Origin of the sequence: Enterobacter sp. BWH52, from assembly GCF_001037565.1 — a bacterium.
GTDB classification, from domain to species: Bacteria; Pseudomonadota; Gammaproteobacteria; order Enterobacterales; family Enterobacteriaceae; genus Enterobacter; species Enterobacter hormaechei_C.
The window spans coordinates 1734209-1791133 of the sequence record NZ_KQ089854.1 but is presented as its reverse complement, the minus strand read 5'-3'; the positions used below and the strand labels follow the sequence as shown (position 1 = coordinate 1791133).

Annotated in this window: 55 protein-coding genes and 1 pseudogene (1 of these 56 running past the window's edge); 26 read left to right on the top strand and 30 right to left on the bottom strand. The window is 54.9% G+C overall.

Annotated features, from left to right (window positions below; translation table 11 throughout):
- The 3 genes from pfkB to SK47_RS08495 form a co-directional block, all read left to right on the top strand.
- Positions 1–616, top strand: the 3' portion of a protein-coding gene (gene pfkB, locus SK47_RS08505) for a 6-phosphofructokinase II (protein WP_022650900.1). The gene continues 317 nt to the left of window position 1, outside the view; 616 of the gene's 933 nt are visible here — the last part of the coding sequence; its start codon lies beyond the left edge, outside the window; it ends in the stop codon at positions 614–616.
- Positions 617–707: 91 nt separating this feature from the next.
- Entirely contained in the window at positions 708–998 is a 291-nt protein-coding gene (ghoS, locus tag SK47_RS08500; RefSeq protein ID WP_003857822.1) for a type V toxin-antitoxin system endoribonuclease antitoxin GhoS, read from the top strand.
- A gap of 105 nt (positions 999–1103) precedes the next feature.
- Positions 1104–1964, top strand: coding sequence for a fructosamine kinase family protein (locus tag SK47_RS08495; RefSeq protein WP_048243895.1), 861 nt, complete (start codon positions 1104–1106; stop codon positions 1962–1964).
- Between the two features lie 36 nt (positions 1965–2000).
- Here the strand turns inward: SK47_RS08495 and SK47_RS08490 are convergent, their stop codons facing one another.
- On the bottom strand, positions 2001–2537 hold the full coding sequence (locus SK47_RS08490) for a YniB family protein (RefSeq protein WP_003857823.1): 537 nt from the start codon (positions 2535–2537) through the stop codon (positions 2001–2003).
- 140 nt (positions 2538–2677) lie between these two features.
- Here SK47_RS08490 and hxpB point away from each other — a divergent pair, with 140 nt between their 5' ends.
- From hxpB to tcyP, 4 genes are all read left to right on the top strand, one after another.
- Entirely contained in the window at positions 2678–3349 is a 672-nt protein-coding gene (hxpB, locus tag SK47_RS08485) for a hexitol phosphatase HxpB (RefSeq protein ID WP_003857825.1), read from the top strand.
- Positions 3350–3477: 128 nt separating this feature from the next.
- Positions 3478–4239, top strand: coding sequence for a 2-dehydro-3-deoxy-D-gluconate 5-dehydrogenase KduD (gene kduD, locus SK47_RS08480; protein ID WP_032658160.1), 762 nt, complete (start codon positions 3478–3480; stop codon positions 4237–4239).
- A gap of 95 nt (positions 4240–4334) precedes the next feature.
- Positions 4335–4925 carry a metal-dependent hydrolase gene (locus tag SK47_RS08475; RefSeq protein WP_015570742.1) on the top strand — a complete coding sequence of 197 codons (591 nt, stop codon included), beginning with the start codon at positions 4335–4337 and terminating at the stop codon, positions 4923–4925.
- A 127-nt stretch (positions 4926–5052) separates the two neighbouring features.
- Positions 5053–6444 carry a cystine/sulfocysteine:cation symporter gene (tcyP, locus tag SK47_RS08470; protein ID WP_022647826.1) on the top strand — a complete coding sequence of 464 codons (1392 nt, stop codon included), beginning with the start codon at positions 5053–5055 and terminating at the stop codon, positions 6442–6444.
- A gap of 48 nt (positions 6445–6492) precedes the next feature.
- On the opposite strand, the gene cedA is transcribed toward tcyP, so the two are convergent.
- The gene (cedA, locus tag SK47_RS08465; protein ID WP_071785203.1) at positions 6493–6747 is read right to left on the bottom strand and encodes a cell division activator CedA; all 255 of its coding nucleotides are present in this window, start codon (positions 6745–6747) and stop codon (positions 6493–6495) included.
- A gap of 188 nt (positions 6748–6935) precedes the next feature.
- Here cedA and katE point away from each other — a divergent pair, with 188 nt between their 5' ends.
- The gene (katE, locus tag SK47_RS08460; protein WP_022650896.1) at positions 6936–9185 is read left to right on the top strand and encodes a catalase HPII; all 2250 of its coding nucleotides are present in this window, start codon (positions 6936–6938) and stop codon (positions 9183–9185) included.
- A 109-nt stretch (positions 9186–9294) separates the two neighbouring features.
- Here katE and chbG read toward each other — a convergent pair whose 3' ends face one another.
- The 7 genes from chbG to osmE form a co-directional block, all read right to left on the bottom strand.
- Positions 9295–10044 carry a chitin disaccharide deacetylase gene (gene chbG, locus SK47_RS08455; RefSeq protein ID WP_048243893.1) on the bottom strand — a complete coding sequence of 250 codons (750 nt, stop codon included), beginning with the start codon at positions 10042–10044 and terminating at the stop codon, positions 9295–9297.
- Positions 10045–10055: 11 nt separating this feature from the next.
- On the bottom strand, positions 10056–11411 hold the full coding sequence (locus tag SK47_RS08450; RefSeq protein ID WP_048243890.1) for a 6-phospho-beta-glucosidase: 1356 nt from the start codon (positions 11409–11411) through the stop codon (positions 10056–10058).
- Between the two features lie 109 nt (positions 11412–11520).
- Complete coding sequence (gene chbR / locus SK47_RS08445; RefSeq protein ID WP_017384663.1) at positions 11521–12339, bottom strand: transcriptional regulator ChbR; 819 nt, start codon at positions 12337–12339, stop codon at positions 11521–11523.
- A 30-nt stretch (positions 12340–12369) separates the two neighbouring features.
- A complete protein-coding gene (chbA, locus tag SK47_RS08440) occupies positions 12370–12717 on the bottom strand; it encodes a PTS N,N'-diacetylchitobiose transporter subunit IIA (RefSeq protein WP_003857835.1) in 348 nt (115 codons plus the stop codon).
- A 48-nt stretch (positions 12718–12765) separates the two neighbouring features.
- The gene (chbC, locus tag SK47_RS08435) at positions 12766–14124 is read right to left on the bottom strand and encodes a PTS N,N'-diacetylchitobiose transporter subunit IIC (RefSeq protein WP_023315923.1); all 1359 of its coding nucleotides are present in this window, start codon (positions 14122–14124) and stop codon (positions 12766–12768) included.
- Positions 14125–14204: 80 nt separating this feature from the next.
- Entirely contained in the window at positions 14205–14522 is a 318-nt protein-coding gene (gene chbB / locus SK47_RS08430; RefSeq protein WP_015570750.1) for a PTS N,N'-diacetylchitobiose transporter subunit IIB, read from the bottom strand.
- 281 nt (positions 14523–14803) lie between these two features.
- Positions 14804–15148 carry an osmotically-inducible lipoprotein OsmE gene (osmE, locus tag SK47_RS08425; protein WP_003857836.1) on the bottom strand — a complete coding sequence of 115 codons (345 nt, stop codon included), beginning with the start codon at positions 15146–15148 and terminating at the stop codon, positions 14804–14806.
- A gap of 231 nt (positions 15149–15379) precedes the next feature.
- Between osmE and nadE the strand changes: the two genes are divergently transcribed.
- Entirely contained in the window at positions 15380–16207 is an 828-nt protein-coding gene (nadE, locus tag SK47_RS08420; RefSeq protein ID WP_003857837.1) for an ammonia-dependent NAD(+) synthetase, read from the top strand.
- 115 nt (positions 16208–16322) lie between these two features.
- Complete coding sequence (gene cho, locus SK47_RS08415; RefSeq protein WP_072139661.1) at positions 16323–17201, top strand: excinuclease Cho; 879 nt, start codon at positions 16323–16325, stop codon at positions 17199–17201.
- Here cho and ves read toward each other — a convergent pair.
- The 7 genes from ves to SK47_RS08380 all read right to left on the bottom strand — a co-directional run bounded on the left by ves (position 17179) and on the right by SK47_RS08380 (position 24758).
- Positions 17179–17736: an environmental stress-induced protein Ves gene (ves, locus tag SK47_RS08410; RefSeq protein WP_022650891.1), complete on the bottom strand. Its 558-nt coding sequence runs from the start codon at positions 17734–17736 to the stop codon at positions 17179–17181. The genes cho and ves overlap by 23 nt on opposite strands.
- Positions 17737–17903: 167 nt before the next feature.
- On the bottom strand, positions 17904–18398 hold the full coding sequence (spy, locus tag SK47_RS08405) for an ATP-independent periplasmic protein-refolding chaperone Spy (RefSeq protein WP_015570753.1): 495 nt from the start codon (positions 18396–18398) through the stop codon (positions 17904–17906).
- Positions 18399–18735: 337 nt separating this feature from the next.
- The gene (gene astE / locus SK47_RS08400; RefSeq protein WP_047653632.1) at positions 18736–19701 is read right to left on the bottom strand and encodes a succinylglutamate desuccinylase; all 966 of its coding nucleotides are present in this window, start codon (positions 19699–19701) and stop codon (positions 18736–18738) included.
- 9 nt (positions 19702–19710) lie between these two features.
- Positions 19711–21036: an N-succinylarginine dihydrolase gene (astB, locus tag SK47_RS08395; RefSeq protein ID WP_045897545.1), complete on the bottom strand. Its 1326-nt coding sequence runs from the start codon at positions 21034–21036 to the stop codon at positions 19711–19713.
- Entirely contained in the window at positions 21023–22510 is a 1488-nt protein-coding gene (gene astD, locus SK47_RS08390; RefSeq protein ID WP_048243888.1) for a succinylglutamate-semialdehyde dehydrogenase, read from the bottom strand. The genes astB and astD overlap by 14 nt, the downstream gene beginning before the upstream one ends.
- Complete coding sequence (gene astA / locus SK47_RS08385) at positions 22507–23541, bottom strand: arginine N-succinyltransferase (protein WP_048243885.1); 1035 nt, start codon at positions 23539–23541, stop codon at positions 22507–22509. Before astA ends, astD begins: the two co-directional genes overlap by 4 nt.
- A complete protein-coding gene (locus SK47_RS08380; protein ID WP_022650886.1) occupies positions 23538–24758 on the bottom strand; it encodes a succinylornithine/acetylornithine transaminase in 1221 nt (406 codons plus the stop codon). The genes astA and SK47_RS08380 overlap by 4 nt, the downstream gene beginning before the upstream one ends.
- 433 nt (positions 24759–25191) lie before the next feature.
- On the opposite strand from SK47_RS08380, the gene xthA reads away from it, so the two are divergent.
- The 6 genes from xthA to SK47_RS08350 all read left to right on the top strand — a co-directional run bounded on the left by xthA (position 25192) and on the right by SK47_RS08350 (position 31367).
- On the top strand, positions 25192–25998 hold the full coding sequence (gene xthA / locus SK47_RS08375) for an exodeoxyribonuclease III (RefSeq protein ID WP_022650885.1): 807 nt from the start codon (positions 25192–25194) through the stop codon (positions 25996–25998).
- Between the two features lie 6 nt (positions 25999–26004).
- Positions 26005–26688, top strand: coding sequence for a TVP38/TMEM64 family protein (locus tag SK47_RS08370; RefSeq protein ID WP_032645828.1), 684 nt, complete (start codon positions 26005–26007; stop codon positions 26686–26688).
- A 6-nt stretch (positions 26689–26694) separates the two neighbouring features.
- Positions 26695–27864, top strand: coding sequence for an ABC transporter substrate-binding protein (locus SK47_RS08365; protein WP_072134609.1), 1170 nt, complete (start codon positions 26695–26697; stop codon positions 27862–27864).
- Positions 27837–29366 carry an ABC transporter permease family protein gene (locus SK47_RS08360; protein WP_048243882.1) on the top strand — a complete coding sequence of 510 codons (1530 nt, stop codon included), beginning with the start codon at positions 27837–27839 and terminating at the stop codon, positions 29364–29366. Before SK47_RS08365 ends, SK47_RS08360 begins: the two co-directional genes overlap by 28 nt.
- Entirely contained in the window at positions 29366–29986 is a 621-nt protein-coding gene (locus SK47_RS08355) for an ATP-binding cassette domain-containing protein (RefSeq protein WP_048243880.1), read from the top strand. The genes SK47_RS08360 and SK47_RS08355 overlap by 1 nt, the downstream gene beginning before the upstream one ends.
- Positions 29987–30059: 73 nt before the next feature.
- On the top strand, positions 30060–31367 hold the full coding sequence (locus tag SK47_RS08350; RefSeq protein ID WP_023315912.1) for a sulfurtransferase: 1308 nt from the start codon (positions 30060–30062) through the stop codon (positions 31365–31367).
- Here the strand turns inward: SK47_RS08350 and SK47_RS08345 are convergent.
- Complete coding sequence (locus SK47_RS08345) at positions 31364–31981, bottom strand: CDP-alcohol phosphatidyltransferase family protein (protein ID WP_022650879.1); 618 nt, start codon at positions 31979–31981, stop codon at positions 31364–31366. The genes SK47_RS08350 and SK47_RS08345 overlap by 4 nt on opposite strands.
- A complete protein-coding gene (locus SK47_RS08340; RefSeq protein ID WP_003857852.1) occupies positions 31971–32543 on the bottom strand; it encodes a carboxymuconolactone decarboxylase family protein in 573 nt (190 codons plus the stop codon). The genes SK47_RS08345 and SK47_RS08340 overlap by 11 nt, the downstream gene beginning before the upstream one ends.
- A gap of 75 nt (positions 32544–32618) precedes the next feature.
- On the opposite strand from SK47_RS08340, the gene SK47_RS08335 reads away from it, so the two are divergent.
- Entirely contained in the window at positions 32619–33035 is a 417-nt protein-coding gene (locus SK47_RS08335) for a pyrimidine (deoxy)nucleoside triphosphate diphosphatase (RefSeq protein WP_048243877.1), read from the top strand.
- Here the strand turns inward: SK47_RS08335 and SK47_RS08330 are convergent.
- Positions 32995–33267 carry a YnjH family protein gene (locus SK47_RS08330; protein WP_003857857.1) on the bottom strand — a complete coding sequence of 91 codons (273 nt, stop codon included), beginning with the start codon at positions 33265–33267 and terminating at the stop codon, positions 32995–32997. The two genes, SK47_RS08335 and SK47_RS08330, sit on opposite strands and share 41 nt — an antisense overlap.
- Before the next feature lie 225 nt (positions 33268–33492).
- On the opposite strand from SK47_RS08330, the gene gdhA reads away from it, so the two are divergent.
- Positions 33493–34836 (top strand): NADP-specific glutamate dehydrogenase, encoded by a 1344-nt coding sequence (gdhA, locus tag SK47_RS08325; protein ID WP_023324482.1) that lies wholly within the window; start codon positions 33493–33495, stop codon positions 34834–34836.
- Between the two features lie 71 nt (positions 34837–34907).
- Here the strand turns inward: gdhA and SK47_RS08320 are convergent, their stop codons facing one another.
- The 3 genes from SK47_RS08320 to SK47_RS08310 form a co-directional block, all read right to left on the bottom strand.
- Entirely contained in the window at positions 34908–36815 is a 1908-nt protein-coding gene (locus tag SK47_RS08320) for a DNA topoisomerase III (RefSeq protein ID WP_048243875.1), read from the bottom strand.
- 4 nt (positions 36816–36819) lie between these two features.
- Positions 36820–37863 (bottom strand): selenide, water dikinase SelD, encoded by a 1044-nt coding sequence (selD, locus tag SK47_RS08315; protein WP_015570773.1) that lies wholly within the window; start codon positions 37861–37863, stop codon positions 36820–36822.
- Between the two features lie 116 nt (positions 37864–37979).
- Positions 37980–38531 (bottom strand): NAD(P)H nitroreductase, encoded by a 552-nt coding sequence (locus tag SK47_RS08310; RefSeq protein ID WP_023324479.1) that lies wholly within the window; start codon positions 38529–38531, stop codon positions 37980–37982.
- Positions 38532–38698: 167 nt separating this feature from the next.
- Here SK47_RS08310 and sppA point away from each other — a divergent pair, with 167 nt between their 5' ends.
- From sppA to SK47_RS08290, 4 genes are all read left to right on the top strand, one after another.
- Positions 38699–40555: a signal peptide peptidase SppA gene (gene sppA, locus SK47_RS08305; protein ID WP_023324478.1), complete on the top strand. Its 1857-nt coding sequence runs from the start codon at positions 38699–38701 to the stop codon at positions 40553–40555.
- Between the two features lie 62 nt (positions 40556–40617).
- Positions 40618–41634 carry an asparaginase gene (ansA, locus tag SK47_RS08300; RefSeq protein WP_023303507.1) on the top strand — a complete coding sequence of 339 codons (1017 nt, stop codon included), beginning with the start codon at positions 40618–40620 and terminating at the stop codon, positions 41632–41634.
- 9 nt (positions 41635–41643) lie between these two features.
- Entirely contained in the window at positions 41644–42285 is a 642-nt protein-coding gene (pncA, locus tag SK47_RS08295; RefSeq protein ID WP_048243873.1) for a bifunctional nicotinamidase/pyrazinamidase, read from the top strand.
- A 219-nt stretch (positions 42286–42504) separates the two neighbouring features.
- Positions 42505–43761 carry a chitinase ChiD gene (locus tag SK47_RS08290; protein ID WP_045330566.1) on the top strand — a complete coding sequence of 419 codons (1257 nt, stop codon included), beginning with the start codon at positions 42505–42507 and terminating at the stop codon, positions 43759–43761.
- 60 nt (positions 43762–43821) lie between these two features.
- On the opposite strand, the gene SK47_RS08285 is transcribed toward SK47_RS08290, so the two are convergent.
- A complete protein-coding gene (locus SK47_RS08285) occupies positions 43822–44100 on the bottom strand; it encodes a YeaC family protein (protein WP_003857863.1) in 279 nt (92 codons plus the stop codon).
- A 41-nt stretch (positions 44101–44141) separates the two neighbouring features.
- The gene (gene msrB / locus SK47_RS08280; RefSeq protein WP_003857865.1) at positions 44142–44555 is read right to left on the bottom strand and encodes a peptide-methionine (R)-S-oxide reductase MsrB; all 414 of its coding nucleotides are present in this window, start codon (positions 44553–44555) and stop codon (positions 44142–44144) included.
- A 341-nt stretch (positions 44556–44896) separates the two neighbouring features.
- Between msrB and gapA the strand changes: the two genes are divergently transcribed.
- Both gapA and SK47_RS08270 read left to right on the top strand, forming a co-directional pair.
- Positions 44897–45892 carry a glyceraldehyde-3-phosphate dehydrogenase gene (gene gapA / locus SK47_RS08275; RefSeq protein ID WP_006809136.1) on the top strand — a complete coding sequence of 332 codons (996 nt, stop codon included), beginning with the start codon at positions 44897–44899 and terminating at the stop codon, positions 45890–45892.
- Positions 45893–45966: 74 nt separating this feature from the next.
- On the top strand, positions 45967–46851 hold the full coding sequence (locus SK47_RS08270) for a D-hexose-6-phosphate mutarotase (RefSeq protein ID WP_023324474.1): 885 nt from the start codon (positions 45967–45969) through the stop codon (positions 46849–46851).
- 66 nt (positions 46852–46917) lie between these two features.
- Here the strand turns inward: SK47_RS08270 and SK47_RS08265 are convergent, their stop codons facing one another.
- Positions 46918–47664 (bottom strand): MipA/OmpV family protein, encoded by a 747-nt coding sequence (locus SK47_RS08265; protein WP_022650867.1) that lies wholly within the window; start codon positions 47662–47664, stop codon positions 46918–46920.
- Between the two features lie 432 nt (positions 47665–48096).
- Between SK47_RS08265 and yeaG the strand changes: the two genes are divergently transcribed.
- Both yeaG and SK47_RS08255 read left to right on the top strand, forming a co-directional pair.
- Complete coding sequence (gene yeaG / locus SK47_RS08260) at positions 48097–50031, top strand: protein kinase YeaG (RefSeq protein ID WP_006809140.1); 1935 nt, start codon at positions 48097–48099, stop codon at positions 50029–50031.
- 89 nt (positions 50032–50120) lie between these two features.
- Entirely contained in the window at positions 50121–51404 is a 1284-nt protein-coding gene (locus tag SK47_RS08255) for a YeaH/YhbH family protein (RefSeq protein WP_023299884.1), read from the top strand.
- A 221-nt stretch (positions 51405–51625) separates the two neighbouring features.
- Here the strand turns inward: SK47_RS08255 and SK47_RS08250 are convergent.
- From SK47_RS08250 to SK47_RS08235, 5 genes and pseudogenes are all read right to left on the bottom strand, one after another.
- Positions 51626–51968, bottom strand: a pseudogene (locus SK47_RS08250) (hypothetical protein).
- Between the two features lie 418 nt (positions 51969–52386).
- Positions 52387–53319, bottom strand: coding sequence for an RNA-guided endonuclease InsQ/TnpB family protein (locus SK47_RS08245; protein ID WP_048243871.1), 933 nt, complete (start codon positions 53317–53319; stop codon positions 52387–52389).
- 145 nt (positions 53320–53464) lie between these two features.
- Positions 53465–54985 carry a flagellin N-terminal helical domain-containing protein gene (locus SK47_RS08240; RefSeq protein WP_048243869.1) on the bottom strand — a complete coding sequence of 507 codons (1521 nt, stop codon included), beginning with the start codon at positions 54983–54985 and terminating at the stop codon, positions 53465–53467.
- A gap of 769 nt (positions 54986–55754) precedes the next feature.
- Positions 55755–56177: a hypothetical protein gene (locus tag SK47_RS23875; protein WP_075262086.1), complete on the bottom strand. Its 423-nt coding sequence runs from the start codon at positions 56175–56177 to the stop codon at positions 55755–55757.
- Positions 56178–56292: 115 nt separating this feature from the next.
- Positions 56293–56841 carry a recombinase family protein gene (locus SK47_RS08235; RefSeq protein WP_045142480.1) on the bottom strand — a complete coding sequence of 183 codons (549 nt, stop codon included), beginning with the start codon at positions 56839–56841 and terminating at the stop codon, positions 56293–56295.
- Positions 56842–56925: the final 84 nt, after the last annotated feature.

Here is a 56925-nt window from a genome sequence, read left to right as displayed (position 1 = left end):
TGTGATGCCGGGGGCGAAATTGACCGATGATGAGTTTCGTCAACTGGAAGAGAAAGTGCTGACCATTGAAAGCGGCTCATTACTGGTGATCAGCGGTAGCCTGCCGCCGGGCGTCAAAACAGAGAAACTGACGGCGCTGGTTCAGGCTGCGCTCCAGCGCGGCATCCGCTGCGTTGTCGATAGCTCGGGCGAAGCCCTGAAGGCGGCGTTAGAACCCGGACAACTTGAACTCGTTAAACCTAACCAGAAAGAGCTCAGTGCCCTGGTTAATCGAGAACTCAGCCAGCCTGATGACGTTCGTACTGCCGCAGAAGAGCTGGTACGTACGGGCAAAGCGCATCGCGTTGTTGTTTCTCTCGGTCCTCAGGGGGCGCTGGCCGTCGATAAGACGGGCTTTGTGCAGGTTGTGCCACCGCCGATGAAAAGCCAGAGCACCGTGGGTGCCGGTGACAGTATGGTTGGCGCGATGGTGCTGAAGCTGGCGCAGGGGGCTTCGCTTCTGGAGATGGCTCGCTATGGCGTCGCGGCAGGGAGTGCAGCCACCATCAATCAGGGAACGCGTCTGTGTTCGCTTGCGGATACCCAGAAAATTGTCGATTACCTCGAGAGAAGCTGAACCTGCTTCCCCTTCCCATGGAAGGGGAAGTCGCTAAACAGGGCTTATCGACTATGCTAAGAAAACTTTCAGGATAACAACGAGGTGAATTATGAGCAGTGGTGATATCACCCGCTACGTCGTAACCGTGAATATTCATGAAGCGTCGCTGACCGAACTGAATGAACTCAACAACGCGTTCACGCGCGCCAATTTTCTGCTTACGCTGACGGACGATGAGGGCAATATTCACGATCTCGGCTCACTGGCATTTGGCCTGATAAGCCCGCTGAGTCAGGAAGAGGTGAAGGCGCTGGCCAGTAGCCTGGTGGAAAGCGTGACTGACAAAGCCACGGAAATTGATGTGGATAGCTGGGAAAACTGGCATAAAAAAGAACAATAAGTGCCCTGTATAAAATTAAACCGCTCAGTTGTGCGTTAGTTCCTGTTTTTTTATAGCCGTTTTGCGCTAACTTTATGATCTGGCAGACAACATGGGAGAGACATCATGTGGCAGGCTATCAGTCATCTTTTAAGTGAGCAGCTGGGTGAAGGTGAAATTGAACTGCGTAAAGAACTGCCAGGCGGAGAGATCCATGCCGCATGGCATTTACGTTACGCCGGGCGCGATCTTTTCGTTAAATGTGATGAGCGCGAATTGCTCCCCATTTTTACTGCCGAAGCCGATCAGCTTGAGCTGTTATCGCGCAGTAAAACAGTCACCGTTCCGCAGGTTTTAGCCGTCGGCAGCGATCGTGACTATAGCTTTCTGGTGATGAACTATCTTCCCGCGCGTCCTCTGGATGCGCATAACGCCTTTATTCTCGGGCAACAGATCGCCCGTTTGCACCAGTGGAGCGATCAACCTCAGTTTGGGCTCGATTTCGATAACCACCTCTCCACCACCCCACAGCCAAACGCATGGCAGCGCCGCTGGTCGACTTTTTTCGCCGAACAGCGCATCGGCTGGCAGCTGGAACTGGCCGCTGAAAAGGGATTAGCGTTCGGCAACATCGACGCGATTGTTGAACATATTCAGCAGCGTCTGGCTTCGCATCAGCCTCAGGCTTCCCTTCTGCACGGTGATTTATGGTCAAACAACTGCGCGCTTGGGCCTGATGGTCCCTATATATATGACCCGGCCTGCTACTGGGGCGACAGAGAGTGTGACCTCGCGATGCTGCCGTTGCACCCTGAACAGCCGCCGCAAATTTATGATGGCTATCAGTCTGTCTCGCCGTTACCTTCGGGTTTCCTTGATCGTCAGCCGGTTTATCAGCTGTACACCTTGCTAAACCGGGCTATTTTGTTTGGCGGGAGTCATCTGGTAAATGCCCAGCGGGCGCTGGACCGTATTCTGGCGGCATAGCGGGAAGGGGCGGCATCACGCCCCTTCCCTTAGGATTTACAGGAAGCCAAGCAGCGTAAAGAAGAAATACCCGGCCACAATGATGATGACCGGCAGGATGTAGAGCGGGAAAAACTGCACAAAAATGGTATGACGCGGAACGACAATGCGCGATTCGATCTGCTCGCGGCTCATCCCGTCAGGGCCTTTCGCCTTCTCAAGTATCAGCTGATCTTCCACCCCTTCGCGTAAAAAGCGGGTCTGGCGACTCATGCGCGCGCCGGAGGCCTGCAACGCCATCGCGATAAATATCAACGCATAGATTATCCAGAAACCGACATTCAGCTGGTGGTGAAAATCCGGCGTGGGCGAGTTGAACCAGAAGACGTTCAGGAACGGGGTGTTAAACCGCATCATCTCAATCATGACGTGGGCAAAATCAAGCATAACGGCATTGATGCCCGGCTGTTTTTCGCTGTGATCGTACATAAATTTGAGTACGGAGATCAGCGTTGAAATCAGGGCGGGAATAAAAATAACCCAACCAGCAACACGTTTTAAGACCGCGATGCGTCCAGCTTGTTGATACGTCATTAGTTCCTCTTCATAAAGACGCGTTATTTGTGCCTAAGTCTACCTGCTGTCGGTCAATTTCGCCCGCTCTTTGCATGCAATATGCTAAATTGCTTGTGCTTAGCACCGTTCGTCTTACCCCAAGATAAGGAGATGTTGTAATGTCGACACCGCGCCAGATACTTGCCGCTATTTTTGACATGGATGGATTGCTGATTGATTCCGAACCCCTGTGGGATCGGGCTGAACTGGACGTGATGGCCAGCCTCGGCGTCGATATCAGTCGTCGTAACGAGCTTCCCGATACCCTGGGGCTGCGCATCGATATGGTGGTTGACCTTTGGTATGCCCACCAGCCATGGGTTGGCCCGGATCGCGACGAAGTTACGGCGCGCATTATCAACCGCGCCATCTCCCTCGTAGAAGAGTATAAGCCTCTGTTACCGGGCGTACGCGACGCTATCGCCCTGTGCAAGGCGCAAGGGCTGAAAGTGGGGCTGGCCTCCGCCTCACCGCTGCATATGCTGGAAAAAGTGCTGACGATGTTCGGGCTGCGCGACAGCTTCGACGCGCTGGCCTCGGCCGAAAAGCTTCCGTACAGCAAGCCACATCCGCAGGTGTATATGGACTGCGCCGCGAAACTGGGGCTGGATCCGCTTACCTGTGTGGCGCTGGAAGATTCGGTTAACGGCATGGTGGCGTCCAAAGCCGCACGTATGCGCTCCATCGTTGTGCCGGCTGAAGAAGGCCGACACGATCCCCGTTTTGCCCTGGCGGATGTCAGGCTGACGTCTCTTGAAGAATTGACTGCCCGCCATCTGCGTGGGGAGTAACGCTCTTTCAGGCAGCTTCGGCTGCCTGCCCCGAAAAATCAAAACAACGTTTTACTTTATTTGCTTTTCTCATTCCAGACTCCTATTCTTACGTGCAGAATGACAATAACCTGACTTCTGAGGCGCGTATGATACTGGATGCTTTTACTCTGGCAGGAAAAGTGGCGATGGTGACCGGGTGCGATACCGGTCTGGGGCAAGGCATGGCCATTGCCCTCGCCGAAGCAGGATGCGATATCGTGGGGGTTAACCGCAAGGTTCCTGACGAAACGGCAGCGCGCGTTACGGCGCTGGGACGACGCTTTATCGCGATTCGCGCCGATCTTGGCAAGCAGGAGAGTATTCAGAGCGTGGTGGATACCGCAGTCGCTGAGATGGGCCGCATCGATATTCTGGTTAACAATGCCGGCACCATCCGCCGTGCCGATGCGCTGGAATTTAGTGAGAAGGACTGGGACGAGGTCATCGATCTCAATCTGAAATCAGTCTTTTTCCTCTCTCAGGCAGTGGCGAAACAGTTTATCGCGCAGGGTCAGGGCGGCAAGATCATTAACATTGCTTCCATGCTCTCCTTCCAGGGCGGCATCCGGGTGCCCTCCTATACGGCGTCCAAAAGCGGCGTGCTGGGCCTCACCCGCCTGCTGGCGAACGAATGGGCAACGCTGGGCATTAATGTGAATGCTATTGCGCCGGGTTATATGGTGACAAATAACACCCGGCAACTTCGGGATGATGAGCAGCGCAGCCAGGCGATCCTCGACCGGATTCCGGCGGGCCGCTGGGGTCTCCCGGAGGATTTACAGGGTCCGGTGGTGTTTCTGGCTTCAAGAGCATCTGATTACGTTAACGGTCATACTCTCGCCGTAGACGGTGGCTGGCTGGCGCGCTAACCGCGCGTTTGTGACAAAGGGTTACACCGTCACCTCTTTCACACACTGTATAAAAACCCTATACTGTATGAATCGACAGTTTACCGGGTTTTATCATGACGGCGGAAGGCCACCTGCTTTTTTCACTTGCCTGTGCAGTGTTTGCCAAAAACGCTGAACTGACCCCTGTGCTGGCACAGGGGGACTGGTGGCATATTGTCCCTTCCGCCGTACTTACCTGCCTGCTGCCGGACATAGATCATCCAAAGTCATTCCTTGGCCAGCGGCTAAAGTGGATTTCAAAGCCCATCGCCAGAGCCTTTGGTCATCGCGGGTTTACCCACAGCCTGCTGGCCGTATTTGGCCTGCTTACACTCTTCTATTTAAAGGTTCCGGAGAGCTGGATCGTCCCGGCGGATGCCATTCAGGGCATGGTGCTTGGCTACTTAAGCCATATCCTCGCCGATATGCTGACGCCAGCGGGCGTACCGCTGCTCTGGCCCTGCCGCTGGCGTTTCCGCCTGCCAATCCTCGTGCCGCAAAAAGGCAACCAGCTGGAGCGCGTTCTGTGCATGGCGCTGTTTGCGTATGCCGTCTGGATGCCGCAGACATTGCCCGAAAATGGTGCAGTGCGCTGGTCATCGCAGATGATCAACTCGCTGCAATTTCAGTTCAATCGTTTTATTAATCACCAGATTGAACATTAAACCGACAATATAATCACTTTTGTCATAAACCATTCCATATGGATATAAGCGTGGCATCACACTTCTGATAACCTTGCGCCAACAGGTTCGGTAAAAACCGACCGTATAATAAATCAGGAGAACGGGGATGAATTTTCCACTCATCGCGAACATTGTTGTGTTCGTCGTATTGCTATTGCTTCTCGCCCAGGCTCGCCACAAACAGTGGAGCCTGGCGAAAAAGGTACTGGTCGGTCTGGTCATGGGTGTGGTGTTTGGCCTGGCCTTACACGCTATTTACGGCTCCGACAGCCCGGTACTGAAAGACTCCATTCAGTGGTTCAACATTGTCGGTAACGGCTATGTACAGCTGCTGCAAATGATCGTTATGCCGCTGGTATTCGCCTCTATTCTGAGCGCCGTAGCCCGCCTGCACAATGCCTCTCAACTGGGTAAAATCAGCTTCCTGACCATTGGTACCCTGCTCTTCACCACGCTGATTGCAGCGCTGGTGGGTGTGCTGGTAACCAATCTGTTTGGCCTGACTGCTGAAGGTCTGGTGCAGGGTAGCGCTGAAACCGCGCGTCTGACGGCGATTGAGACCAACTACGTGGGTAAAGTGGCCGATCTGACCGTTCCGCAGATGGTGCTCTCCTTCATTCCGAAGAACCCGTTTGCTGACCTGACCGGCGCAAGCCCAACCTCCATTATCAGCGTGGTGATCTTCGCGGCATTCCTGGGCGTGGCTGCGCTGAAGCTGCTGAAGGACGATGCGCCGAAAGGCGAGCGCGTTCTGACGGCCATCGATACCCTGCAAAGCTGGGTGATGAAGCTGGTGCGTCTGGTCATGCAACTGACGCCGTACGGTGTCCTGGCGCTGATGACCAAAGTCGTTGCAGGTTCTAACCTGCAAGACATCATTAAGCTTGGCAGCTTTGTGATTGCCTCGTACCTCGGTCTGGGCATCATGTTTGTTGTGCACGGCATTCTGCTGGCGGTGAACGGCGTTGGCCCGCTGAAATACTTCCGTAAAGTCTGGCCGGTGCTGACCTTCGCTTTTACCAGCCGTTCCAGCGCGGCATCTATCCCGCTGAACGTCGAAGCACAGACCCGTCGTCTGGGCGTACCGGAGTCTATCGCCAGCTTCTCGGCCTCCTTTGGCGCCACCATCGGGCAGAACGGCTGTGCGGGTCTCTACCCGGCGATGCTGGCCGTGATGGTTGCCCCAACCGTGGGGATTAACCCGCTGGATCCGGTCTGGATTGCGACGCTGGTCGGTATCGTGACCATTAGCTCCGCCGGTGTTGCGGGCGTGGGCGGCGGCGCGACCTTCGCTGCGCTGATCGTTCTGCCTGCGCTTGGACTGCCGGTGACGCTGGTTGCCCTGCTGATCTCTGTTGAACCGCTGATCGACATGGGTCGTACCGCCCTGAACGTGAGTGGCTCAATGACCGCCGGTACCCTGACCAGCCAGTGGCTGAAGCAGACCGACAAAACAATTCTCGACAGTGAAGATGATGCCGAACTGGCCCATCGTTAATCACGGCCGAAATAAAAAAACCGCCTGAGGGCGGTTTTTTTATGGCTGTTATTCTTCAACCTCTTCATCCTGGCGGGTCTGCATAGCCCATCGCTGCGCCGATTCTGGCACCGTAAACGCAGGGGAGCGACGGAAGTGCTCGCCAATCAGCACGAAGGCAACGTATTTACCCCGTAACATCCAGACATCGCGAAAACCATCCACTTTCAGGGCATGGTCAGGCGGCGCGGGTTCAACGCGGGGCACATAGCTAATAACCTGGCGGTTTTGTTGACGAAGAGGTTTCATAAGCGACGGGTTCACTAAAGCAAATTCTTAAAGCAGGAAATTTCTATCATAGCCGATTCTCCCCCCACCCGTCGCGCCTGACATGTGGCAGATGGCTCCTTTCGCTAATCACTTCCTCTGAAAACGCTTAGTTCGCCTGCTAATTCATCACATTGTTCTATCCTTAATAGGGTTTTCAGGAACGAACAAAGGAGAATCGTGCAATGTCGAACAATGATAAACCCCATCAATCCCCTATTCATGGCACCGAAGAATCTCAACCGGGAATGGACTCACTCGCCCCTGCGGATGGCTCTCATAAACCGTCGCCGGGCCTCTCCGCGCCGGGCGAGCAACCTACTGCACCGGGAAGCATGAAGTCACCCGATGCGGACAACGAAAAGTTAAAATCTCTCGACCCGCACCGTAAAGGGGGTGAAGGCTATGCGCTGACCACCAATCAGGGCGTGCGCATCGCCGATGATCAGAACTCCTTGCGCGCCGGAACGCGCGGCCCGACGCTGCTGGAAGATTTCATCCTGCGGGAAAAAATCACCCATTTCGACCATGAGCGTATTCCTGAACGTATCGTTCACGCTCGGGGCTCTGCGGCGCACGGCTATTTCCAGCCGTACAAGAGCCTGAAGGAGATCACGAAGGCGGATTTCCTTTCCGATCCGAACAAAATTACACCGGTATTTGTGCGCTTCTCTACCGTACAGGGCGGCGCGGGTTCGGCCGACACGGTGCGTGATATCCGCGGCTTCGCCACCAAATTCTATACCGAAGAGGGCATTTTCGACCTCGTCGGGAATAACACCCCGGTTTTCTTCATTCAGGATGCGCATAAATTCCCTGACTTTGTCCATGCGGTAAAACCAGAGCCACACTGGGCCATACCGCAGGGACAAAGTGCGCATGACACCTTCTGGGACTACGTCTCCCTGCAACCGGAAACCCTTCACAACGTGATGTGGGCGATGTCTGACCGGGGGATCCCACGCAGCTATCGCACCATGGAAGGCTTTGGTATTCATACCTTCCGTCTGATTAACGCTGAAGGTAAAGCGACGTTTGTGCGTTTCCACTGGAAACCGGTCGCGGGGAAAGCGTCCCTGGTGTGGGATGAAGCACAGAAGCTGACCGGGCGCGATCCGGACTTCCACCGTCGCGAACTGTGGGAATCCATTGAAGCCGGTGATTTCCCGGAATACGAGCTGGGGTTACAGCTGATCCCGGAAGAGGACGAGTTCAAATTCGACTTCGACCTGCTCGACCCGACCAAGCTTATTCCCGAAGAGCTGGTGCCGGTTCAGCTGGTGGGCAAAATGGTGCTTAATCGCAACCCGGATAACTTCTTCGCGGAGAATGAGCAGGCTGCGTTCCACCCGGGCCATATTGTGCCGGGGCTGGATTTCACCAACGATCCGCTGCTCCAGGGCCGTCTGTTCTCTTATACCGATACGCAGATCAGCCGTCTCGGCGGACCGAACTTCCACGAAATTCCTATCAACCGTCCGACCTGCCCGTACCATAACTTCCAGCGTGACGGGATGCATCGCCAGGATATCGATACCAACCCGGCGAACTACGAGCCAAACTCCATTAACGATAACTGGCCGCGTGAAACCCCGCCGGGGCCAAAACGTGGCGGATTCGAGTCGTATCAGGAGCGCGTGGACGGAACAAAAATTCGCGAGCGCAGCCCGTCATTCGGCGAATATTACGCTCAGCCTCGCCTGTTCTGGAACAGCCAGACCCCGATTGAACAGCAGCACATTATCGGCGGTTTCAGCTTTGAGCTGAGCAAAGTGGTGCGTACCTACATTCGCGAGCGCGTGGTCGACCATCTGGCGCATATTGATATCCAGCTTGCTCAGGGCGTGGCGAATAATCTCGGCATCACGCTCACCGATGAGCAATGCCATGCCGCACCGCCAAAAGACGTGAACGGGCTGAAGAAGGATCCGTCCCTGAGCCTGTACGCGGTACCTGGCGGGTCAATTAAAGGCCGCGTAGTGGCTATTCTGCTGAACGATAAACCGCGCGCCAGCGACGTACTGGGGATCATGCGGGCGCTCAAAACCCAGGGCGTACATGCCAAACTGCTTTACTCTCGCATGGGTGAAGTGACGGCCGATGATGGCTCCGTCCTGCCGATTGCCGCGACCTTCGCCGGAGCACCGTCGCTGACGGTTGATGCGGTGATTATGCCGTGCGGCGACGTTGAGAGCCTGCTCGGTAACGGTGATGCCGCCTATTATCTGCTGGAAGCCTATAAGCACCTGAAGCCAATCGCTCTGGCAGGCGATGCGCGGAAGTTTAAAACTCTGCTGAAGGTACCGGATCAAGGGGAAGAAGGCATTGTCGAAGGTGATAACGTCGATGATGCGTTTATGACCCGATTGTTTGACCTGCTCGCCGCGCACCGCGTGTGGTCGCGCAGCAGTAAGATTGACCAGATACCGGCGTAAAAAACCTGAAGCCCTCACCCCGGCCCTCTCCCCTGGGAGAGGGAGAAAACAATAAAAACGGTAACCAAAAGGTTACCGTTTTGCTTTTACCTCGCCACCGGGCTTTGCCTCAAAGATCCCTGAACGTCCCCAGACGATACCCACGCTCGGCAATCGCATACTTTAACGACGCCGATGTCAGCACATCCAGTTCTGCCAGACGCGGCCAGCAGTAGGCGCTCTTACGTACTATCTCATCGACAAACGCCGGGTGCGCCATTACCTCAAGCGAGCGCTCCCCTTTTGCGGTGGAGTCATCCAGCACCTTCAGGAACAGCGCTTCATCGATCTCGTCGCCATAAAATGCGCTGCTGAACCCCTCCGTTGACGTCACCGCGACGTCCGGCAACCCGCGCACCTCACGATCCACGCGCATCGCCACGCCTTTACGTTGCGCAAACTCTGCCACAAGCGGGAAAATCGCCGGGATCATATGCACATGATGATGGCTGTCAATATGGGTAGGTTCGCGGCCAAACACATCCACAAAGCGGTTAAACTGGCACTCCAGCTCGCGGGCAATCTCATCGAGCGGCAGAGCGTCCTGCTCCGCCATTTCCCAAATCCATTTCCCCAGTTTTCCCTCGCGCGTCAGACCCGGCATCGGTGAAAGGGGCAACCCAAGCGTCAGCACAAAATGCATGCCCACGCCCAGCTCGGGCAGCTCACGGCTTAACTGCGCCGCATGTTCCACCGCCTCACCGTTGATGAGCGCTGTTGTAGAGGTCACGACGCCCCGGCGACAGGCTTCAATAATGCCGTAGTTCTGCCCTTTTGACAGGCCAAAATCATCGGCATTGACGATCAGCAGGTTTTCCATCGCGCCTCCTCTTAACGGTGTGTGAGTTTCAGTTTCTCAACCGTTGCAGCAAAGTTTGGCAGCCATTTTTCATGCGCCAGGATCATCTCACTCGCGAGTTTTTCAGCGTCACGGTCAGAATGCACCAGCGGGCTGAGATTCAGCGCCAGCAGCACTTCATTCAGTTCGCCGCTCAGGGCAGCATTGCTCGCCGCCACTTCAAAGCCTTTGATGGTGTGAATCAGCCCCATCACCTTATCGTCGAAGTGGGTAATGCGGGGATGCGGTTTTGCACCCTCGCGTCCAAGGATGCAGGTCATCTCAACGGCCCAGTCTGCCGGGATATTGTCGATGTGCCCGTGATGGGGAACGTTCACATAGTGCTCGGCCTGCTTGTCATTGTAAATGGCGTTAATCACTTCACACGCCGCATCCGAATAGTATGCCCCGCCGCGCTGCTCCAGCTCTTTCGGTTTGACGTTCAGGTTCGGATCTTTATACAAATCAAACAGCTGCTTCTCTACTTTCTGCACAACCTGAGCGCGTGCGCCACCTTTGTAGTATTCGCCCATTTCAATGGCCAGCATCTCTTTCTGCTTGAAGTAGTAAAGCAGATACGAGCACGGCAGCAGATTCAGGGAGCGGATCAGCCCTTCGCTGAACGGCAGATCGAAGATGTTTTTCACCGAGGCCGCAGTCAGGCGACCAGAGGCGACGCCGTCGAGCAGTTCCGCAAAGCGCGATTGCCCGTTCACAATCACATCTTTGATAAAGACCATGTGATTCAGGCCGAACAGGTCAATGGACAGATCATCGTGCTCGGTCAGTTCCAGTACATCGCGGATGAACATCTTCATGCCAATCGGAATATTGCAGACGCCGATAAAGCGTTTGAAACCGGTATGGCGATAGACTGCCTCGGTGACCATCCCGGCCGGGTTGGTAAAGTTAATCACCCAGGCGTTCGGGCAGATCTCCTCCACGTCTTTAATGATGTCAAAAATGACCGGAATAGTACGCAGGCCTTTAAACAGGCCACCTGCCCCGTTGGTTTCCTGGCCCAGATAACCGTGGCTCAGCGGAATGCGCTCGTCCAGCTCACGCGCCTTCAGCTGGCCGACGCGCAGCTGCGTGGTCACGAAGTCAGCATCTTTCAGTGCCAGGCGACGATCCAGCGTTTTATGCACGGTTAAGGGCACGCCCGCTTTTTCAACCATGCGTTTGCACAGTTCAAAAATAATATTCAGCTTCTCCTGACCTTCTTCAACATCCACCAGCCATAATTCGCTGACCGGTAATTCATGATACCGTTTCAGGAAACCTTCAAGTAATTCCGGGGTATAGCTGCTGCCGCCACCAATGGTTACGACTTTTAATTTCTGTTGCATAATATCTCCCTTAGCGTATCAGGTTAATCGCCTGCAAGGTATAGCGTGCTCTTCCCGCTATTTGGGCAAGCCATTACGTCACTGTTCCTGGCGGATAAACCGCCGAAAGTTAATTAATTACCGTTAAATTTTTGCGGTAACTGTTCGGTGTGAATGAAGTCAATTTTTTAAAGGTTTTAATAAACAGACTGGGACTGCTGTAACCCGATTCGTAAGCGATATCGGTGACAGAGTAATTAGTAATTTCCAGCTGTTTTTTGGCAAAGTTAATGCGGATTTCATTAATAATTTGCACAGGCGTTTTACGGTAATAACGCTGCGTGGCGCGCGTCAAATATTCCTGCGATTTACCCGACAGCGCCACCATATTCTCCAGGGCGTTATCGCTGAACTGTCCTTTGTCGTGCATCAGCTCCACGGTACTACGCAGCCACTGAGGAATATCATCCACCACCTGCTGTTCTTCACGGTGATGGCGGAGGCGATTCATGACGTAGAACGTCACGGTTTCAATAAATTCATCAAATTCATTGTCGCGGAAATTCAGCGAGGCGATAACCGTTTCAATCCAGGTCATAAACTCATTTTTAACGCGATACACCTGTGACGCCACAAAGCAGAACGGCACCAGCGGCAGATAATGCTTCTCGAAGAAACGCCTGCTCACGCCTACGTTCAGAATGCGCGTCGCACCAAACTCATAAAAGCTCTGGTGATAAGATCCCATCGGCAGGAAGACGAAATCGCCACGCTCAAGCAGGACGCGCTTACCGTTGATCTCCTGATAGTAGCGGCCGGTCAGAACAATCGTGAACTCGTAGTAGTCATGCTGGTGCAGACCGCTGGCGCTCTCCGTTTTGTTGTAAATCACCACGTGAAAATTCTTGCCATTAAACAGCTGCTGCTCATGTGCGGTTTTGATTTCCATCGTGCTGACCTCCTGCTACTTCATCCTGACTTATTGCATCTTCTCGTGAAGCTCGATGAGCTCCGCTACCAGCTCGCGTGCCAGCATGGAGGTCATCAGATGATCCTGCGCATGTACCAGCACCAGACTCACTTTCATCTTCCCTTCGCCCTGGTCGCTTTCGATAAGCTTCGTCTGCACCAGATGCGCTTCGTTTAACGCCGTACGGGACTGCTCCATCATGGTTTTCGCGGCAACGAAGTCGCCCTGCTTAGCCTGCTTAAGCGCCGCATACGCCAGGCTGCGTGCCTGCCCGGAGTTGATGATGAGGCCCATCACCACCTCTTCCAGATCGTTCTCTGCGGTTTCTTCGGCAACGATACTCTCTAAATCTAACATTTTTTAAGCTCCTTTCCGCTGGCGCGGGTTGCCCCGCGCCGTGCAATTTTAGAATTTCAGTGCGAGGGCGATATCCTCTTCGCTCTCTTCTTCATCGATAACCGTTGCGGCCTTGTTCGCAATCGCCACGAACGGCATGTAGAGCAGGGTTGCAATCCCGAGGTTGAATATCGCCAGCAAGAAGGCGGCCACGCTACCATTGGTGTTGAAGAACGCGCCCAGACCAGCCGGCATCGTCCACGGCGCAATGTTGGTCACCGGCGGGATAATGCCCAGGTAGTACGCCGTCAGCGTAATCGCGGCCAGCAGCGGCTGAACCAGGATGAAGGGAATGAACATCACCGGGTTCATGATAATTGGCAGACCAAACAGGATCGGCTCGTTAATCTGGAAGATGCCTGACGGCAGGGCCAGCTTCGCAACCTGACGATGGTCAGCGCGGCGAGAGACAATAAAGACCGCGATGATCAGACCCAACGTCGCCCCGGTACCGCCCAGGAAGATATAGGAGTCAAGCATCGGCTTCGCCCACACATGGAAGGTTTTACCGGCCGCCAGCGCCGCATCGACGGAGCCGTACTGCTGGTAAAGCGCGACGTTTTCCAGTGCCCATGGGGTCATAATACCGCTGTCCAGCGCCGCCAGTGCCAGTGAACCATGCACGCCGAAGAACCACAGCAGGGAGGTAAAGATGACATACGCCCAACCGACCACGCTACCCATCGACGCCAGCGGCGTTGAGATAGAGTCCATAATGATCTGGTGGAAGTTAGTTCCCCAGTGAGAGAGCGCCCAGGCAATAATCCCCATGATGGAGAGAATAATGAAGCCCGGAATCAACGCGGAAAATGAACGAGAAACAGAGGCCGGAACGCTATCCGGCAAGCGGATAACCCAGTTACGGCGAATAATGAAGGTGAACATTTCGGCCACCACCAGCCCGATAATAATACCGGAAATGATGTTTGCCCCACCCAGCCAGTTGGCGCCAACGGCATAAGCGTCGCCCACGCTGTACGGTGTGACGGTCATGAACGCGGCAATGGACAGTAAGCCTGCCGCCAGCGGATCCACTTTACGCTCTTCCGCCAGCGCCATTCCAATAAAGAAAGGCGCCATTAGCGACATAATACCCAACGTACCGTTGTATACATTGCCGCCAATGGCTTTTAAACTATTAAGGGTGTCAATAGTTGAAGCATCTAACCTAATTCCTAATGAATAAAAAAAGGAACCTTCTCCAAAGCTCAGAAAAACGTTGTTAATTAAAACGAACATTGCCCCGGCTAATGTCAACGGCATTAATTTAATAAAGCCGTTCTTGATGGCATTAACGTGAGGCTGCTTTCCTATTTTAACAGCAAAAGGAAGGAGTACCTTTTCAAGTGAAGCGATGACTTTACTCATAGGAAAATACCCTTAAAGGCCGCAACGATCGTTACGGCAGATTGTGTGTGAAATAACTCTTTGACGGGAAAAATAAAAAATTAATTAGCAGCTTTTTTAATCGCCGCAACGGCAGCTTTTAATACACCTAAACCATCAATCTTGCCGTATAAAACGGAATCGATCACTTCGACCGGCTTATTGGGTAGCAGACGTTGAATTTCTGGCAGCATATAAGCGATTTGCGGCCCGAGTAAAATAACGTCTGCTGTCTGGCCCTTCTCGCCCGCCAGCGTTTCCGGAAACGCCTCAATCACCACAGGGACTTCATATTTTTCGGCCTGCGCGCGCATTTTAGAAACCAGCAGCGAAGTGGACATGCCCGCAGAGCAAAACAGATAGATATGTTTCTTTTCCATGATAACTTCCCTCTTGTTTGGCTACCCGCCGTCTCGCTATCACTCGACTCGCTATCCTGGCTGACGGGCAGTGTGCTGAACATTGTTTATCGTTGAAGTGAGTATACGCAATGGTACAGGGAGGGGATAATTCTGGATAGACTGAAATTGTCTCTCATTGACCTGGCTTGTTGACTACCTTCACATTTCAGGCAAATAATTCGCGCCAAGAAATAAGATTTACGTATGCATAAAAAAACCGGCCTTCCGGCCGGTTTGTTAACGCTCTCAGGCAAGCAGGCTTACTGTGCCTTAGGTGCCTGTGGGTCGGTGTCGTATTCGGCACAGGTCTGGTAACCAGAATTGATCACGTGACCCGTATCATCCAGGGCGACAAAGTAGGTCTCTGCCTTACCATCACGTTGACCCAGAATATAGGTCTGGCAGGTACCACGCGCGTGGATCATAGTAACTTCTGAAGAAGGTTTACCGGCAATGGCTGCAACCTGGGAACGCGTCATGCCTTTTTTGACGTCTTTTACCACTGGCTGTGTGAACTGATCTTTGGTGCGATCGTAAGCTGTACACCCTGCCAGCATAGTCAGTACCGCCGCTGCGCTTAAAATTCCTGCTACGTTCTTGTTCATATTCCGTCCTCTTGTTTATCAGCGTGTTAACTAAGCATGGGATAAAAATTACTATTGTTCAACTTTGCGAGTTACGCCAGACGAATTTCGGAAAATTCTAATAAAACAACGGTAAGCTGCTAAATCGCTGTAAAACAGTACACTCAAAACTGTGATCCTTGTCGTTTCCCCGACAAAGGGTTAGTTTTAACAGATCACACTTTCTGTTTGGTTCTGCATAGGGAGGGCGTAATGGCTCTGCAACAAGAAATTATTCAGGCGCTGGGCGCGAAACCTGCGATTGATGCCAATGAAGAGATCCGTCGTAGCGTTGATTTTTTGAAAGCTTACCTGTCTGCACACCCTTTCCTGAAGACGCTGGTGCTGGGTATCAGCGGCGGTCAGGATTCCACTCTGGCCGGCAAGCTGAGCCAGATGGCCATCTCCGAGCTGCGTGACGAGACCGGTGACACCGCGCTGCAATTTATTGCCGTACGTCTGCCGTATGGCGTGCAGGCTGACGAGCAGGACTGTCAGGATGCGATCGCGTTTATTCAGCCGGACCGTGTTCTTACCGTAAACATCAAAGGTTCGGTACTGGCAAGCGAGCAGGCCTTGCGTGAAGCCGGTATTGAACTGAGCGATTTTGTTCGCGGCAACGAGAAAGCCCGTGAGCGCATGAAAGCGCAGTACAGTATCGCAGGGATGACCAAAGGGGTCGTCGTCGGCACCGACCACGCCGCGGAAGCCATCACCGGCTTCTTCACCAAATACGGCGATGGCGGCACGGATATCAACCCCCTCTTCCGCCTGAACAAGCGTCAGGGCAAGCAGCTGCTGGCGGCGCTGGGCTGCCCGGAGCACCTGTATAAGAAGGCGCCAACGGCGGACCTGGAGGACGATCGCCCTTCCCTGCCGGATGAAGCCGCGCTGGGCGTCACATATGACAACATTGATGATTATCTGGAAGGCAAAACGCTCGACGAAGGTACCGCCAAAATTATCGAAGGCTGGTATCTGAAAACCGAGCACAAGCGCCGTCCGCCGATTACGGTGTTTGATGATTTCTGGAAAAAGTAAAAGCAAAACGGTAACTCAGTTTTACAGGCCGGGTAAGGCGTAACCGCCACCCGGCTCTTTTTTAACCACCGAACACCTGCTACACTGTATGCCTGAACAGTATATGGAGCAGTATGTGAGCAGGCGTCAATCCGCCCCGCGTCTTGAGTTTGAAGCGGCGGCTATCTACGAATATCCCGAGCATCTTCGCCCCTGGCTTGAGGCTCTGCCTAAACAGCCTGGCGTCTATTTCTTCCACGGCGACAGCGATACCATGCCGCTCTATATCGGCAAAAGCGTGAATATCCGCAGCCGGGTGATGTCGCACCTGCGTACGCCGGATGAAGCATCGATGCTCAGGCAGTCCCGGCGGATCACCTGGATCGAGACGGCAGGCGAACTGGGCGCGCTTCTGCTCGAAGCCCGGCTCATCAAGGAACAGCAGCCGCTGTTTAACAAACGCCTGCGCCGCAACCGCCAGCTGTGTTCCTTGCAGGTTAACGCAGGAAAACCGCAGGTTGTTTATGCCCGGGAAGTGGATTTTTCGCATGAACCCAATCTTTACGGTCTGTTTGCCAACAAACGTGCCGCACTGCAAACCCTGCAATCCCTGGCTGATGAATTACAGCTTTGTTACGGCCTGTTAGGACTGGAAGCCACCACCCGCGGTCGCGCCTGTTTCCGCTCCGCGCTGAAACGCTGCGCCGGGGCGTGTTGTGGAAAAGAGAGCGTTGAAGAACATCATGCCCGGTTTATGGCGGGCCTGGCCTCTATCAGCGTTAACTGCTGGCCGTGGGAAGGCGCGGTGGCGCTGAAAGAAACCCGCGATGCGATGACGCATTATCACATCATCCGCAACTGGCTCTGGCTTGGCGCCGTTGAAAGCCTGGATGACGCTACCGCCCTGCTGCGCACCCCTGCCGGGTTCGATCAGGATGGTTACAAAATTCTCTGTAAGCCATTATTAACCGGAAAATATGAGATCATCGTCCTCAGTGACCCGGCAGCCAGGTAATTTCACTGAACAGCAGCGACCCCTTCGTTTCCAGTAAACGTAGGGTATGACTGCCCGCTTCCCAGCTGGCACCCTGATCGGCGGTCAGTAATTTGTCGCCCAGTTGCCAGGCGCCACTTAAGACAAAGACCACCCCACCGCGTGACGCGAAGGTAGTGAACGTTCGGGTAGCAACGCGCACCTTTGCCTGGCAGCAATCCCGTCGGGTCATGATGTTGAAGTCCATCGACATCTGCCCCTCTGTGAGCACGGCTTTCACCGCCAGATCGCCCGCAAATCGGTAAGGCTGGTGATGCTTCAGGGTATGACAAAACGCCCTGCCTGCATCCAGGGTCACCTCGCCGCCTTCCAGCAACGTAATCACCCGGTCAACGCCCGGGAACGCGGAGAATTCGCCGTTACTGGCGATGGAGGCAATACTGGCCCGCCAGAAAAAATCCCGCGTCGCGGGAGGAAAACAGCAAATCTCACGCGTCTCACCCGCACCATTACGCCAGAGACTGACCGGCATTTTACGGATATCAAAGAATTCCATGACCACTCCTGAAGGACGCACCGTGCGCCAGGGCATTTTCACAGACGTATTATCGGCAGCAGTCAGGCCAGACCTTAGGCATGGGATAAAAGAAAAACCGCCGGTCCTGTCCACAGCGTTTTCGCTTTTGTAGACAGGAGCCCGGCGGTCTTAAGAGAGTGAACCGATTATTCGGTTGGTGCAGGCATTTTACCTTCCGGCGCTGCACGTTCTGTCAGACGCTTCTCAAAATTGGCATTAAATTGCTTTTTCTGTTCCGGCGTCAGAATGTTGTAAATCTTGTTCTGGGTTTCCATGTGGGCCAGCATGCGTGCTTTATGCTGCTCGGCCATTTTGTCGATCTGCGCTTCCGCTTTTGCTTTATCGAAGCTGTCGCTGGCAATGATGTCATGCATTGCGCGGCGCTCTTCCAGCGGAGGACGTTTCATCTGGTCACGCTGGCTTTTCATGATGTCGCGGATCTGCTGCTTCTGCGCATCGGTGAGGTTCAGATCTTTAAACATCATCATCTCATGGTGCATACCCGGCTTGCCTTTATGATGCATCATCATTTTGCCTTCCGTCGGCGCGGCGGTAGTGGTCGCGGTATCGGCGGCGAACGCCATGCTGGTAGCGCCCAGAGCCAGGGTAGAGGCAACAAACAGTGCAGTTAATTTACGCATAATGTCTTTCCTTACTTTCAGTTATTCTTCGGCGCTATGCCGTGTTGACGAGATTAACTTTACGGCGTTTATCGTCAATTAGTCAGAGCAACGGTAAAACAATGAAAGTGTAAAAAACAACTTTTCGCCAATTGTGGAGAAATTAAGGAAAAAGCGTGGAGAGATGAAACAAAAATATTCAACAGGATGATTTTAAAGAGATTATGGAGAAGTATAGCGAAGTGCCGTTTAATAATAAAGCAATTCTCCAGGAATATTCCGCAAACAATACCAGAGCGCTTTTAACGCTAAGAAATTTATTCTTCATTTCCCCTCCGGTCTGCGCGAGGGGAGACGTTCAGGGCATTTTTTCCAGCATCAGACCTGCTCGCAAACCAAACGCGACCGACGGATTAGGAAATAAAACATATTCCGTGGATTTCTGTACCGCATAGCGCGTCTCACCATCTTCCGCCAGCAGGACGCCCTGGCGAAACGGCGTAAAGTTCAGCGTATGGGGTGCCATATGAAGCTGGAAAGCCTCGCTTTGACGCGTGATCTGCTGCACGACCCGATAGCGCACGACGGGTTCCCGGGTGGGTTCCGGCGCAACCCCGGCGAGCAACGCCCGGAGCGCCTGATGCGTAGGGGTAAAACGCGTCAGGTCGTTTTGCCCGAACGGCAGCGCTTTTCCGAGCTCCAGGGTGCAGGATAACGCGCCAACATTTTCGCAGGTGAAGTGGGTAAAAGTGCCGCCTGGCGTCTGGTGGAAAACCAGTGCCTCCAGCCCCGCATCGCCAAGCCAGGTCAGAAACGCCTCATCCCACGGCTGATGACGCTGCGGTAACACGCCAAAACGCACATGGTACGAGGCGCGAATGGCCGTATGCAGATCGAGGTGCCAGCGCGTTTCCCCCGCCCCGGCAAAAAACGCCGTGACCACCTTCTCCAGCCATTGCGCGCGAGTCGTCTCATCACTCTGTGGAAACTGCGCCCAGCGACCACCAAACATGCGGTTGATGTCGCTCACGAGGTACCGTTTATTTTGCGCCAGCGCAGGCGGATTTCCCAGTACCACCAGCAGACGGCAGTGCAGCGTGATCTCTGCGCGATACAGCGCGCGCAGCAATAGTTCGACAATCTCCACGGGCGCGGTTTCGTTTCCGTGAATGCCGGTAGAAAGCAGCAGCGACAGGTTATATTTCCCCGTCGGCGTCAGTTCAAGCACGCCCGGCCCCAGCCATCGCCAGTGGAACGAAGGGCCTGCCCCCTCTTGCCGCTCCGGTGTATCTTCGGCCAGCGTCAGCGCCAGTAAGTTTTCCATATCGTCTCCTTAGCGCTGGAACGGATAAACCGATCCCAGTTGCAGGATGGTTGATAATGCATCCAGCGCTTCGCGGCCTTCGCGCAGCAGCTGCGGATCAACCAGATCGGCCTGAACCAGACGGTCGCGATAATAGCGGTCCACCCAGTCATTGAGGGTATTGAACAGCGTGTCGTTCATCATCACCGCCGGATTCACGGCCTGCAATTCCTCCGGCGTTAACACCACGCGTAGTCGCAGGCACGCCGGTCCCCCGCCGTTGGCCATACTTTCCCGAAGATCAAACACGCGCAGTTCATCAATCGGGTTATCCGCCTGCACCAGCTCGCTGAGATAGCGCCAGACGCCCTGATGGTTTCGGGACTCCTGCGGCAGCACCAGCATCATGCTGCCGTCATCCCGGCTCAGCAGCTGGCTGTTGAACAGATACGTTTCGACCGCGTCCTGCACGCTTACCGCCTGCGTGGGCACCTGAATCGGCATAAATCCCGGCACGCGTTCGCGCAGCGTGGCCAGCAACTTTTCCTGATGGGCAAACGCCTGCTCGTGGCAGAACAGTACCTGACGGTTGGAAACGGCAATGACGTCGTTATGAAACACGCCCTGGTCGATCACCTGCGGATTTTGCTGGGCAAAAATCACCTGAGAAGGATTAACCTGGTTCAGCCGCGCAACCGCCTGGCTTGCGGCTAAGGTTTGTCTCGCCGGATAACGAACCGGCGCGGCGTGGCCGCCCTCTTCCCGTCCATAGATAAACAGCTGCAAACCCGGCTCGCCATAGTCGCCGCCCAGACGGTTGTGGTTTGCCGCCCCTTCATCGCCAAACATCGCGACCTGCGGCAGCGCCGAATGTACCTCGAAATGCGCATCATGATTAAAAATGGCGCGCAGCACGCGCCCGGTGGTCTCCGCTTCGCTGGCGCGGTGGAATTTGTTGTTCAGGTTAGCAACGGTCAGATGCACTTTGCCGTCCAGCGTATCCGCCGACGGCGCAACGGTGGCGGCATTCGCCACCCACATCGAGGAGGCTGAACTGGCTGCGGAAAGCAGGTGTGGCGTCTGCGTGCCTGCTTTTTCCACCACCTGTTCATCCGTACCGCTGAACCCCAGCTGGCGCAGCACGGCCACGTTTGGGCGCTCCTGCGGCGGGATCACCGCCTGCGGGAAACCGGCATCGGACAGCGCCTTCATTTTCAATAGCCCCTGCTTCGCCGCCAGCTTCGGGTTCGAGACCTGGAAACGGTGCTTCGTCGAGGCTTCATTACCGAACGACAGCCCGGCATAGTGGTGCGTCAGCCCCACGAGGCCGTCAAAGTTAACCTCACGCGCTTTCATGGGCGTCACCCTCAGTAAAATCCAGCCCCGGATTCAACGTCTCCGGCAGCGTCAGCGCCGGGGTTTCCAGGCTTGCCATCGGCCACGCGCAGTAATCGGCGGCATACCAGGCGCTGGCGCGATGGTTGCCCGACGCCCCTACGCCACCAAACGGCGCAGTGCTCGCCGCACCGGTCAGCGGTTTGTTCCAGTTCACGATCCCGGCGCGCGCTTCCAGCAGCAGCTGGTCGAATTTCTCGCGATGCGGCGATATCAGGCCACTCGACAGGCCGTAGCGGGTATTGTTGGCCATCTCGATCGCCGACTCAAAATCGTCATAGCGCCAGACGCACAGCAGCGGGCCAAAGACCTCTTCATCCGGCACGTTGCTCGTCGCACTCATCTCAATAATCCCCGGCGTCAGCAGCGACGTGCCCGGCTGAACCAGCTTCGGCTCCAGCAGGGTTTTCGCCCCGCGCGCCACGTGCTCCTGCCACGCTTTCAGTACGTTCAGCGCCGCCTGCCCGGAGATCAGCCCGCCGATAAACGGCTGCGGCTCGGCATCCCATTTCGCGGGAGCCAGACGCGCGCTCACCTCCACCAGACGCTTCAGGAACGCATCCCCCTGCGCGCCGCGCTTAACCAGCAGGCGGCGGGCGCATGTGCAGCGCTGTCCGGCGGTAATGAACGCCGACTGAATGGTCAAGTGGACCGCGGCATCGATATCCTCCGGATCTTCCACAATCAGTGGGTTGTTGCCGCCCATCTCCAGCGCCAGAATTTTTTCCGGTTGCCCCGCCAGCTGACAATGCAGCTGATAGCCCGTTCCGGCACTGCCGGTAAACAGCAGACCGTCAATGTCACTCAGCGCACTCAGCGCCTGACCGGTTTCACGCCCGCCCTGCACCAGATTCAGCACCCCCGGCGGCAGCCCCGCCTGCTCCCAGAGTTTTACCACTGCTTCTCCGGTTAAGGGGGTTAACTCACTCGGCTTGAAGATGACGGTATTCCCCGCCAGCAGCGCAGGCACAATGTGCCCGTTCGGCAGATGCCCGGGGAAGTTATACGGGCCAAACACCGCCAGTACCCCGTGCGGACGGTGGCGCAGCGTGGCCGCGCCGTCTGGCATCTCGGTATGCTGCTCGCCGGTGCGGGTATGGTACGCCTTCACCGATATCGCAATTTTGTTGATCATCGCCGTGACTTCGGTTGTTGCCTCCCAGCGCGGCTTACTGGTTTCGCAGGCAATGATGCGGGTTAGCTCGGCTTTATTGGCCTCCAGCAGCGCAGCAAATTTCTCAACCAACGCCTGGCGCTCGGAGAATGGCCGTTTCGCCCACGCCGGAAACGCGCGGCGTGCAGCCTGACAGGCCTGCTCAACCTGCCCGGCGCTTGCGTCGTTCCCAGACCAGAGCACCTCCTGGCCGACCGGGTTAGTTTTTGTCCGCGCGTCACCTTCGCCCGTAACCCAGTCACCGTTAATCCATAGAGTCATGCTGTTTTCTCCTCAGGGCAGAGCCGCACCAGGCGAACCGTGTTGCCAGCGTTACATTTCAGGGCATCCAGTTGCGCAGCCGTCAGTACCAGACGCTCGCATGATGGGTTGGTTCGCACCAGCATGGCGCGGAAGTTGGTGTAATTCTCGTTCGAGACCAGGCAGGCTGGCCACTCGCCCGGCGCGGGCTGGCCTTCTGAAACCTCAACCAGGCGGCTTTTACGGATGGCGCGAACGCGGTCAATGTCGCATTCCAGCGTCGGGCCGCCGTCGAAGATGTCGACGTAGTTACGGTAGCGAAATCCCTCTTTCTCCAGCACCGCGCGGGCCGGGGCGGTTTGCGGGTGAACTTCGCCGATCACCGCCTGCGCTTCTGGCGTTAGGAAATGGGTATAAATAGGATGCTTCGGCATCAACTCGGCGATAAACGCCTTCTGACCGGTGCCGCACAGGTAATCCGCCCGGCTAAATTCCATGGAGAAGAAGCGTTCGCCCAGACTCTCCCAGAACGGCGAGTAGCCCGTCTCATCAATCACGCCGCGCATCTCCGCGACCACTTTTTCGTTGAAGCGGTCGCGAAAGGCGGCCATAAACATAAAGCGCGATTTGGAGAGCAGATAACCGTTGCCCTCTTTGCGCCAGTCCGGATCGAGAAACAGGGTGCAGAGTTCGCTGGCGCCGGTATGGTCATTACAGAGGAAGAGCGTCGGCAGCGCGTTGTAAACGTTCAGCTCTTTCGAAGCGTGGACCATCGTGCCGACGCGGTAGTTGTACCACGGATCATTAAGCCCGACGGCCACCTCGATAGCGCAAATCCCCGCCACGGTCCCCGTGTCGGTATCTTCCAGCACGAACACATAGCCCTGTTCGCTTTTTGGCAACGTCCCCTGCCAGGTTTGCAGGGCGCGCTCAATGCGCGCCGACAGCGTTTTTTCATCGGCAGGCAGCGAGGTCAGCCCGCCCCCTGTCTTACCGGCAAGCTGCATAAGCCCGGCGAGATCGCCGTGCGCAACGGGACGGATGACCATCATGATGACACCCCGGACTTCACCTGTTCGCAGGCCAGCGCAAAACGATCTAAGCCAGTTCTGACCTCTTCCTCGCTGACGATCAGCGCAGGGGCAAAGCGCACCACGTTAGCACCGGCAATCAGCACCATTACGCCCTGCTTTGCCGCTTCCTGTGAAATCAGCTTCGCTTTGCCGGCAAACTCAGGGGCAAGCTCACAGCCTATTAACAGCCCCAGACCGCGGATCTCTTTGAACAGGCCAGTTTTGCTGTTAATGGCCGTGAGTCGCTCAACAAACCACTGGTGACGCTGCTTCACGCCGTTCAGCACCTCAGGGGTGTTGATGATATCCAGCACCTGTCCGGCGACAGCGGTTGCCAGCGGGTTGCCGCCGTATGTGGTGCCATGAGTGCCCACGGTCATCACGCTGGCGAATTTTTCGGTGGTCAGCATCGCCCCCACCGGGAAACCGCCGCCGAGCGCTTTGGCTGTTGAGAGCACATCCGGGGTCACGCCATAGTGCATGTAGGCATACAGCTCACCCGTGCGGCCCACGCCGGTCTGGACTTCGTCAAAAATCAGGACCGCGTTATGCCGATCGCACAGCTCGCGCAGCCCTTGCAGGAACGCTTTCTGGGCGGGCATGACGCCGCCTTCCCCCTGCATGGGCTCGACAATCACCGCACAGGTGGTGTCGTCAATCAGCTCGCTGGCAGAGTGTAAATCGTTATACGCCGCATGACGGATATCCGGCGGCAGCGGCGCAAAATCCTGAGAATATGAGGGCTGACCGCCCGCACTGACGGTAAACAGTGTGCGGCCATGGAAAGCATTTTTAAAGGCTACGATGCCGCTCTTATGCGCGCCGAATTTATCGTGCGCATATTTGCGCGCCAGCTTCAGCGCCGCTTCGTTCGCTTCCGCGCCGGAGTTACAGAAAAAGACTTTTTCTGCGAAGGTGGCGTCGATCAGCTTCTTCGCCAGACGCAATGCCGGTTCGTTGGTATAACCGTTGCCGGTATGCCAGAATTTCGCCGCCTGGTCATTCAGCGCCTGCCGCAACGCCGGGTTTGCATGCCCCAGCGCATTCACCGCAATCCCACCTGCAAAGTCGATATACTCTTTGCCCTGCTGATCCCACAGGCGAGAGCCTTCCCCACGTACCGGAATAAAAGCCGCCGGAGCGTATACCGGCATCATCCATTCATCGAAATTTTCACGCGTAACTGACAGAGACATAGCGACCTCATCCGGTAAATAAAAGGTTGTTTAAATGTTAAATAATTGAGTGTTTGCACTGTGAATGTAGATTGCAGCGTTCGTGCCAGCCAGCGATAAAAATGCATAAATGGGTTTGGGTAACAGAATATCAATGAGTTACAATATGGAGTTATTCACTTATAATGCATAAATAGTGAATATTTTTACGACAAGCGGCGCTTTGCCGCATGAAAACAAGAAAGAGTATGCAGAGGCCAAATATAATTCTGGAATTGTGATCGCTCGCGAAATTTATCGGTCGTTTACGCCCTGTTCGAGGGCAAAACGCGCCGAAATGGTGCAAATATTGCACCGTTGGCATTATCTGTCGCAGTAATTGGGCGAAGCGGATAACAGACGACGTAAATTCTGCTACCATCCTTGCACTATTCACCTTGCATTGGCAGCGACTATGAAATTTGTCTCTTTTAATATCAACGGCCTGCGTGCCCGCCCTCACCAGCTTGAAGCGATTGTTGAGCAACATCAGCCAGATGTGATCGGCTTGCAGGAGACAAAAGTTCACGACGATATGTTCCCGCTCGAAGAGGTAGCGAAGCTGGGCTATAACGTTTTTTACCACGGTCAGAAAGGCCACTACGGCGTTGCGCTGCTGACCAAAGATACGCCGGTGTCGGTGCGCCGTGGTTTCCCGGGTGACGGTGAAGAGGCGCAGCGCCGCATCATCATGGCGGAAATTCCTTCCGCACTCGGCAATGTGACCGTCATCAACGGCTATTTCCCGCAGGGTGAAAGCCGCGATCATGAAACCAAATTCCCGGCCAAAGCGAAGTTTTATCAGGATCTGCAAAACTACCTGACAACCGAACTCAAAAAAGAAAACCCGGTGCTTATCATGGGCGACATGAATATCAGCCCGACGGATCTGGATATCGGTATTGGCGAAGAGAACCGTAAGCGCTGGCTGCGCACCGGCAAATGCTCTTTCCTGCCGGAGGAGCGCGAGTGGATGGAGCGCCTGCTGGGTTGGGGGCTGGTGGATACTTTCCGCACGGCTAACCCGGAAACGCAGGACCGTTTCTCGTGGTTTGACTACCGCTCTAAAGGCTTCGATGACAACCGGGGCCTGCGTATTGATCTGCTGCTGGCGAGCGCCCCCCTGGCCGAACGCTGCATCGAAACCGGTATCGACTATGACATCCGCAGCATGGAAAAGCCGTCCGACCATGCGCCGGTATGGGCAACGTTCAAGCTGTAAACTTCAGTGAATATTAAAAAAATCAGTCTCCTGTGCGCCCTTCTGGGCGCATTTGTTTTAATTGTTGTTTTGCTTCCACCGGGCATGCTCTCCCTCGACACGCTAAAAATACACCAGCAAACGTTGCTCGCTCGTGTGGAGCAAGCGCCCCTTCAGAGCGCGCTGTTCTATTTTGCGGTTTACGTTCTGCTCTCCGCGCTATCGATCCCCGGAGCCGCGCTTCTGACGCTGCTCGGCGGGGCGCTTTTCAGCCTGTGGGAGGCGACGCTGTTGGTGTCATTTGCCTCGACGCTCGGCGCCACGCTTGCCATGCTCGTCAGCCGTTATCTGCTGCGCGACTGGGTGCAGCGGCGCTTTGCCGCACAGATGAATACGATCGATGCGGGGATGGATCGCGACGGCGCACGCTACCTTTTTGCCCTGCGCCTGATGCCGTTGTTCCCGTTCTTTCTGGTCAATTTGCTGATGGGGCTAACCCGTCTCAGGGTGCGTCACTACTGGTGGGTCAGCCAGCTTGCGATGCTACCTGCCACCGTCATTTATCTGAACGCCGGACGCGAGCTGGGGAAACTCACCTCGCTGCGCGATATTCTGTCGCCGGGACTGCTGTTCGCCTTTACACTGTTAGGGTTATTACCGCTGGTCACTCGCTGGCTGTTTTCCCGTTACATCCCTTCGATTAAAAAGTGAGGCATTATGCGCCGGGTGCGTTTTTGCGCGTTTCTGACGAGTCTGCTGCTGGCAACCTCTGCCTTCGCCGCTGAGAGCTGGCAATCCATTCAGCAACAGGCCACCGGGCAGACCGTCTGGTTTAACGCCTGGGGCGGTGACGAGGCCGTTAACCGCTACCTCGACTGGGTAAGCGGCGAGATGAAAACGCACTACGCCATCAACCTGAAGATCGTTCATCTGGCCGATGCCGCCGACGCGGTGAAGCGGATCCAGACGGAACATGCCGCAGGACGTAGCAGTAACGGGTCGGTGGATCTGCTCTGGGTAAACGGGGAAAACTTCCGCAACCTGAAAGCGGCAAACCTGCTGCTCACCGGCTGGGCGCAAACCCTGCCCAACTGGCGCTACGTCGATACCCGTAAACCGGTAACGGAAGATTTTGCCATCCCGACCGATGGGGCAGAATCCCCGTGGGGCGGCGCGCAATTAACCTTTATCGCCCGTAAAGCGAGTACGCCGACACCACCGGCAGATCCCCACGCGCTGCTGGTATACGCCCGACAGCACCCTGGCAAGGTGAGCTATCCGCGACCGCCGGATTTTACCGGCACGGCGTTTCTGGAACAGCTACTGCTGGCGCTGACCGCCCATCCGGAGGCGCTAAAAAACGCGCCAGACAGTACCTTTGCGCAGGTCACCGCGCCGCTGTGGGATTACCTTGATACGCTGCACCCCCTGCTGTGGCGCGAAGGAAACGATTTTCCTCCGTCGCCTGCGCGCATGGATACGCTGCTGGCCAGCGGCAGTCTGAACCTGTCGCTCACCTTTAACCCCGCCCATGCGATGCAAAAGGTGGCGAGCGGTGAACTGCCTGCCGACAGCTACAGTTTCGGCTTTCTCAAAGGCATGATCGGCAACGTCCATTTTGTCGCCATCCCGGCAAACGCCAGCGCGAGCGCAGGTGCGAAAGTGGTGGCGAATTTCCTGCTGTCACCACAGGCGCAGATCCGCAAAGCTAATCCTGCCGTCTGGGGTGACCCGAGCGTGCTGGATGGCGAAAAACTGCCTGCGAAAGCGGCAAAACAGCTTCGCGCCTTTACCCCCTCAGGCACGCCTGATGTGCTTCCCGAACCGCACGCCGCCTGGGTTAACGCCCTGGAGCAGGAATGGCTTCGCCGCTACGGAACCCGCTAAGCGGGCTGGTCTGGGCGGCAATGGCGGTCATCTATCTGCCCCTGCTTCCCGCCAGCGGCATGCTGCTGGCCCCGGCGTTTTCTCCCGGCAACTGGGCGACGCTGTTTGCCGACCCGCAGCTGCCGCAGGCGCTGGCCGCCACGCTGGTGTCAGCGCTTATCGCGACGCTGGGCTCACTGTTTATCGCCCTGACCCTGCTTGCGCTTCTCTGGCCGGGTGAAGGCTGGCAGCGCCTGAGCACCCGTTTGCCGTGGCTGTTAGCCGTGCCGCACGTCGCCTTCGCCACCAGCGCGCTGCTGCTGTTTGCGGAAGGGGGGCAGTTTTACCGGATCTGTACAGTCTGTTCGCCGCAGCTTGACCGCTACGGTATCGGGCTTGGCCTGACGCTCGCGGTCAAAGAGAGCGCGTTCGTTCTGTGGACAATCTACGCCGCGCTGCCTGAAAAGCGCCTCGTACAGCAGAAAATTGTCCTGCATACCTTCGGCTACGGACGAATGCAGGCGCTCAACTGGCTCATCCTCCCGGCAATCGCCCCCGCGCTGGGCGCCGTGATGCTGGCGGTGCTCGCCTGGTCGCTTTCCGTGGTGGATGTGGCGATCGTGCTCGGGCCGGGCAACCCGCCTACGCTGGCGGTGCTGGCCTGGCAGTGGCTCACCCAGGGCGATGCGCAGCAGCAAACCAAGGGAACGCTGCTGTGTCTGGTGTTGCTCCTGCTGCTGGCGGCGCTTGCCGCGGTGGGATACGGCTTCTGGACGGCATGGCGGCGCGCCCAGCCTGCCCCCTCCGGGGTACGTCGCGCTTCGCATAGCGCGCTGCCCGCACGGACGCTGGGCGGGTTACTGCCGCTGTGCGGCGTGCTCTGTGCGCTGGTTCTGCTGATGCTGGCACGCCGGGACGACATCGGCCCCGTCAGCGACAGCCTTTCACTGGGACTGCTGTCCAGCCTGACAGCGCTGGCCATCCTCATGATCTGGCTTGAGTGGGGACCCCAGCGCGGCGCGGTGTGGATCTGGCTGCCGCTTGCCCTCCCGGCGCTGCCCCTCGTGTCCGGGCAGTATGCCGTGGCGCTGTGGCTGGGCATCGACGGCCAGTACGCTGCGGTGCTCTGGAGCCATATGCTCTGGGTCCTCCCGTGGATGCTCCTGGTGCTGCAACCGGCCTGGCGCCGGCTCGATCCCCGGCTTATCCTCACTGCCAGAACGCTGGGCTGGCGGCGAGCGAAAATTTTCTGGCTAGTGAAATGCCCATTGATGGTTCGTCCGGCCCTGCTGGCCTTTGCCACCGGCTTTTCCGTGAGCATGGCCCAGTACATGCCTACCCTCTGGCTGGGGGCGGGACGTTTCACCACCCTGACGACGGAGGCGGTCGCCCTCAGCAGCGGCGGCAGCATTCCGATCCTCGCCAGCCGGGCGCTGGGTCTGTTGTTGTTGACCAGCAGCGTATTTGCCCTTGCCGCGCTGCTCTCCCGGCTCGTGGGCCGTCACAGACAAGGATTACGTTAATGCTAACCGTGAAAAATCTCACCATTGCGCCGCTCTTACATGAGGTCAACTTCCGCGTCCCGGCGGGGGAGATCGTCACGCTGATGGGGCCCTCCGGGAGTGGGAAATCGACCCTTTTCGCCTGGATGGTGGGGGCGTTATCCGCTGATTTTAAGGCGCACGGCGAGCTGTGGCTGAACGATCGTCGCTGCGATATGCTCCCCGTGGAAACGCGCGGGATCGGCATTCTGTTTCAGGATGCCCTGCTGTTTGACGCCTTCAGCGTGGGGCAAAACCTGATGCTGGCGCTGCCGGCGCACATCGTCGGGCGCGCCCGCCGCAACGCGGTCGAGCAGGCCCTGGAGACTGCCGGGCTGGCAAACCACTACACCAGCGATCCGGCGACCCTTTCCGGCGGCGAGCGCGCCAGGGTCAGCCTGTTGCGCGCCCTTCTCGCCCAGCCGCAGGCATTGCTGCTCGACGAGCCGTTCAGTCGACTGGATAAAACGCTGCGCGCCTCATTCCGGGCGTGGGTATTCGAGGTCACTCGCCAGCGCAGGATCCCGGTGGTGCTGGTCACGCATGATGAGGACGATATTCCGCCCGGCGGCGAGGTGATTGAGATGTCTCGCTGGCAATAATGTGCTAACGCAATGTTTTTGGCTTCAGGAGAGACGACAATGCCCCCCTCTTTTAATGACGTCAGGTTTTTCGATGAAACGTGTTTCTCAACTGACCGCGCTGGCCCTGATCTGCGGCCTCGCCTCACTCTCCTCCACGGCGGCTGATATGCCCCACTCCCTCACGCTGGCTCAGCTTCAGACGCAAAACGGCGCGGTAATTGATACGCGCATCAGTGCGTTCTATAACGGCTGGCCGCAGACCCTGAGCGGAACGTCCGGGCACGAGCCCGCCGCACTTAATCTCTCTGCCAGCTGGCTCGGGGCAATGAGCGATGAACAGCTCAGCGGCTGGGCAAAACAGCATCGGCTTACGCCAGACATGCCGGTTGCGCTCTATGGCAACGATAATGACAACCAGACGGTCAAAACGCGGCTGGAGAAAGCGGGCTTTACCCACGTCTCCACCCTGAGCGATGCCCTGCAACAATCCGACCGTCTGCAACGTCTGGCGCATTTCGAACAGCTGGTTTATCCGCAGTGGATCCACCAGTTGCAGCAGGGCAAACCCGTTACCGCCGCACCAGCCGGAGAGTGGAAGGTGATCGAGGCTGGCTGGGGTGCGCCGAAGCTTTATCTCCTGAGCCACATTCCCGACGCGGGCTATATCGACACCAATGAAGTGGAAAGCGAACCGCTGTGGAATAAGGTCTCTGACGAAAAGCTGAAAGCGATGCTGGCGAAGCACGGGATCCGTCACGATACCACCGTCATTCTGTACGGTCGCGACGTGTATGCCGCCGCGCGCGTGGCGCAGATCATGCTCTACGCGGGCGTGAAGGATGTACGGATTCTGGATGGCGGCTGGAAGGCGTGGTCCGACGCCAGCCTGCCCGTTGAGCGCGGAACGCCTGCAAACGTGAAGCCAGCCCCTGATTTTGGCGCGCCGATCCCGGGCCAGCCGCAGCTGATGGTGGATATGGAGCAGGCCCGGGGAATGCTGCACCGTCAGGACGCGTCGCTGGTGAGCATTCGTTCCTGGCCAGAGTTTATCGGTGAAACCAGCGGCTACAGCTATATCAAGCCAAAAGGTGAAATTGCCGGTGCGCGCTGGGGCCATGCGGGCAGCGACGCGACCCACATGGAAGATTTCCACAATCCGGATGGCACCATGCGCAGCGCCGATGATATTGCCGCCATGTGGAAAACGTGGAATATCCTGCCGGAGCAGCACGTTGCGTTTTACTGTGGTACCGGCTGGCGCGCGTCTGAAGCCTTTATGTACGCCCGCGCCATGGGCTGGCAGAACGTTGCCGTCTACGACGGCGGCTGGTACGAATGGAGCAGCCATCCGCAGAACCCGGTCTCCACCGGGGAGCGCGGACCGGAGAGCGCACGCTAGCGGGGAAGTGACTTCAGCGTGATATAACCGCTCCAGATGCGCGTTGTGGTGGTCAGCCAGCACAACGCGCCAAACACCCATGCAAAGAGCGCGAAATGCGCCGGAAACAGGCTGCACAGCACAAACAGCGCGATGGTCTCTGTTCCTTCCGTTAATCCTCCAATGTAATAAAGCGACTTGTGCGCATAGCCGGGGTTGTCGATATCATGCTTCCCCGCCAGCGCGGCAAAGGCCAGAAAACTGCTGCCCGTCCCCATAAACGCGAACAGCAGCCAGGCGGCGGCGATCGCATTATCAGCCGGAGCGGCCAGCGCAAAACCAAACGGCACCAGGGCGTAAAACAGGAAGTCGAGGGCGATATCAAGAAATCCTCCCGCGTCCGTCAGGCCACGGCGACGCGCCAGCGCGCCGTCCAGACCATCCAGCAGCCGGTTCAGCACAATGGCGATCAGCGCCGCCGGATACCAGCCCAGCGCCAGAAAAGGTAACGCCAGCACGCCAATCGCAAACCCGGCGAGCGTTAAGCCATCAGGCGTGATAAACGGTTTATCCAGCGCGGCGGCCAGCTGATTTAACCCGGGTTTCAGCCGGGGGTGCAGATGTTTATCCAGCATGTGGTTTACCTTTAAACGTGGCGCACAGCCCCTGAGTCGGGATATCCAGCGCGGCGTTAAAGCGGGCGGAAAGATTCTGAAAGGCAATCAGAGCCGTCATTTCGGTGATGGTCTCTTCCGTAAAGTGGCGCTTCAGCAGGCTTTTGATATTTTCATCCACCTCAGGCGGCGTGGCGGTGACCGCTTCCGCATAGGCCAGCGCCGCGCGCTCCTCTTCGCTGAACAGGGTGGAATTTTGCCAGTCGCTGACGGCCTGCACTTTATCCAGCGCCCCGCTCCGCTCGGCCAGACGCAGGCTGTTGGCATCAATACAAAATGCGCAGTGGCAGATCTGCGAGACCCGCGTCATTAGTAGCGATCGGAGAACCGGGGTCAAACGCGCCTTGCGCCGCTCCAGATAGCCGACAAACAGCGCCACCAGCCAGAAAAGACGCGGCATACGCCCCCACCAGCGAGTGGGGTTCAGCACCGCGCCGAAGTGTTTTTTCTGCATGGCGGCGATGGGGCTAAGGCTGACGGGAAGGGTTTCCATGGGCGCAACCCAGGCGGATATCTCTTTCACCTGATTCTCCTGATGACTGGACTCTTTGGAAGGGCACGATAATATGTCGTTTTTCGCTATTAATTATTGACGAACATGCTGAAAACACTCGATGTGGTTGCGGCCATCCTCGAAAATGAGGGCAAGATTTTGCTGGCGCAGCGTCCCGAACATGCCGATCAGCCAGGAATGTGGGAATTTGCGGGCGGGAAGGTTGAAGCCGGTGAGACCCAGCCGGAAGCGCTGATCCGCGAACTGCGCGAAGAGCTCGGCATTGAGGCCGTGCCCGCGCGGTATGTGGCAAGCCGCCAGCGGGAGGTGTCGCAGCGGCTGATTCACCTCCACGCCTGGCATGTGCCTGAATTTAGCGGTGAGCTGAAGGCGCATTATCACTCGGCGTTGGTATGGTGTACGCCAGAAGACGCGTTCACGTATGATTTAGCCCCGGCGGATATACCGCTGCTGGAAGCGTTTATTCTTTTACGCGACGCCAGACCAGCGGGTTTGTACTGAGGGTGCGTTCATCACGCTGGCACTGCAACAGCACGCCATCCGCCCTGACCACTGCGCCTTCGGAATAGTTTTGATCCTGATAGATACAGCACTGATTACACGGCTGCGCACGCTGGCCGCCAGCGCTAAAGACCTCTGGCGGCACGTTAACCTCGACATCCGGGCGAATGCGATCAGCCTGTGCCCCGGCGGACACCATCAAACATAACGCGGCCATTGCGTAACGGTTCATAGACTTTGTTTCCTTTGCATCGTTTATATCTATAACGGTCGATCCGGACGGGATCTTTAATGTATCTCGTCATCGCTTTTAGTTATGACGCGCGCCCTGTCATTAATTTCCCTTGCAGCATAAATTTCTGCTTGCCTCTCAAAGCGGTGCGGGTGGTATAGTCAAAAAAACGACACAAAACATCTCCGCCACACGCATAAATTATTATAAGAGGTTCTTATATCTATGGATCAGACACGCTCTCTGGAAAGCTTTCTTGCCCATGTTCAGCAGCGCGACCCGCACCAAAGCGAGTTTGCCCAGGCCGTTCGTGAAGTCATGACCACCCTGTGGCCCTTCCTTGAGGAAAATCCGCGCTACCGCCAGATGGCGCTGCTTGAACGTCTGGTAGAGCCAGAGCGCGTCATCCAGTTCCGCGTGGCGTGGGTGGACGATCGCAATCAGGTGCAGGTCAACCGCGCATGGCGCGTGCAGTTTAACTCCGCCATTGGGCCGTTTAAGGGCGGGATGCGCTTCCATCCTTCGGTGAACCTGTCGATTCTGAAGTTCCTCGGCTTCGAGCAGACCTTTAAAAATGCGCTCACTACCCTGCCGATGGGCGGCGGTAAAGGCGGGAGTGATTTCGATCCGAAAGGCAAGAGCGAAGGCGAAGTGATGCGCTTCTGCCAGGCGCTGGTCACTGAACTCTATCGCCACCTTGGGCCGGACACCGACGTTCCCGCCGGAGATATCGGCGTGGGGGGTCGTGAAGTGGGCTTTATGGCCGGGATGATGAAAAAGCTCTCCAACAACAGCGCCTGCGTCTTTACCGGCAAAGGTCTGTCGTTTGGCGGCAGCCTGATTCGCCCGGAAGCGACGGGTTACGGTCTGGTCTATTTCACTGAAGCGATGCTTAAGCGTCACGGGCTGAGCTTCGAGGGGATGCGCGTGGCGGTCTCCGGCTCCGGCAACGTGGCGCAGTACGCTATCGAGAAAGCGATGGCGTTTGGCGCGCGCGTGGTGACCGCCTCCGACTCCAGCGGCACCGTAGTGGATGAAGCTGGCTTTACGGCAGAAAAACTGGCGCGTCTGTGCGAAATCAAAGCCAGCCGTGACGGTCGGGTAGCGGATTATGCCCGTGAGTTTGGCCTGACCTATCTGGAAGGTAAACAGCCGTGGGGCGTGCCGGTGGATATCGCCCTGCCGTGCGCGACGCAAAACGAACTGGACGTGGATGCCGCCCGGACGCTGATTAGCAATGGCGTGAAAGCGGTGGCCGAAGGGGCGAACATGCCAACCACCATCGACGCCACGGACCTGTTCCTGGACGCGGGCGTGCTGTTTGCGCCGGGCAAGGCCGCTAACGCGGGCGGCGTGGCCACCTCCGGCCTCGAGATGGCGCAAAACGCCGCGCGTCTCGGCTGGAAGGCGGAGAAAGTGGATGCGCGCCTGCACCACATCATGCTGGATATTCACCATGCCTGCGTGGAGTACGGCGGGGAGGCATCGCAAACCAACTACGTGCGCGGGGCGAATATCGCCGGGTTCGTGAAGGTGGCGGATGCGATGATTGGGCAGGGTGTGATTTAAGGTTTATATCGTGCGGCCGGGTGCCCTCACCCCGGCCCTCTCCCATAGGGAGAGGGTGAAAACCGGGCGTATCAGGCCGCGCTTTTCTTCTTTTTAAACGGTTTCTTCGCACCCGCGCCTGGTGCAACCATCCCTCTGAAGCGCTTCACCGGCGTGCTGCGCGCCTGATCGATCAGCTGGTAAAGCGTCCCCACGAGCGGGTGCATAAAGTCCTGATAGCGGCACTGCTTCTCGCTGATCTGCGTCAGCACCGATTCCCAGTGCGCGGTCATGTCCGGCCTGGCGGCCAGCTCCGGCAGGGAATGAATCAGCGCGCGCCCCGGCTCGGTCGAATGGATATAGCGCCCCTTTTTCTCAAGAAAACCGCGCTTAAAGAGCAGCTCGATGATCCCCGCGCGGGTTGCTTCCGTACCCAGACCGTCGGTGGCGCGGAGGATCTTCTTCAGATCTTTATCCTGCACAAAACGGGCGATCCCGGTCATGGCCGAAAGCAGCGTCGCATCGGTGAAGTGGCGCGGCGGCTGGGTCTGTCGTTCAACCACCTCCCCCTTCTCGCACAGCAGTTCGTCGCCTTTGGCTACGACCGGCAGCGGCGTGCCATCGTTCTCTTCGTCACGCTCTTTGTTGCCGAGCAGCGTGCGCCAGCCCGCTTCCGCGAGGAAACGCGCTTTGGCGATAAATTTGCCTTTGGCAATTTCCAGCTCAATAACGCACTTGCGGAAAACCGCGTCCGGGCAGAACTGCATCAGATACTGACGCGCGATCAGGTTATAGACTTTTGCTTCGTTGTCGGTCAGGTTGACGTTGCTGGTGCGCGCCGTCGGGATTATCGCGTGGTGGGCATCGACTTTTTTATCGTCCCAGCAGCGGTTATGGGTATCCGGGTTTACCGCCGGTTGCGGCAACAGATCCGGCGCATGGACACCAATGGCGTTCATCACCGAGTGGCGTCCGGCGAAGTGTTCCTCCGGCAGATAGCGGCTGTCCGAACGCGGATAGGTGATCAGCTTGTGGGTTTCATAGAGCTTTTGGCAGATATCGAGCACGTTCTGCGCGCTCAGGCCAAACTTTTTCGCGGCCTCGATCTGCAACGCCGAAAGGGAGAACGGCAGTGGTGCGGGCTCTGATTCCCGTTTGTCGTTATAGCTGGTGACTATCGCGGGCTGGCCGGTAATGCGGTTAACCACGTGCTCCGCCAGCGGACGATGCAGCAGCCGTCCCTCTTCGTCCTGATATGACTCACAGGCATCGCTCGGCTGCCAGACGGCGGTAAAGCGTTCGTCTTTCGGCGTGACGATATGCGCTTTGACTTCGAAGAAGTCTTTGGCGACGAAATTTTCGATCTCTTCGTCGCGACGCACCACCAGCCCCAGCACCGGGGTTTGAACACGCCCAACAGAGAGTACGCCCTGATAGCCCGCATTGCGTCCCAGGATGGTGTAGGCGCGGGTCATGTTGATCCCGTACAGCCAGTCCGCGCGGGCACGTGCCAGCGCGGAGACACACAGGGGAATAAATTCGCTGTTGGCGCGCAGGCGCGAAATCGCGCGCTCCACCGCCTGCGGGTTGAGGTCGTTGATAAGGCAGCGCTGCACCTGCTGACGCTTTTCCGGCGCCAGCTCCAGGTAGTCCAGCACTTCATCGACCAGCAGTTGCCCTTCCCTGTCCGGGTCACCCGCGTGGACCACTTCCGTCGCCTCATGCAGGAAGCGCTTAATGACGTTGAGCTGTTTGGTGACGGAAGGACGCGGTTGCAGACGCCACTTTTCCGGCACAATCGGCAGATCGTTGAGATTCCAGCGGGCGTAGCGGCTGTCGTAGACATCCGGCTGCGCCTGTTCAAGCAGGTGCCCGATACACCAGGTGACCACCTGTCCGTTACCGCATTCGATAAAGCCATCACCTTTGCGATGCGGCTTGGGCAGCACGTCGGCGATGGCACGCGCCAGACTCGGTTTTTCGGCAATAAACAACCGCATCGAATTAACGGATCTCAATCATCGGGCGACCACCGCGGGCGGTCACCAGCTCACCAATGGCCGTCAGGGTGATGCCAAACTCGGCAGCCGTCGCCTGAACGTCAGCTTCAGCTTCCGGCGTCACCGCCAGCAGCAGACCGCCGGAGGTTTGCGGATCGCACAGCAGGTTACGCCATGCTTCCGGCATTTCGCCCATTAAATGGCCGTAGCTGGCGAAGTTGCGCTGCGTCCCGCCCGGCACCGCGCCCTGAGCAATGTACTCTTCCACGCCCGGCAGTTTCGGCACATCCTGATACCAGACCTGCGCCTGCACGCCTGCGCCCTGACAGACTTCAGAGAGGTGCCCCAGCAGACCAAATCCGGTCACGTCGGTCATGGCCTTCACGCCGTCGATATTAGCGAATGCCGCACCGGCGAGGTTCATCTGACACATCACTTCCGTTGCCAGACCGATATGCTCGGGCTTCAGCAGGGATTTCTTCTCGGCAGTGGTCAGTACGCCAATGCCCAGCGGCTTGGTGAGGAACAGTTTGCAGCCCGGTTGCGCCGTGCTGTTGCGCTTCACGCGTTCGGTGGGCACCACGCCGGTGACGGCCAGGCCGAAGATCGGCTCCGGCGCATCGATAGAGTGTCCACCGGCCAGGGCAATACCCGCCTGCTGGCAGGCAAAGCGTCCGCCTTCAATCACGTCGCGGGCAATTTCCGGCGGCAGGGTGTTAATCGGCCAGCCCAGAATGGCGATCGCCATGATCGGTTTACCGCCCATCGCAAAGATATCGCTGATGGCGTTGGTGGCCGCAATGCGTCCGAAGTCGAATGGGTTGTCGACAATCGGCATAAAAAAGTCAGTGGTGCTGATAATGCTGGTGCCGTTACCTAAGTCATAAACCGCTGCATCGTCACGCGTTTCGTTACCGACAAGCAGGTTCGGGTCGACAAACTTCGCCTGCTCACTGTGCAGGATGGTCTCCAGCACTTTCGGGGAAATTTTACAACCGCAACCGGCTCCGTGGCTGTATTGCGTTAAACGAATGGTTTGCTCGCTCATGGACGTCTCCTGTCATCTCAATCGCGCTATGGTAGCGCTCATTCCATAAAGAGGTAAGTATGACTGTCTGAATTCTGCGGCGGATGCTCAGAATCCAGACAGTTTAGCGCGGGTAATTAAAAACGGCTGACGAAAGGCGTGGTGTCCGGCACGCTGATGGTGCTGGAGGCTTTAAGCTGCGGGGTGCCGAGATAGAGGAAGCCGACAATTTTATCGTGCTCGCCACAGGCAAAGCCATCACGCACGACCGAACTTTCGGTCAGCGGTCCGGTGCGCCAGATGCCATTGAAGCCCTGCGCGACGGCGGCCATTTGCATTGCCATTACCGCGCAACCGGCAGACATCTCCTGCTCCCAGACCGGCACTTTATGATCGGCCTGGCATTTTGCGACTACCGCGATGATCATCGGCGCACGGAATGGCGCGTTGCGGGCTTTATCAATCCCCTTCTCATCCTGGCCTGCGGCAACAGCCCCCTGCTCCAGCAGCTGGCTGAAGCGGCCGCGCCCTTCGCCTTCAATAATAAAGAAGTGCCACGGCTGCAATGTGCCATGGTCCGGCGCACGCATTCCGGCACGCAGAATGTTTTCCAGCTGCTCGCCGACGGGTGCCGGTTCGGCCAGGCGGGAAGCGCTACGACGGTTAACAAGCAGTTCAAGTGCGTCCATTGGTTAACTCCTTTCATGAAATTTACTCACAAAATTAACACGACGGCAGATTTTGTTACAGCCTGGCAGGCGATTCCTGCTGACAAGTGGCGGTTGGGTCATTACGATAACCCAACATTACCGTCCAGTGGCGACGGAAACAGTCATTTTCTGGTTAGGGAGAATACATGCGAACCCTTTGGCGAATTATTGCCGGTTTCTTTAAATGGACGTGGCGACTGCTCAACTTCGTCCGCAACCTGGTGATGAACATCTTTTTCATCTTCCTGGTCCTGGTATGCGCTGGTATCTGGATGCATATCAGCAACGCAAACCAGTCGCAGCATTCGACGCGCGGCGCACTGTTACTCGATATCACCGGGGTGATTGTTGATAAGCCATCGACCAGCAACCGTCTGGGCGTGATTGGCCGCCAGCTGTTCGGCGCCACGTCCGACCGCCTGCAGGAAAACTCTCTCTTCGATATCGTCGATACCATCCGCCAGGCGAAAGATGACCGCAACATCACCGGCATCGTGCTGGATCTGAAAGATTTTGCCGGAGGCGATCAGCCGTCGATGCAGTACATCGGTAAAGCGCTGCGCGAATTCCGCGACAGCGGCAAGCCGGTGATTGCCGTAGGCGACAGCTATAGCCAGGGGCAATATTATCTGGCGAGCTTCGCCAATAAGATCTGGCTCTCTCCGCAGGGTACGGTCGATCTGCATGGCTTCGCCACTAACGGTCTGTACTACAAATCGCTGCTCGACAAGCTGAAGGTCACTACTCACGTCTTCCGCGTCGGGACCTATAAATCCGCCGTGGAGCCGTTTATCCGCGATGATATGTCCCCTGCCGCTCGTGAAGCGGACAGCCGCTGGATTGGCGAGCTGTGGCAGAACTACCTCGGCACCATTGCCGCTAACCGTCAGATTACCGCTGAGCAGGTCTTTCCGGGCGCGCGCGGCGTGCTGGACGGCCTGCGCAAGGTGGACGGCGATACAGCGAAATACGCGCTTGATAACAAACTGGTCGATCAGCTGGGTTCCAGCGCTGAAATTGAAAAAGCGCTGACCAAACAGTTCGGCTGGAGTAAAGAGGACAAAAACTACAGCGCCATCAGCATGTATGACTACGCCGCGAAAAAATCGGACGACAGCGGTGACAGCATCGCCGTGGTGTTTGCTAACGGGGCCATTATGGACGGGGAAGAAACGCCGGGGAACGTCGGCGGAGACACCACCGCGTCGCAGATCCGCGATGCGCGCCTGGATCCGAAAGTGAAGGCAATTGTCCTGCGGGTGAACAGCCCTGGCGGCAGCGTCAGCGCCTCTGAAGTGATCCGTGCTGAACTGGCCGCCGCGCGCGCCGCAGGCAAGCCGGTAGTGGTCTCGATGGGCGGCATGGCGGCTTCCGGGGGGTACTGGATCTCGACGCCAGCCAACTACATCGTGGCTAACCCAAGCACGCTGACCGGCTCGATTGGCATCTTCGGTGTGATCAACACCGTTGAGAACAGCCTGGATTATCTCGGCGTCCACACCGACGGCGTTTCCACCTCGCCGCTGGCAGACGTGTCCGTTACCAAATCCCTGCCGCCTGAGGTGTCTGAGATGATGCAGCTCAGCATTGAGAGTGGCTATAAACGTTTCATCACGCTGGTTGCGGACTCCCGTAAAAAGACGCCAGACCAGATTGACCAGATCGCGCAGGGCCACGTCTGGACCGGCCAGGATGCGAAGAGCAACGGTCTGGTAGACAGCCTGGGTGATTTCGACGACGCCGTGAAGAAAGCGGCGGAGCTGGCGAAGCTCAAGCAGTGGCACGTGGACTATTATCAGGACGAACCGACGTTCTTCGATATGGTCATGGACAGCATGTCCGGCTCCGTCCGTGCCATGCTGCCGGACGCGCTTCAGGCTTATCTGCCGGCGCCGGTGGCGACCGCGGCGAAAGCCATGAAAGCGGAGAGCGACAAGCTCGCAGCCTTTAATGATCCACAGAGCCGTTACGCGTTTTGCCTGACCTGCGCGAACGTGCGTTAAAAACCGTCCCCTCTTCCCGTGAAGAGGGGATTTTTTCTTTTGAAGAACAAGAACTCATTACCATGCAGAAGAAATCAATATATGTCGCCTATACCGGCGGTACCATCGGTATGCAGCGCTCAGAAAATGGCTATATCCCGGTTTCCGGCCACTTGCAGCGCCAGCTGGCGCTGATGCCTGAATTTCACCGTCCGGAAATGCCGGACTTTACCATCCACGAATATGAGCCGCTGATGGACTCCTCCGACATGACGCCGGAAGACTGGCAGCATATTGCGGATGATATTAAAGCCCATTACGACCAGTACGACGGCTTCGTGATCCTTCACGGTACCGACACCATGGCGTTCACCGCCTCGGCGCTCTCCTTCATGCTGGAGAACCTGAGCAAGCCCGTCATCGTGACCGGTTCGCAGATCCCGCTGGCGGAACTGCGTTCAGACGGGCAGATCAACCTGCTTAACTCCCTGTACGTGGCCGCTAATTACCCGATCAACGAGGTAACGCTGTTCTTCAACAACCGACTGTACCGCGGGAACCGTACCACTAAAGCGCACGCCGATGGCTTTGACGCTTTTGCCTCACCTAACCTGCAACCGCTGCTGGAAGCGGGGATCCATATCCGTCGTCTGGGCACGCCGCCCGCACCAAATACGGCAGGCGAGCTGATCGTTCATCCGATCACCCCGCAGCCGATTGGCGTGGTGACGATTTATCCGGGGATCTCCGCCGACGTGGTGCGCAACTTCCTGCGCCAGCCGGTGAAGGCGCTGATCCTGCGCTCCTATGGTGTGGGTAACGCCCCGCAGAACGGTGAGTTCCTGAAAGAGCTTCAGGAGGCGAGCGATCGCGGGATTGTGGTGGTCAACCTCACCCAGTGTATGTCCGGCAAGGTCAATATGGGCGGCTACGCCACCGGTAATGCTCTGGCTCACGCAGGCGTGATAAGTGGTTTCGATATGACCGTTGAGGCAACGCTGACTAAACTTCACTATTTACTGAGTCAGGATCTGGATATTGATTCCATTCGCCGCGCCATGATGCAAAACCTGCGCGGTGAACTGACGCCGGACGAATAAGGAGATCCCATGAAGCAACGCGCCCTGTTACTGGTCGATTTGCAAAATGATTTCTGTGCGGGTGGTGCGCTGGCCGTCGCGGAAGGCGACAGCACCGTAGACGTCGCGAATTCGCTGATTGCGTGGTGTAAAGCTCGTGGTGAAGCGGTGTTGGCGAGTCAGGACTGGCATCCGGCAAACCACGGCAGCTTTGCCAGCCAGCACAACGTTGAGCCTTACAGCCAGGGCGAACTGGACGGGCTGGCGCAAACCTTCTGGCCCGATCACTGCGTGCAGCAGACGGAAGGCGCTGAGCTGCATCCGCTGCTGAACCAGAAGGCCATCGACGCGGTGTTCCACAAAGGTGAAAACCCAATCATCGACAGCTACAGCGCGTTCTTTGATAACGGTCACCGCCAGAAGACGGCGCTGGACGCGTGGTCACGCCACCATGAGATCACCGAGCTGATTGTGCTGGGCCTGGCGACGGATTACTGCGTGAAGTTCACCGTGCTGGATGCGCTGCAGTTGGGCTATACCGTGAATGTCATCACCGACGGCTGTCGCGGAGTGAATATTCAGCCGCATGACAGCGCTCAGGCGTTTATGGATATGGCCGCAGAAGGCGCAACGCTGTATACGCTGGCTGACTGGATGGAGACGCAGGCGTAAGCTTTTTAGCCGGGTGACGGCTTAGCCTTACCCGGCCTACTTTCTCTGGTTTTGTAGACCGGATAAGCGTCAGCGCCACCCGGCATTTCTTCCCCAATCCCCATAAAGTGAACTCCCTCGCATCACAAGCGAAACGGCGATGCTATTCTCTTCAGGCTGTTTTTTCGCCACGCCTTTTCTGTGGCGTGGTTATTTTTATTCAGTCAAAGAGGAAATTATATGAAACGTTTGCCCTTGCTGGCAGCATTACCCTTGCTTTGCGCGTCACTGGCTTCCGCTGCGCCCCTGATGTCCGTGGGTTACTTCAATGGCGGTGGCGATGTTACCGCCGGACCGGGTGGCGATATTAATAAACTCGACGTCCGCCAGATCACCCACCTCAACTACTCGTTTGGTCTGGTCTATAACAACGAGAAAGACGAAACCAACGCCGCGCTGAAAGATCCGGCAAAACTGCATCAAATCTGGTTATCACCCAAGGTGGCATCCGATCTGGCGTTACTTCCTCAGCTTCGTAAACAAAACCCGAACCTGAAAGTCCTGCTTTCCGTTGGCGGCTGGGGCGCGCGAGGATTTTCTGGCGCAGCGGCAACCAAAGAGAGTCGCGCGGTGTTTATTCGCTCCGCGCAGGAGATCGTCAGTCAATACGGCCTGGACGGGATCGACCTGGACTGGGAATATCCGGTCAACGGCGCGTGGGGACTTGTCGAAAGCACCCCTGCCGACCGGGATAATTTCACCGCGCTGTTAAAAGAGATGCGTGACGCGTTTGGTAAGAAAAAGCTGGTCACGATTGCGGTGGGCGCGAATGCGGAAAGTCCGAAAAGCTGGGTGGATGTGAAAGCCATTGCCCCCTTGCTTGATTACATCAACCTGATGACCTACGACATGGCGTACGGTACTCAGTATTTTAACGCGAATCTGTATGACTCCAGCGACTGGCCAACGGTAACTGCCGCAGACAAATACAGCGTCGATTTTGTGGTGAATAACTATCTGGCCGCCGGGCTGAAGCCGCAGCAGATGAACCTCGGAATTGGTTTCTATGGGCGCGTGCCGAAACGTGCCGTAGAGCCAGGGATCGACTGGAGCAAACCAGACGCACAAAACAATCCGGTGACGCAGCCCTACTTCGGGCCGCAGGAACTGGGCCTGTTCAAATCGCTTGGCTATGATCTGACCAAAGATACCTATGTGAAATACAACGATATCGTCCGCAAGCTGCTGAACGATCCGCAGAAACGCTTTACCGAGCACTGGGACGAACAGGCGAAGGTGCCGTGGCTGTCGGTGAAATCCGCCGACGGGAAGGCGCTGTTTGCGATTTCCTATGAGAACCCGCGCTCCGTGGCGATCAAAGCGGATTACATCAAGGAGAAAGGTCTGGCCGGCGCCATGTTCTGGGAGTATGGGGCTGACGACGAAAACCAGCTCGCGAAACAGCTGGCGGAGTCGCTTGGGATCCCGCATCAGTAGTAAGACAATCAAGCCCTCTCCCTTTGGGAGAGGGTTGGGTGAGGGCATAAACCCGCACCGTTATTGCATTTTCATCGTCGCAATCGGCTTCGGCGTGATGCCGAAGTCTTCTTTTAACTCGCGCTTGCTTTTCATCACCATCTGACCGTTAGTGTCGATGGTCATGTGCTGGGCGTCGGTATTGTGACGCGCCTGCCACAGCATCACCAGCTGCAAGCTGTTCTCTTTTTGCTCAGGTGTGAGCGCCACACCGTCCGGCCATTTTCCCAGCTCAACGGCCGTCACCAGACGCTGATAAACCTCCGGGGTCATACCTGCAATCATGTCATCAATATTCATGATCTCTCCCTTTCAAAGGAATAATTTGCTGAATCGTTTTTTCAACCCTTGGTCTGGTCGCCGTTTTCATCATCGGTAAAGCTCATGGAAGCCGAATTTACGCAGAAACGCTCCCCCGTCGGCTGCGGGCCATCCGGGAAGACATGCCCGAGATGGGCGTCGCAATTCCCGCAACGAATTTCGGTGCGCACCATGCCGTGCGAGGTGTCCGTCAGGTAGCGGATCGCATCATCGCTGACAGGCTCGTAAAAACTCGGCCAGCCGCAGCCAGAATCGTACTTCGTCTGGGAGTTAAACAGCGGTGCATCACACACCAGGCAGTGGTAGACGCCTTCCCGTTTATTGTGCAGCAAACGCCCGGAAAACGGCGGTTCTGTGCCGTGATTTTGCGTCACGTAAAACTGCATCTCTGTAAGGTTTTTTTTCAAATCGTCGGGGTTACGTTGGTTCGACATATGCTTACATCTCGCTGTTGAAACAGACATCTTTTAACCCAGATTCTAACAAAACATTAACACCCGCGCGTGCACTTTTGTTCTAAACTTATGTGTCGCGAAAAGGCGGTCAGGCAATTGTGATCAATTTCACATTTTAATCCTGCGAGGCCTTTAAAATTCCGGGCGCAGCCCCCATGTGGTTGCTAGCTCAAAGGGAAAGTGAGGCGAGTCAGTCGCACAAACGTTAGTCACAGGATTGATTTGTCGCAATGATTGACACGATTCCGCTTGACGCTGCGTAAGGTTTTTGTAATTTTACAGGCAACCTTTTATTCACTAACAAATAGCTGGTGGAATATATGACTATCAAAGTAGGTATCAACGGTTTTGGCCGTATCGGCCGTATTGTTTTCCGTGCTGCTCAGAAACGTTCTGACATCGAAATCGTTGGTATCAACGATCTCCTGGACGCTGAATACATGGCGTACATGCTGAAGTACGACTCAACTCACGGTCGTTTCGACGGCACCGTTGAAGTGAAAGACGGCCACCTGGTTGTTAACGGCAAAACCATCCGCGTTACTGCTGAGAAAGACCCAGCTAACCTGAAATGGAACGAAATCGGTGTTGACGTTGTAGCTGAAGCTACCGGTATCTTCCTGACCGACGAAACTGCACGTAAACACATCACTGCGGGTGCGAAGAAAGTTGTTCTGACTGGTCCTTCCAAAGACAACACCCCAATGTTCGTTCGCGGTGCAAACTTTGAAACTTACGCTGGCCAGGACATCGTTTCCAACGCATCCTGCACCACCAACTGCCTGGCACCGCTGGCTAAAGTTATCAACGACAACTTCGGCATCATCGAAGGTCTGATGACTACCGTTCACGCAACCACCGCTACTCAGAAAACCGTTGATGGCCCGTCTCACAAAGACTGGCGCGGCGGCCGTGGCGCGGCTCAGAACATCATCCCATCTTCTACCGGTGCTGCTAAAGCAGTAGGTAAAGTACTGCCAGAACTGAATGGCAAACTGACTGGTATGGCGTTCCGCGTTCCAACTCCTAACGTATCCGTTGTTGACCTGACCGTTCGTCTGGAAAAAGCTGCTTCTTATGAAGAAATTAAGAAAGCAATCAAAGCTGCTTCCGAAGGCCCAATGAAAGGCGTTCTGGGTTACACCGAAGACGACGTTGTATCTACCGATTTCAACGGCGAAGTGTGCACTTCCGTGTTCGATGCTAAAGCAGGTATCGCACTGAACGACAACTTCGTGAAACTGGTTTCCTGGTACGACAACGAAACTGGCTACTCTAACAAAGTACTGGACCTGATCGCTCACATCTCCAAATAAGTTGAGATGAGTGCTTGATCCTAAAAGGCGACTTCGGTCGCCTTTTTTATTGTTTTTAGACAGAGGATTGCTTAATGATTAATAAAATTTTTGCACTTCCGGTAGTCGAACAACTTACCCCTGTGCTCTCCCGCCGTCAGATTGACGGTGCCGATATCATCGTCGTTGATCATCCGCGCGTTAAAGCCTCCGTCGCGCTCAATGGCGCCCACCTGCTCTCCTGGAAACCAGAAGGTGAAGAAGAAGGCCTGTGGCTGAGCGAGGCCACCTCGTTCAAAAGAGGGGCGGCGATCCGCGGCGGCGTACCGATTTGCTGGCCATGGTTTGGCCCGTCAGCGCAGCAGGGATTACCGTCTCACGGTTTCGCCCGTAACCAGCAGTGGACGCTGAAAGCCCACAACGAAGATGAAAACGGCGCGGTGTTGACCTTTGAGCTCCAGGCGAATGATGAAACGCGCGCCCTGTGGCCACATGAATTCACCCTGTATGCCCGCTTCAAGCTGGGTAAAACCTGCGAGATTGAACTGGAAGCGCACGGCGAATTCGAAACAACGTCCGCCCTGCACACCTATTTCAACGTAGGCGACATTCAGGCCGTTAAGGTGAGCGGACTTGGCGATACCTTTATCGACAAAGTGGATAACGCGAAAGAAGGCAAGCTGGACGACGGCGTGCAGACTTTCCCGGATCGTACCGACCGCGTATACCTGCACCCGGAAGCCTGTAGCGTCATCCACGACAGCGCGCTGAACCGCGGTATTGATGTGGTTCATCACCACCACAGCAACGTAGTGGGCTGGAACCCGGGCCCTGCCCTTTCCGTCAGCATGGCGGATATCCCGGATGACGGTTACAAAACCTTCGTCTGCGTGGAAACCGCGTGCGTGACCGCGCCGCAGAAAACCAGCGAAGAAAAACCGTCCCGCTTAGGCCAGACGATCAAGATTGTGAAGCGCTAATATTGTTCAGGCATCATAAAAAACAAACGGGGCGCAAGCGCCCCGTTTTAATGCATTACGTTCTGGTCAGAACTTGTAGGTCACACCTACAGAGAAGATGCCAGACCAGGACTTGTCGACCATCGGGCTGTCTTTCACTTCATCGCTCAGACGAATGTAACGGCCAGTACCGTACACATTCCAGTCACCGAGGAAGTTATACGATGCGGTGAGTTCCAGGTACGGGTCCCAGCCATCATCCGCGCTGTAGCTATTCAAACCACTGCGGCGAGACTCCGCTTTAGACACGCCATAGTAGTAGTCGTTGTAATTTTCGCTGCTGTACTGCACACCGATACCCGGCGTCAGCGTCACTGCGCCGTTGGTATAGCGGTAAAGCCACGCCAGATCCCAGATGAAGCCGTTGCTGTTGTCCAGGGTATCGCCCGCCAGCGCAGTGCGCAGGAAGCCATACTCGGTATTATGGACGTAAGAAAGCCCCGCCATCAGTGAGCTTCTGCGTTTGTCCAGTTGACGAAGCGCATTGCTGTCGCTGTCGCCTGGTTTAAAGTGCGTTGGGTCGTAATAGGCCATGATGGAGAGCTTATCGGCCGTATCGTTCCACAGATAGTAGCCGCCGCCCAACCCACGGAACCAGAAGTTATCGCCTTCATAGGTGACAACGGGGACAGGATAAACGTCGCGGTCATACTGCTTGTACGGGCTGTTAATCACGCCAGCACCCGCGCCAACAGTCCACTGGCTCTCAGCCTGTACGGTGCTCGCTGCGGTAGCGGCAAGGATGCCCAATGCCAGAAGTTTGAGTTTGGTCACAATCCATTCTTTCCTGTAGTCAAATAATCAGCGGGTGAAGTGTAACCGCCATTCCCGTACATCCCAAAATTTTTTGCGCACTAATCCGTTTGATTAACCCGTTATTTTTCATTTTTCAGATGACATCCCGCTTTCATTTATGTGACCGATAAATGAAAAACCCGCTTTTCGCTTATAACCGCAGTGGAAATTTTTGGATGAGTTATTGATATGTCATTGAAAGTAGATTTTATCCGTATGCAAGTTTTGCAATTGCCATCTACGCTTTAATTTAAGAAGAGGTTTTGCTGAACACCCTGCGGTTCATAGCCTTCGACCTGGCACACAGGTTGCTGCTCTGGCAGTGAGGTGCGAAAAATTCTCTTCCGGGAGCCTCCACTACTCATACGAACGGCTCTTATCCTGTGCTAAAAAACGAAAGGACGGCATGCCATGAATATATTCGATCACTATCGCCAGCGCTACGAAGCTGCCAAGGACGAAGAGTTCACACTGCAGGAGTTTCTTACCATTTGTCGGCAAGATCGCAGTGCCTATGCCAATGCGGCAGAACGGCTATTGATGGCTATTGGTGAGCCAAACATGGTTGATACTGCCCTGGAGCCACGGCTTTCCCGTCTCTTTTCGAATCGGGTGGTCGCCCGATACCCGGCGTTTGAAGAGTTCTATGGCATGGAAGATGCCATTGAGCAGATCGTCTCCTACCTGAAGCATGCCGCTCAGGGGCTGGAAGAGAAGAAGCAGATCCTTTACCTGCTGGGTCCTGTCGGTGGGGGTAAATCCTCCCTGGCTGAACGGCTGAAAGCGCTGATGCAGCGCGTGCCGATCTATGTGCTGAGCGCCAACGGCGAGCGCAGCCCGGTCAATGACCATCCGCTGTGCCTGTTTAATCCGCAAGAGGATGCGCAAATTCTGGAAAAAGAGTTTGGCATTCCGCATCGCTATCTCGGTACGATCATGTCGCCGTGGGCGGCAAAACGTCTGCACGAGTTTGGCGGGGACATCACCAAATTCCGCGTCGTGAAAGTGTGGCCGTCTATCCTCGAGCAGATCGCCATTGCCAAAACAGAACCCGGTGACGAGAACAACCAGGATATCTCGGCGCTGGTGGGTAAAGTCGATATCCGTAAGCTGGAGCATCACGCGCAAAACGACCCGGATGCCTACGGCTATTCCGGTGCGCTGTGCCGTGCCAACCAGGGGATTATGGAATTCGTCGAGATGTTTAAAGCACCGATCAAAGTGCTGCATCCGCTGCTGACCGCCACCCAGGAGGGGAACTACAACGGGACGGAAGGTATTTCCGCCCTGCCGTTTAACGGGATTATCCTTGCCCACTCTAACGAATCTGAATGGGTGACCTTCCGTAACAACAAAAACAATGAGGCGTTCCTTGACCGTGTGTACATCGTCAAAGTGCCTTATTGCCTGCGGATCTCCGAGGAGATCAAGATTTACGAAAAACTGCTCAACCACAGTGAGCTGGTCCATGCCCCTTGCGCACCGGGAACGCTGGAAACGCTGTCGCGCTTCTCGATCCTGTCGCGCCTGAAAGAGCCGGAAAACTCCAGCATCTACTCAAAAATGCGCGTGTATGACGGCGAAAGCCTGAAGGATACCGACCCGAAAGCGAAATCGTACCAGGAATACCGCGATTACGCCGGGGTCGACGAAGGGATGAACGGTCTGTCGACGCGTTTCGCGTTTAAGATCCTCTCCCGCGTCTTTAACTTCGACCACGCGGAGGTGGCCGCCAACCCGGTACATCTGTTCTACGTGCTGGAACAGCAAATTGAACGTGAACAGTTCCCACAGGAGCAGGCTGAACGCTACCTGGAGTTCCTGAAAGGCTACCTGATCCCGAAATACGCCGAGTTCATTGGCAAAGAGATCCAGACCGCCTATCTGGAATCCTATTCCGAATACGGCCAGAACATCTTCGACCGGTACGTCACTTACGCTGACTTCTGGATCCAGGATCAGGAGTATCGCGACCCGGATACCGGCCAGCTGTTTGACCGTGAATCCCTGAACGCGGAACTTGAAAAAATCGAGAAACCAGCCGGGATCAGCAACCCGAAAGACTTCCGAAACGAGATTGTGAACTTCGTGCTGCGCGCCAGAGCGCATAACAACGGCCGCAATCCGAACTGGACCAGCTACGAAAAACTGCGCACCGTTATAGAGAAGAAAATGTTCTCTAACACGGAAGAGCTGTTGCCGGTTATCTCGTTCAACGCCAAAACCTCAACCGACGAGCAGAAAAAGCACGACGATTTTGTCGACCGTATGATGGAAAAAGGCTATACGCGCAAACAGGTCCGCCTGCTTTGTGAATGGTATCTGCGCGTGCGTAAATCGTCTTAAAACAAGTGCCCGGTAACGCGCTTACCGGGCCAACAAAATGTCCGGCACTTACGGACGCTGCAAGTTGGCAAATGCAGTACGGGGGATATATGACCTGGTTTATTGACCGGCGTCTTAACGGCAAAAACAAGAGCACGGTGAATCGCCAGCGCTTCTTGCGCCGTTATAAAGCGCAAATTAAACAGTCGATCTCCGAGGCCATCAACAAACGCTCGGTGACCGACGTCGACAGCGGCGAATCCGTCTCCATCCCCAACGATGACATCAGCGAACCGATGTTTCATCAGGGGCGTGGCGGCCTTCGCCATCGTGTACACCCAGGTAATGACCACTTCGTCCAGAATGACAGAATCGAGCGTCCCCAAGGCGGAGGCGGCGGTTCTGGCAGCGGTCAGGGGCAAGCCAGCCAGGACGGAGAAGGCCAGGATGAGTTTGTCTTCCAGATTTCAAAAGACGAATATCTCGATCTGCTGTTTGAGGATCTGGCCCTGCCGAATCTGAGAAAGAATCAGCACCGTCAACTCAACGAATACAAAACCCATCGTGCGGGCTATACCGCAAATGGGGTGCCCGCCAACATCAGCGTGGTGCGTTCACTGCAAAACTCGCTGGCGCGACGCACGGCGATGACGGCAGGCAAACGGCGCGAACTGCGCGAGCTGGAAACCAGCCTGAAAGTAGTGGAAAACACGGAACCGGCGCAACTGCTGGAAGAGGAGCGCCTGCGAAAAGAGATTGCCGAACTGCGGGCGAAGATCGACCGGGTGCCGTTTATCGACACGTTCGACCTGCGCTACAAGAACTACGAAAAACGCCCTGAGCCTTCCAGCCAGGCGGTGATGTTCTGCCTGATGGACGTGTCAGGTTCAATGGATCAGGCCACCAAGGATATGGCTAAGCGTTTTTATATTCTGCTCTATCTGTTCCTGAGCAGAACGTATAAGAACGTGGAGGTGGTCTACATCCGCCATCACACTCAGGCGAAAGAGGTGGATGAACATGAGTTCTTCTACTCGCAGGAGACCGGTGGCACCATCGTGTCGAGCGCCCTGAAGCTGATGGATGAGGTAGTGAAGGAGCGCTACGATCCGGCGCAGTGGAACATCTACGCCGCGCAGGCATCGGATGGCGATAACTGGGCGGATGACTCGCCGCTGTGTCATGAAATTCTGGCGAAGAAGATCCTGCCGGTGGTGCGTTACTACAGCTACATTGAAATTACCCGTCGCGCCCACCAGACGCTATGGCGTGAGTATGAGCATCTGCAAGCGATGTTTGATAACTTTGCGATGCAGCACATTCGTGACCAGGATGACATCTATCCGGTCTTCCGGGAACTGTTCCAGAAGCAGAGTTCTACAACCTCCAATTAAATTTTATTAATCAGCCAGTTAACTATGTTTTTCTGGCTGATTTTATTGCAATTTAATCCTTAAATTTCACTATATTTTTCATTCGTTTAGCTTTTATTTTGGGGAATGCGATTTTGAAGAAGTGATTATACAAAACATCCTTTGAGCTTTAGGATGGCCATCATGGGATGGAGGTAAAATCCTATCGTGCCGACCAAAACTACATCAAACAAACCAGCCGCTTATGGCTGGTTTTTTGCCTTCAATGACGTAGGGTGAAAATCTACCAACATTGCAGGGCAATCATCATCTAATGCTCGGTTGATGAAAAACGTCACTCTGCCCAATACTTCTACCTCTTCCAGAGCGGTTCCCTCTATTGCCTCGCCATCATCCGTAATAAGTGACTTACCCATCAGTTTTGCAAACTGAGTGTGACCGTCGCACAGAAATAACAATACCTCTCCAGGCTTTTTTCGTGGCTGGCTCAATGACTGCAAACCCAACATCTGTTTCTAGAACCCTGCTTTCGGCCCCTATGTTGCACAGAACGGATGGAGAAAGTCGGCGTTCGACGTAACCCATAGTTGGTGAAGGAAAGCCTACCAGTGAACCCTCCCCATGCTGCGTAAGATCCAGTAACGATTGTCGCTACTGTCTATCGTCTTGTCAGCGAAACCTGGCTGGTTGCGCTCTATTCATGAATTTGCATCGAGCCTTAGTAAAGTGCCAGTTAATGCCTCGCAGCTTCCGTATGAAGCCATCTGTTTTCATGTAACGATAACTTTTTTGGGTTAGTTTTTGACTTCCACAACTGTAAACCCTCAAACGCATTTCAGTACACTAAGATACTTCTGCTTGTAAAGCATTGGACCAGACGTTGACATTCTCAATTATGAGATTCTTGCTTCAACGGAAGTTAAATTAACCTTCCTCCACAAGCAGAAACGACATGCCCTGCCGCTTAAACTTCATCATATACTACCTTATCACTGAAAACACCTTACAAGGGTTTACTCTCCCGGCGAATAACTTCACCACCCAGCCATTCTTGTTTGTATATCAATTGCCTGACAAATTCGTATCTCATACTCAGAGTGTTATCGTTCTTGTCAGATACAGAATCCATAAAGTTCACAACCTCAACAAGTGCGTGATTTTTACAAATTGCCGTGGTTGCTTTATGGATATTATCGAGTCTTATCCTTGCTGCCTTTGATTTTACTCTGTCAATTTTACCTTTGGTTTTAAGCCAATTTTTGCTGTGTTTCTTTCTTCTGGTCAGTATTTTATTAAGACGGATTAACTTTTTCTTTTCTTCCGCTTGGTAAGTGTTATCACCGCCGACCCCAGATGACAGATGAACGCTACCCACATTATTAAGTACAATTGTAGATTTGATATCAGAGGGGTGTATTGGATCAGGTACTGTTTGCTCTGTATTAAAACTGATGTACCACTTTCCCTGATTCAGGGAAATAGTTGCGTTTTTTAAATCACCAATGATTTCACGACTCTTGCGATACTTTACCCAGCCGACTTTAGGAAGAGATACCAGTTTTTTTTCTTGATCTACTCTAACCCTTTGGCATGGTATACGGAAAGAATCATGCCGACCTTTCTTTTTAAACTTTGGATATTGTGATTTGCCGGTGAAAAAGTTTCTGAATGCTCTGTCTAAATCTCTTAACGATTGCTGTAGACACTGAGAAGGAGCTTCTTTCAACCAAGAAAGGCTCTCTTCATTCTTCCATTCCACCAATTCAGAAGCCAGCTGATTGTAGCCTATGATTTTTTTACCCGAACGGTAATTTTCGTTAAGAAGAGCAAGGCCTTTGTTGTAAACAAAACGACAGGAACCAGCAAAGGCCAAAAAGTCAGATAACTGACCTTTGTTAGGTTCAAGCAAAAATTTGAATGCCTGTTTTTTAATCACAACTGGACCTGTGTAAACGGAGCGAAATTGATGAAATGCTACATCATTTTGCGAGCTTTGATTAAAGGATTTGACTACTTTTAACGACCTTATTCAGCCAATAAAAAAGCCCCACATATATGGGGCTTTGACACTTAATATGAAATTAGCCTTGCAGCAGAGACAGAACCTGCTGAGGAACCTGGTTAGCTTTGGACAGCACGGAGTTACCAGCCTGCTGAATGATCTGCGCTTTGGACATATTCGACACTTCAGTCGCATAGTCGGCATCCTGAATACGGGACTGCGCTTCAGACAGGTTAGTGGTGGTGTTATTAAGGTTAGTTACTGCTGAGTTTAACTGATTCTGGACAGCACCTAAAGATGAACGGAACTTATCTACCATAGCGATTGCATCATCAAGCGCAGCCAATGGTTTGGCATTATCTGCAACGGCTTTGACTGTATTGGTTGGATCAGAAAGGTCCTTACCGCTCAGCTCAGACGCCTTATAAGTTTTACCGTCAGAGGTAACCAGTTCAGTTTTACCATCGGATCCACCAAGAGTGATAGCAGCACCAGTTACAGTTGCACCTGAAGCATCGGTGTAGTTAATAGTTTTAGCATCTGCAACAGCTGCTGGATTGGTACCATCATAGTCTGTCGCATAGATTTCTCCTTTTGCGTTTTGCAAACCGTAACCAGCGCTAGTTACGTTACCTTCTGCATCTGTGGAGGAAAGTTTTACTAATTTAAGATCCGTGGTATCAACACCTGCGGTAGCAAGAGTCGCTTTTGCAGCAGTAACATCAGCAGCAGGGCCAGGGGTTGTAACAGTAGTCGCTGTCTGAACTTTTGCAGTACCGTTATTGGCCCCGAGATCTTTTGAGCCAACAGGTGTAGGTGTTACAGCACCCAGCGAAGCGGTACCATCTGGATTGACATTAATCTTATAGCTAGTGTTTTCGCCCGGAGTGTTAGAGTTAGTTACACTTGCATAGTAAGATCCATCAGTCTCATCAAGGAAAATATTGCCAAGAGTTGCACCAGTATCTAATGAAGTAAGATCTACGGTACCGATAGCAGTAGCACTGTCAGCATAAGTTGTAGTAGAGGTTGCAGCGCCGGTGACAGCCGTTGTGGAAATTGTCGCTTTTGATGAAACATCAAAACCAGTCAACCCTAATGTTGCCGAGTCGATTTTCTTCAAATCAATGGTGATAGTTTGGCCATCATTCGCACCAACTTGGATATTCATTTTGCCATCTTTAGCCAGCACATTAACACCGTTAAACTGTGTCTGGTTAGATACGCGATCAATTTCTGACAGACGGGATTTGATTTCGTCCTGAATTGAAGACAGATCAGAAGCAGAGTTCGTGCCGGTAGATGCCTGTACAGTCAATTCTCGTACACGCTGCAAATTGTTGTTAATTTCTGACAGCGCGCCTTCTGTAGTCTGTGCTACAGAAATACCATCGTTAGCATTACGAGCAGCCTGAGTCAGACCTTTGATGTTAGAGGTGAAGCGGTTAGCAATAGCCTGGCCAGCTGCATCATCTTTTGCGCTGTTAATGCGTAGACCAGATGACAAGCGCTCGATAGAAGAAGACAGAGCTGACTGGTTCTTATTGATGTTGTTCTGAGTGATCAGCGAGAGGCTGTTGGTATTGATGACTTGTGCCATGATAGTAATTCCTATTTGATTGAACTTAAATTAAGTTTACGGCTTCCACCATTTGGCTCCTGCGCCGCTATGTTCACTATCGGCAAAGTACTCGGGACCTTTAGAAGAAAAAGTGAAAAACCGTCCCCATCTGCTTTCAGGCACCAAACGAAAGATAGTTGTTTACTTTTAATACAATGTGATAAGTTCGTTTTAACGCCCCCACATCCACCATGATAAAGCCAAATAAATCAATAGGTTGAGCATCGTAAATAATCTATCTCGTTTGACAAACTGGCTCCCTCTTCTATACCTCTAATCTCTTCATTTCTCAGCACTCAACAAGCCAGCATAAACCCATGCTCCGATGGTAAGACCTATCCAAGGCATAAATGCTTAGCTATCTCATCGGATGCCACCTTAGTTTATCTGTCTTTTTTAGTAGGTGTGTGTAAGATGTTTTTACATTACAGTTATTGTCTGTCTAATACATGATCCGGAGATTGGTTCAGTGAATGTTTCCGCCCGTTTTGTTATAATCTTAAATCTTACATGCGCTGCTTTATTATTTACTCTCCTCCATGCTCGGTTTGATTTATTCTAATCAGGGTCTCATTTTACTTACTTGAAACTCCTCCTAAAATTAATGTAAGTTCATACCTTACATCTAATATAGTAGTAAATCGACAATCAGCAGGGAGAATAGAGTCTTGCTAAAGGACGTGATCATAGACCATCGCCCTAACCTTCCATAAACATTTAGGTATGTAGCGTATGAACTCCCGTCCAACTACTTTCCACCGATTACTCTCAGAGCACTTTTCATGGTGATATTTTTCCCTATTATGTATTTGGATGCTTGTTTTAAGGCATTATTCATTGCTATTACAGTCACAGGCCTAGCTAAGGCTTTGACTCGATTTGATCTACTCTGGAAAACATAAATATCAGAAGGATTGCAATCCTTTCTGTGCGCAAATAATTTAGAAAGCATTAAATTTAATCTAATTGTTCGTGGCTCAAACCTAGGTGTTCCAGCCAAGTGCAGCATGTCACCTTCTATATCGGAATATCTAATAGTAATAACCCTGCGGCACTCAGCACGCAGATAAAATAATGTTAACCATAGATCTGCCCATGTTGATGAGATCTTAGATAGTCCAAAATGAATAGCCCTGAACTCTTCAGGAGTAATAGAATCTGTTTTTGCCATGAATGCCGCCAATGCTCAACCCAACCGCTTACCAATATCTCAACAACTTTATTACATTCCTTCAATACTTTATTACGAAAATTTGATTTAATGTTTAAAATTTTTTCCTCTGCCACTACCGCGCCGGAAATTTCTTATACAAGGTGCACACCGCAACGTCGTAAATAATCGCCACCTGCTTTCTGTCCACTCCGTTTGCGATCAGCCTGCCAGCCTGCGCCCATTGCTCAGGGGTTAACTTCGGCCGTCTGCCGCCTATGCGTCCTTTCTCCCGGGCTGCCGCCAGTCCTGCCCGGGTGCGTTCCACGATTAACTCCCTCTCCATCTCGGCCAGGGCTGACATGATGTGGAATATGAAACGCCCCATTGGGCTGGAGGTGTCTATGCTGTCCGTAAGACTTTTGAAGTGGATGCCGCGCTGCCGGAGTTCGTCTACCAGCAGTACTAGGTTCCGCATGCTTCGCCCGAGGCGATCCAGCTTCCACACTACCAGCGTATCGCCCTCATTCAGCGTTCGCAGAAGCTTTTTAAGCGCTGGCCGGTTCGCTACCGTCCCGCTCATTTTTTCCTCAAAAACCTGTTCACATCCTGCTCGTTCGAGAGCTTGTCGCTGAAGATCTGTGTTTTGGTCATTTGTTGACACCCTAACGTAGCCAATTTGCATATTTTTCACCCAATATTTTCTGCAAAAAAATCAGGTGAAGTTATCGGCATGGCTGCCGCAGGGCAATCTATAAAACGTCGGTTT

Bases quoted from the DNA above. Each gene is read 5' to 3' on its own strand.
- chbG (WP_048243893.1), bottom strand. From the start codon at position 10,044: ATGGAAAACCTGCTGATCGTCAATGCCGATGATTTTGGCCTGTCAAAA.
- msrB (WP_003857865.1), bottom strand. From the start codon at position 44,555: ATGTCGAACCAACGTAACCCCGACGATTTGAAAAAAAACCTTACAGAG.
- SK47_RS08235 (WP_045142480.1), bottom strand. From the start codon at position 56,841: ATGCAAATTGGCTACGTTAGGGTGTCAACAAATGACCAAAACACAGAT.
- SK47_RS08360 (WP_048243882.1), top strand. From the start codon at position 27,837: ATGGCTTCGCCGCTACGGAACCCGCTAAGCGGGCTGGTCTGGGCGGCA.
- hxpB (WP_003857825.1), top strand. From the start codon at position 2,678: ATGTCGACACCGCGCCAGATACTTGCCGCTATTTTTGACATGGATGGA.
- pncA (WP_048243873.1), top strand. From the start codon at position 41,644: ATGAAGCAACGCGCCCTGTTACTGGTCGATTTGCAAAATGATTTCTGT.
- SK47_RS08475 (WP_015570742.1), top strand. From the start codon at position 4,335: ATGACGGCGGAAGGCCACCTGCTTTTTTCACTTGCCTGTGCAGTGTTT.
- katE (WP_022650896.1), top strand. From the start codon at position 6,936: ATGTCGAACAATGATAAACCCCATCAATCCCCTATTCATGGCACCGAA.
- SK47_RS08490 (WP_003857823.1), bottom strand. From the start codon at position 2,537: ATGACGTATCAACAAGCTGGACGCATCGCGGTCTTAAAACGTGTTGCT.
- sppA (WP_023324478.1), top strand. From the start codon at position 38,699: ATGCGAACCCTTTGGCGAATTATTGCCGGTTTCTTTAAATGGACGTGG.
- nadE (WP_003857837.1), top strand. From the start codon at position 15,380: ATGGCTCTGCAACAAGAAATTATTCAGGCGCTGGGCGCGAAACCTGCG.
- selD (WP_015570773.1), bottom strand. From the start codon at position 37,863: ATGAGCGAGCAAACCATTCGTTTAACGCAATACAGCCACGGAGCCGGT.
- xthA (WP_022650885.1), top strand. From the start codon at position 25,192: ATGAAATTTGTCTCTTTTAATATCAACGGCCTGCGTGCCCGCCCTCAC.
- chbR (WP_017384663.1), bottom strand. From the start codon at position 12,339: ATGGAAATCAAAACCGCACATGAGCAGCAGCTGTTTAATGGCAAGAAT.
- SK47_RS08450 (WP_048243890.1), bottom strand. From the start codon at position 11,411: ATGCAACAGAAATTAAAAGTCGTAACCATTGGTGGCGGCAGCAGCTAT.
- SK47_RS08330 (WP_003857857.1), bottom strand. From the start codon at position 33,267: ATGAACCGTTACGCAATGGCCGCGTTATGTTTGATGGTGTCCGCCGGG.
- SK47_RS08365 (WP_072134609.1), top strand. From the start codon at position 26,695: ATGCGCCGGGTGCGTTTTTGCGCGTTTCTGACGAGTCTGCTGCTGGCA.
- SK47_RS08350 (WP_023315912.1), top strand. From the start codon at position 30,060: ATGAAACGTGTTTCTCAACTGACCGCGCTGGCCCTGATCTGCGGCCTC.
- chbB (WP_015570750.1), bottom strand. From the start codon at position 14,522: ATGGAAAAGAAACATATCTATCTGTTTTGCTCTGCGGGCATGTCCACT.
- chbA (WP_003857835.1), bottom strand. From the start codon at position 12,717: ATGTTAGATTTAGAGAGTATCGTTGCCGAAGAAACCGCAGAGAACGAT.
- SK47_RS08290 (WP_045330566.1), top strand. From the start codon at position 42,505: ATGAAACGTTTGCCCTTGCTGGCAGCATTACCCTTGCTTTGCGCGTCA.
- SK47_RS08240 (WP_048243869.1), bottom strand. From the start codon at position 54,985: ATGGCACAAGTCATCAATACCAACAGCCTCTCGCTGATCACTCAGAAC.
- SK47_RS08495 (WP_048243895.1), top strand. From the start codon at position 1,104: ATGTGGCAGGCTATCAGTCATCTTTTAAGTGAGCAGCTGGGTGAAGGT.
- SK47_RS08310 (WP_023324479.1), bottom strand. From the start codon at position 38,531: ATGGACGCACTTGAACTGCTTGTTAACCGTCGTAGCGCTTCCCGCCTG.
- astD (WP_048243888.1), bottom strand. From the start codon at position 22,510: ATGACTCTATGGATTAACGGTGACTGGGTTACGGGCGAAGGTGACGCG.
- chbC (WP_023315923.1), bottom strand. From the start codon at position 14,124: ATGAGTAAAGTCATCGCTTCACTTGAAAAGGTACTCCTTCCTTTTGCT.
- SK47_RS08285 (WP_003857863.1), bottom strand. From the start codon at position 44,100: ATGAATATTGATGACATGATTGCAGGTATGACCCCGGAGGTTTATCAG.
- kduD (WP_032658160.1), top strand. From the start codon at position 3,478: ATGATACTGGATGCTTTTACTCTGGCAGGAAAAGTGGCGATGGTGACC.
- gdhA (WP_023324482.1), top strand. From the start codon at position 33,493: ATGGATCAGACACGCTCTCTGGAAAGCTTTCTTGCCCATGTTCAGCAG.
- astB (WP_045897545.1), bottom strand. From the start codon at position 21,036: ATGAAAGCGCGTGAGGTTAACTTTGACGGCCTCGTGGGGCTGACGCAC.
- SK47_RS08255 (WP_023299884.1), top strand. From the start codon at position 50,121: ATGACCTGGTTTATTGACCGGCGTCTTAACGGCAAAAACAAGAGCACG.
- SK47_RS08355 (WP_048243880.1), top strand. From the start codon at position 29,366: ATGCTAACCGTGAAAAATCTCACCATTGCGCCGCTCTTACATGAGGTC.
- astA (WP_048243885.1), bottom strand. From the start codon at position 23,541: ATGATGGTCATCCGTCCCGTTGCGCACGGCGATCTCGCCGGGCTTATG.
- SK47_RS08345 (WP_022650879.1), bottom strand. From the start codon at position 31,981: ATGCTGGATAAACATCTGCACCCCCGGCTGAAACCCGGGTTAAATCAG.
- astE (WP_047653632.1), bottom strand. From the start codon at position 19,701: ATGGAAAACTTACTGGCGCTGACGCTGGCCGAAGATACACCGGAGCGG.
- tcyP (WP_022647826.1), top strand. From the start codon at position 5,053: ATGAATTTTCCACTCATCGCGAACATTGTTGTGTTCGTCGTATTGCTA.
- ansA (WP_023303507.1), top strand. From the start codon at position 40,618: ATGCAGAAGAAATCAATATATGTCGCCTATACCGGCGGTACCATCGGT.
- SK47_RS23875 (WP_075262086.1), bottom strand. From the start codon at position 56,177: ATGGCAAAAACAGATTCTATTACTCCTGAAGAGTTCAGGGCTATTCAT.
- gapA (WP_006809136.1), top strand. From the start codon at position 44,897: ATGACTATCAAAGTAGGTATCAACGGTTTTGGCCGTATCGGCCGTATT.
- SK47_RS08320 (WP_048243875.1), bottom strand. From the start codon at position 36,815: ATGCGGTTGTTTATTGCCGAAAAACCGAGTCTGGCGCGTGCCATCGCC.
- ves (WP_022650891.1), bottom strand. From the start codon at position 17,736: ATGGAATTCTTTGATATCCGTAAAATGCCGGTCAGTCTCTGGCGTAAT.
- spy (WP_015570753.1), bottom strand. From the start codon at position 18,398: ATGCGTAAATTAACTGCACTGTTTGTTGCCTCTACCCTGGCTCTGGGC.
- ghoS (WP_003857822.1), top strand. From the start codon at position 708: ATGAGCAGTGGTGATATCACCCGCTACGTCGTAACCGTGAATATTCAT.
- SK47_RS08335 (WP_048243877.1), top strand. From the start codon at position 32,619: ATGCTGAAAACACTCGATGTGGTTGCGGCCATCCTCGAAAATGAGGGC.
- SK47_RS08380 (WP_022650886.1), bottom strand. From the start codon at position 24,758: ATGTCTCTGTCAGTTACGCGTGAAAATTTCGATGAATGGATGATGCCG.
- osmE (WP_003857836.1), bottom strand. From the start codon at position 15,148: ATGAACAAGAACGTAGCAGGAATTTTAAGCGCAGCGGCGGTACTGACT.
- SK47_RS08270 (WP_023324474.1), top strand. From the start codon at position 45,967: ATGATTAATAAAATTTTTGCACTTCCGGTAGTCGAACAACTTACCCCT.
- yeaG (WP_006809140.1), top strand. From the start codon at position 48,097: ATGAATATATTCGATCACTATCGCCAGCGCTACGAAGCTGCCAAGGAC.